The 57,671-nt window shown below is 41.2% G+C and carries 58 protein-coding genes and 3 pseudogenes (1 of these 61 running past the window's edge); 42 read left to right on the top strand and 19 right to left on the bottom strand.

Annotated features, from left to right (window positions below):
* Positions 1-701, top strand: partial view of an N-6 DNA methylase gene (locus tag AB6C75_RS06255; protein WP_372107343.1) — the 3' end only. The gene continues 1,207 nt to the left of window position 1, outside the view; the window shows 701 of its 1,908 coding nt (coding positions 1,208-1,908); the start codon falls outside the window, past its left edge; its stop codon occupies positions 699-701.
* A gap of 62 nt (positions 702-763) precedes the next feature.
* Here the strand turns inward: AB6C75_RS06255 and AB6C75_RS06250 are convergent, their stop codons facing one another.
* Together AB6C75_RS06250 and AB6C75_RS06245 are read right to left on the bottom strand one after the other, a co-directional pair.
* Positions 764-1,981 carry a tyrosine-type recombinase/integrase gene (locus tag AB6C75_RS06250; RefSeq protein ID WP_372107341.1) on the bottom strand — a complete coding sequence of 406 codons (1,218 nt, stop codon included), beginning with the start codon at positions 1,979-1,981 and terminating at the stop codon, positions 764-766.
* Positions 1,982-2,181: 200 nt separating this feature from the next.
* Positions 2,182-3,048, bottom strand: coding sequence for a YicC/YloC family endoribonuclease (locus AB6C75_RS06245; protein WP_009847984.1), 867 nt, complete (start codon positions 3,046-3,048; stop codon positions 2,182-2,184).
* A gap of 282 nt (positions 3,049-3,330) precedes the next feature.
* Here AB6C75_RS06245 and rph point away from each other — a divergent pair, with 282 nt between their 5' ends.
* Together rph and pyrE are read left to right on the top strand one after the other, a co-directional pair.
* Positions 3,331-4,047 (top strand): ribonuclease PH, encoded by a 717-nt coding sequence (gene rph / locus AB6C75_RS06240; protein WP_017097394.1) that lies wholly within the window; start codon positions 3,331-3,333, stop codon positions 4,045-4,047.
* 104 nt (positions 4,048-4,151) lie between these two features.
* Positions 4,152-4,793 (top strand): orotate phosphoribosyltransferase, encoded by a 642-nt coding sequence (pyrE, locus tag AB6C75_RS06235; RefSeq protein WP_004735727.1) that lies wholly within the window; start codon positions 4,152-4,154, stop codon positions 4,791-4,793.
* 133 nt (positions 4,794-4,926) lie between these two features.
* Here the strand turns inward: pyrE and lpxL are convergent, their stop codons facing one another.
* From lpxL to coaBC, 3 genes are all read right to left on the bottom strand, one after another.
* Entirely contained in the window at positions 4,927-5,877 is a 951-nt protein-coding gene (gene lpxL, locus AB6C75_RS06230) for an LpxL/LpxP family Kdo(2)-lipid IV(A) lauroyl/palmitoleoyl acyltransferase (protein WP_017100199.1), read from the bottom strand.
* A gap of 22 nt (positions 5,878-5,899) precedes the next feature.
* Positions 5,900-6,490 (bottom strand): nucleoid occlusion factor SlmA, encoded by a 591-nt coding sequence (gene slmA, locus AB6C75_RS06225; RefSeq protein ID WP_372107338.1) that lies wholly within the window; start codon positions 6,488-6,490, stop codon positions 5,900-5,902.
* 138 nt (positions 6,491-6,628) lie between these two features.
* Positions 6,629-7,870: a bifunctional phosphopantothenoylcysteine decarboxylase/phosphopantothenate--cysteine ligase CoaBC gene (gene coaBC, locus AB6C75_RS06220; RefSeq protein ID WP_017102407.1), complete on the bottom strand. Its 1,242-nt coding sequence runs from the start codon at positions 7,868-7,870 to the stop codon at positions 6,629-6,631.
* Positions 7,871-8,093: 223 nt separating this feature from the next.
* On the opposite strand from coaBC, the gene radC reads away from it, so the two are divergent.
* The 11 genes from radC (at position 8,094) to AB6C75_RS06165 (ending at position 17,386) form a co-directional block, all read left to right on the top strand.
* Positions 8,094-8,768, top strand: a complete 675-nt coding sequence (gene radC / locus AB6C75_RS06215; RefSeq protein WP_012603038.1) for a DNA repair protein RadC — start codon at positions 8,094-8,096, stop codon at positions 8,766-8,768.
* A 292-nt stretch (positions 8,769-9,060) separates the two neighbouring features.
* Entirely contained in the window at positions 9,061-9,297 is a 237-nt protein-coding gene (rpmB, locus tag AB6C75_RS06210) for a 50S ribosomal protein L28 (protein ID WP_004728407.1), read from the top strand.
* A 13-nt stretch (positions 9,298-9,310) separates the two neighbouring features.
* Positions 9,311-9,478 carry a 50S ribosomal protein L33 gene (gene rpmG / locus AB6C75_RS06205; RefSeq protein WP_002535344.1) on the top strand — a complete coding sequence of 56 codons (168 nt, stop codon included), beginning with the start codon at positions 9,311-9,313 and terminating at the stop codon, positions 9,476-9,478.
* Between the two features lie 203 nt (positions 9,479-9,681).
* Positions 9,682-10,266 (top strand): hypothetical protein, encoded by a 585-nt coding sequence (locus tag AB6C75_RS06200; RefSeq protein ID WP_372107335.1) that lies wholly within the window; start codon positions 9,682-9,684, stop codon positions 10,264-10,266.
* A 2-nt stretch (positions 10,267-10,268) separates the two neighbouring features.
* Positions 10,269-11,078 (top strand): bifunctional DNA-formamidopyrimidine glycosylase/DNA-(apurinic or apyrimidinic site) lyase, encoded by an 810-nt coding sequence (mutM, locus tag AB6C75_RS06195; protein ID WP_372046992.1) that lies wholly within the window; start codon positions 10,269-10,271, stop codon positions 11,076-11,078.
* A 102-nt stretch (positions 11,079-11,180) separates the two neighbouring features.
* Entirely contained in the window at positions 11,181-12,407 is a 1,227-nt protein-coding gene (locus AB6C75_RS06190) for an O-antigen ligase family protein (RefSeq protein ID WP_372046994.1), read from the top strand.
* Between the two features lie 9 nt (positions 12,408-12,416).
* The gene (locus tag AB6C75_RS06185) at positions 12,417-13,367 is read left to right on the top strand and encodes a glycosyl transferase family 90 (RefSeq protein WP_372099189.1); all 951 of its coding nucleotides are present in this window, start codon (positions 12,417-12,419) and stop codon (positions 13,365-13,367) included.
* The gene (gene waaF / locus AB6C75_RS06180; protein ID WP_372107333.1) at positions 13,364-14,419 is read left to right on the top strand and encodes a lipopolysaccharide heptosyltransferase II; all 1,056 of its coding nucleotides are present in this window, start codon (positions 13,364-13,366) and stop codon (positions 14,417-14,419) included. Before AB6C75_RS06185 ends, waaF begins: the two co-directional genes overlap by 4 nt.
* A gap of 13 nt (positions 14,420-14,432) precedes the next feature.
* Complete coding sequence (gene waaA / locus AB6C75_RS06175) at positions 14,433-15,752, top strand: lipid IV(A) 3-deoxy-D-manno-octulosonic acid transferase (protein ID WP_371695130.1); 1,320 nt, start codon at positions 14,433-14,435, stop codon at positions 15,750-15,752.
* A complete protein-coding gene (locus AB6C75_RS06170; RefSeq protein WP_009847974.1) occupies positions 15,749-16,489 on the top strand; it encodes a glycosyltransferase family 25 protein in 741 nt (246 codons plus the stop codon). The genes waaA and AB6C75_RS06170 overlap by 4 nt, the downstream gene beginning before the upstream one ends.
* Positions 16,490-16,492: 3 nt before the next feature.
* Positions 16,493-17,386 (top strand): hypothetical protein, encoded by an 894-nt coding sequence (locus tag AB6C75_RS06165; RefSeq protein ID WP_009847973.1) that lies wholly within the window; start codon positions 16,493-16,495, stop codon positions 17,384-17,386.
* A 1-nt stretch (position 17,387) separates the two neighbouring features.
* Here AB6C75_RS06165 and AB6C75_RS06160 read toward each other — a convergent pair whose 3' ends face one another.
* The gene (locus AB6C75_RS06160; protein ID WP_009847972.1) at positions 17,388-18,110 is read right to left on the bottom strand and encodes a 3-deoxy-D-manno-octulosonic acid kinase; all 723 of its coding nucleotides are present in this window, start codon (positions 18,108-18,110) and stop codon (positions 17,388-17,390) included.
* Positions 18,111-18,181: 71 nt separating this feature from the next.
* Between AB6C75_RS06160 and AB6C75_RS06155 the strand changes: the two genes are divergently transcribed.
* Genes AB6C75_RS06155 through AB6C75_RS06135 form a run of 5 tightly spaced genes read left to right on the top strand, consistent with a single transcriptional unit; the run spans position 18,182 to position 22,686 of the window.
* A complete protein-coding gene (locus AB6C75_RS06155) occupies positions 18,182-19,282 on the top strand; it encodes a glycosyltransferase family 9 protein (RefSeq protein ID WP_012603047.1) in 1,101 nt (366 codons plus the stop codon).
* Complete coding sequence (locus AB6C75_RS06150; RefSeq protein ID WP_372107330.1) at positions 19,275-20,339, top strand: glycosyltransferase family 9 protein; 1,065 nt, start codon at positions 19,275-19,277, stop codon at positions 20,337-20,339. Before AB6C75_RS06155 ends, AB6C75_RS06150 begins: the two co-directional genes overlap by 8 nt.
* A gap of 9 nt (positions 20,340-20,348) precedes the next feature.
* The gene (coaD, locus tag AB6C75_RS06145) at positions 20,349-20,837 is read left to right on the top strand and encodes a pantetheine-phosphate adenylyltransferase (protein WP_372107328.1); all 489 of its coding nucleotides are present in this window, start codon (positions 20,349-20,351) and stop codon (positions 20,835-20,837) included.
* 18 nt (positions 20,838-20,855) lie between these two features.
* Positions 20,856-21,812, top strand: a complete 957-nt coding sequence (locus AB6C75_RS06140; RefSeq protein ID WP_372107326.1) for a glycosyltransferase — start codon at positions 20,856-20,858, stop codon at positions 21,810-21,812.
* On the top strand, positions 21,802-22,686 hold the full coding sequence (locus AB6C75_RS06135) for an LPS biosynthesis protein (protein WP_017102397.1): 885 nt from the start codon (positions 21,802-21,804) through the stop codon (positions 22,684-22,686). The genes AB6C75_RS06140 and AB6C75_RS06135 overlap by 11 nt, the downstream gene beginning before the upstream one ends.
* Positions 22,687-22,748: 62 nt before the next feature.
* Here the strand turns inward: AB6C75_RS06135 and lpxM are convergent, their stop codons facing one another.
* Both lpxM and rfaD read right to left on the bottom strand, forming a co-directional pair.
* Positions 22,749-23,702 (bottom strand): lauroyl-Kdo(2)-lipid IV(A) myristoyltransferase, encoded by a 954-nt coding sequence (gene lpxM / locus AB6C75_RS06130; RefSeq protein ID WP_372107324.1) that lies wholly within the window; start codon positions 23,700-23,702, stop codon positions 22,749-22,751.
* Between the two features lie 75 nt (positions 23,703-23,777).
* Positions 23,778-24,719: an ADP-glyceromanno-heptose 6-epimerase gene (rfaD, locus tag AB6C75_RS06125; RefSeq protein ID WP_135445127.1), complete on the bottom strand. Its 942-nt coding sequence runs from the start codon at positions 24,717-24,719 to the stop codon at positions 23,778-23,780.
* A gap of 359 nt (positions 24,720-25,078) precedes the next feature.
* Here rfaD and rfbB point away from each other — a divergent pair, with 359 nt between their 5' ends.
* The 5 genes from rfbB to AB6C75_RS06100 all read left to right on the top strand — a co-directional run bounded on the left by rfbB (position 25,079) and on the right by AB6C75_RS06100 (position 29,468).
* Positions 25,079-26,173, top strand: a complete 1,095-nt coding sequence (rfbB, locus tag AB6C75_RS06120; RefSeq protein ID WP_371709409.1) for a dTDP-glucose 4,6-dehydratase — start codon at positions 25,079-25,081, stop codon at positions 26,171-26,173.
* Positions 26,173-27,048 (top strand): glucose-1-phosphate thymidylyltransferase RfbA, encoded by an 876-nt coding sequence (rfbA, locus tag AB6C75_RS06115; protein WP_372107321.1) that lies wholly within the window; start codon positions 26,173-26,175, stop codon positions 27,046-27,048. The genes rfbB and rfbA overlap by 1 nt, the downstream gene beginning before the upstream one ends.
* On the top strand, positions 27,035-27,580 hold the full coding sequence (gene rfbC, locus AB6C75_RS06110) for a dTDP-4-dehydrorhamnose 3,5-epimerase (RefSeq protein WP_017097373.1): 546 nt from the start codon (positions 27,035-27,037) through the stop codon (positions 27,578-27,580). Before rfbA ends, rfbC begins: the two co-directional genes overlap by 14 nt.
* Positions 27,581-27,597: 17 nt before the next feature.
* Positions 27,598-28,722 carry a DegT/DnrJ/EryC1/StrS aminotransferase family protein gene (locus AB6C75_RS06105; protein WP_017097372.1) on the top strand — a complete coding sequence of 375 codons (1,125 nt, stop codon included), beginning with the start codon at positions 27,598-27,600 and terminating at the stop codon, positions 28,720-28,722.
* A gap of 107 nt (positions 28,723-28,829) precedes the next feature.
* Entirely contained in the window at positions 28,830-29,468 is a 639-nt protein-coding gene (locus AB6C75_RS06100; protein WP_029222818.1) for a TetR/AcrR family transcriptional regulator, read from the top strand.
* A gap of 294 nt (positions 29,469-29,762) precedes the next feature.
* On the opposite strand, the gene AB6C75_RS06095 is transcribed toward AB6C75_RS06100, so the two are convergent.
* From AB6C75_RS06095 to AB6C75_RS06075, 5 genes are all read right to left on the bottom strand, one after another.
* Positions 29,763-30,914, bottom strand: a complete 1,152-nt coding sequence (locus tag AB6C75_RS06095) for a murein hydrolase activator EnvC (protein WP_371709407.1) — start codon at positions 30,912-30,914, stop codon at positions 29,763-29,765.
* 73 nt (positions 30,915-30,987) lie between these two features.
* Positions 30,988-31,809: a serine O-acetyltransferase gene (gene cysE / locus AB6C75_RS06090; RefSeq protein ID WP_052880228.1), complete on the bottom strand. Its 822-nt coding sequence runs from the start codon at positions 31,807-31,809 to the stop codon at positions 30,988-30,990.
* 262 nt (positions 31,810-32,071) lie between these two features.
* Complete coding sequence (gpsA, locus tag AB6C75_RS06085; RefSeq protein WP_372107318.1) at positions 32,072-33,109, bottom strand: NAD(P)H-dependent glycerol-3-phosphate dehydrogenase; 1,038 nt, start codon at positions 33,107-33,109, stop codon at positions 32,072-32,074.
* A 178-nt stretch (positions 33,110-33,287) separates the two neighbouring features.
* Complete coding sequence (gene secB / locus AB6C75_RS06080) at positions 33,288-33,755, bottom strand: protein-export chaperone SecB (RefSeq protein ID WP_009847959.1); 468 nt, start codon at positions 33,753-33,755, stop codon at positions 33,288-33,290.
* A gap of 99 nt (positions 33,756-33,854) precedes the next feature.
* On the bottom strand, positions 33,855-34,289 hold the full coding sequence (locus AB6C75_RS06075) for a rhodanese-like domain-containing protein (protein WP_016786319.1): 435 nt from the start codon (positions 34,287-34,289) through the stop codon (positions 33,855-33,857).
* Positions 34,290-34,549: 260 nt separating this feature from the next.
* Here AB6C75_RS06075 and AB6C75_RS06070 point away from each other — a divergent pair, with 260 nt between their 5' ends.
* The 18 genes from AB6C75_RS06070 to AB6C75_RS05985 all read left to right on the top strand — a co-directional run bounded on the left by AB6C75_RS06070 (position 34,550) and on the right by AB6C75_RS05985 (position 55,825).
* Positions 34,550-34,798, top strand: coding sequence for a hypothetical protein (locus AB6C75_RS06070; protein ID WP_371709405.1), 249 nt, complete (start codon positions 34,550-34,552; stop codon positions 34,796-34,798).
* A 111-nt stretch (positions 34,799-34,909) separates the two neighbouring features.
* The gene (locus AB6C75_RS06065) at positions 34,910-35,614 is read left to right on the top strand and encodes a YjbF family lipoprotein (protein ID WP_371709404.1); all 705 of its coding nucleotides are present in this window, start codon (positions 34,910-34,912) and stop codon (positions 35,612-35,614) included.
* Positions 35,615-35,635: 21 nt separating this feature from the next.
* Positions 35,636-36,490 carry a capsule biosynthesis GfcC family protein gene (locus tag AB6C75_RS06060; RefSeq protein WP_372107316.1) on the top strand — a complete coding sequence of 285 codons (855 nt, stop codon included), beginning with the start codon at positions 35,636-35,638 and terminating at the stop codon, positions 36,488-36,490.
* Positions 36,490-38,757 carry a YjbH domain-containing protein gene (locus AB6C75_RS06055; RefSeq protein ID WP_372099186.1) on the top strand — a complete coding sequence of 756 codons (2,268 nt, stop codon included), beginning with the start codon at positions 36,490-36,492 and terminating at the stop codon, positions 38,755-38,757. The genes AB6C75_RS06060 and AB6C75_RS06055 overlap by 1 nt, the downstream gene beginning before the upstream one ends.
* Before the next feature lie 465 nt (positions 38,758-39,222).
* Entirely contained in the window at positions 39,223-40,359 is a 1,137-nt protein-coding gene (locus AB6C75_RS06050) for a polysaccharide export protein (protein WP_372099185.1), read from the top strand.
* Positions 40,360-40,478: 119 nt separating this feature from the next.
* Positions 40,479-40,919, top strand: coding sequence for a low molecular weight protein-tyrosine-phosphatase (locus AB6C75_RS06045; protein ID WP_372099184.1), 441 nt, complete (start codon positions 40,479-40,481; stop codon positions 40,917-40,919).
* A gap of 132 nt (positions 40,920-41,051) precedes the next feature.
* On the top strand, positions 41,052-43,217 hold the full coding sequence (locus AB6C75_RS06040) for a polysaccharide biosynthesis tyrosine autokinase (protein ID WP_372099183.1): 2,166 nt from the start codon (positions 41,052-41,054) through the stop codon (positions 43,215-43,217).
* Positions 43,218-43,798: 581 nt separating this feature from the next.
* Positions 43,799-44,635, top strand: coding sequence for an alpha-1,2-fucosyltransferase (locus AB6C75_RS06035; RefSeq protein ID WP_372099182.1), 837 nt, complete (start codon positions 43,799-43,801; stop codon positions 44,633-44,635).
* A 24-nt stretch (positions 44,636-44,659) separates the two neighbouring features.
* A complete protein-coding gene (locus AB6C75_RS06030) occupies positions 44,660-45,913 on the top strand; it encodes an oligosaccharide flippase family protein (RefSeq protein ID WP_372107314.1) in 1,254 nt (417 codons plus the stop codon).
* Entirely contained in the window at positions 45,897-47,108 is a 1,212-nt protein-coding gene (locus AB6C75_RS06025) for an O-antigen ligase family protein (protein WP_372107312.1), read from the top strand. The genes AB6C75_RS06030 and AB6C75_RS06025 overlap by 17 nt, the downstream gene beginning before the upstream one ends.
* A complete protein-coding gene (locus AB6C75_RS06020) occupies positions 47,095-47,838 on the top strand; it encodes a glycosyltransferase (RefSeq protein ID WP_372107311.1) in 744 nt (247 codons plus the stop codon). Before AB6C75_RS06025 ends, AB6C75_RS06020 begins: the two co-directional genes overlap by 14 nt.
* A 17-nt stretch (positions 47,839-47,855) precedes the next feature.
* The gene (gene gmd / locus AB6C75_RS06015) at positions 47,856-48,959 is read left to right on the top strand and encodes a GDP-mannose 4,6-dehydratase (RefSeq protein ID WP_372099178.1); all 1,104 of its coding nucleotides are present in this window, start codon (positions 47,856-47,858) and stop codon (positions 48,957-48,959) included.
* Positions 48,960-49,039: 80 nt separating this feature from the next.
* Positions 49,040-49,999, top strand: coding sequence for a GDP-L-fucose synthase family protein (locus AB6C75_RS06010; RefSeq protein WP_372107309.1), 960 nt, complete (start codon positions 49,040-49,042; stop codon positions 49,997-49,999).
* A gap of 42 nt (positions 50,000-50,041) precedes the next feature.
* Positions 50,042-50,515, top strand: a complete 474-nt coding sequence (locus AB6C75_RS06005; protein WP_372099176.1) for a GDP-mannose mannosyl hydrolase — start codon at positions 50,042-50,044, stop codon at positions 50,513-50,515.
* A gap of 20 nt (positions 50,516-50,535) precedes the next feature.
* The gene (locus tag AB6C75_RS06000) at positions 50,536-51,978 is read left to right on the top strand and encodes a mannose-1-phosphate guanylyltransferase/mannose-6-phosphate isomerase (protein WP_372107307.1); all 1,443 of its coding nucleotides are present in this window, start codon (positions 50,536-50,538) and stop codon (positions 51,976-51,978) included.
* 22 nt (positions 51,979-52,000) lie between these two features.
* Positions 52,001-53,434, top strand: coding sequence for a phosphomannomutase (locus AB6C75_RS05995; RefSeq protein WP_372107305.1), 1,434 nt, complete (start codon positions 52,001-52,003; stop codon positions 53,432-53,434).
* 19 nt (positions 53,435-53,453) lie between these two features.
* Positions 53,454-54,632 (top strand): mannose-6-phosphate isomerase, class I, encoded by a 1,179-nt coding sequence (gene manA / locus AB6C75_RS05990; protein ID WP_372099173.1) that lies wholly within the window; start codon positions 53,454-53,456, stop codon positions 54,630-54,632.
* 26 nt (positions 54,633-54,658) lie between these two features.
* A complete protein-coding gene (locus AB6C75_RS05985; protein ID WP_372099172.1) occupies positions 54,659-55,825 on the top strand; it encodes a nucleotide sugar dehydrogenase in 1,167 nt (388 codons plus the stop codon).
* Positions 55,826-55,856: 31 nt separating this feature from the next.
* Here AB6C75_RS05985 and AB6C75_RS05980 read toward each other — a convergent pair.
* The 6 genes and pseudogenes from AB6C75_RS05980 to AB6C75_RS05960 form a co-directional block, all read right to left on the bottom strand.
* Positions 55,857-55,981 (bottom strand): annotated as a pseudogene (locus AB6C75_RS05980) (IS5/IS1182 family transposase); the annotation flags it as partial.
* Positions 55,982-55,987: 6 nt separating this feature from the next.
* Positions 55,988-56,446: pseudogene (locus AB6C75_RS05975) on the bottom strand (IS3 family transposase); the annotation flags it as partial.
* Positions 56,447-56,496: 50 nt separating this feature from the next.
* A pseudogene (locus AB6C75_RS05970) lies at positions 56,497-56,747 on the bottom strand (IS66 family transposase zinc-finger binding domain-containing protein); the annotation flags it as partial.
* A 36-nt stretch (positions 56,748-56,783) separates the two neighbouring features.
* The gene (gene tnpB / locus AB6C75_RS05965) at positions 56,784-56,888 is read right to left on the bottom strand and encodes an IS66 family insertion sequence element accessory protein TnpB (protein WP_372107371.1); all 105 of its coding nucleotides are present in this window, start codon (positions 56,886-56,888) and stop codon (positions 56,784-56,786) included.
* Between the two features lie 105 nt (positions 56,889-56,993).
* The gene (tnpA, locus tag AB6C75_RS23595; protein ID WP_408063609.1) at positions 56,994-57,167 is read right to left on the bottom strand and encodes an IS66 family insertion sequence element accessory protein TnpA; all 174 of its coding nucleotides are present in this window, start codon (positions 57,165-57,167) and stop codon (positions 56,994-56,996) included.
* Between the two features lie 98 nt (positions 57,168-57,265).
* The coding region (locus AB6C75_RS05960; RefSeq protein ID WP_372107303.1) for an IS630 family transposase at positions 57,266-57,671 on the bottom strand (406 nt) is incomplete at its 5' end.

Here is a 57,671-nt window from a genome sequence, read left to right as displayed (position 1 = left end):
CAACAGATCCTCAAGCCCATCTTGGTCACTATCTTAAACAGAGTGATATAAAAGACCTAGTTCTAGCACCTAGATATTATAACCCTGAACCAGCCTTGGCCCTTAGAGCACTCAAAGATACTCATGACTTGATTAGTTTAGGTGATCTTATTTCCAAAGGTATCATAGATATAAAAACTGGTGATGAAGTAGGTAAGCTTGCTTATGGCACTGGTAACATTCCTTTCATTAGAACCTCTGATATATCGAATTGGGAAATAAAATTAGACCCTAAACATGGAATGTCAGAAGAGATCTATAGCAAGTATGCAAAAAAACAAGATGTTCAAGAGGGGGACATCTTTATGGTTAAAGATGGCACATATTTGATTGGAACTTGCGCTTTTGTATCCAAGTACGATAAAAAAATAGTTTATCAAAGCCATTTGTACAAAATTAGAATAACGAATAAAGATATAATGTCGCCTTACCTTTTATTGGCAGCTCTATCATCGAAACCAGTGATAGATCAAATACAATCGAAAAGGTTTACACAAGATATTATAGATTCTTTGGGTAAGCGTATAAATGAATTGATCTTACCTATTCCTAAAGATGAAGAGCGTAAAAAAAATATCACTTCAATGGTGGAGAAATCTATTAATGACCGTATAGAATCACGTGAATTAGCACGAAACGCAAAGACATTAATTTGTAGTTAATAGTTAATTTTTTTGAGGAGAGTAAGCATAGAATTCAAATGTAATTGACATAGGCCATTGGATTATGCAATTACTGTAATGAAATATGCTAGCTTGCTTAAAGCCTCTCTTCGCTCTTCCAGATAATCATACTGATCATAGATCCCTTCAACCCCCTTCAATTTGTGATTCAAGCATCTCTCGGCGACTTCGCCGGGAGTACCTTGTTTTGCCAGTAACGTACGGCAAGTACGGCGCAGGTCATGTACGGTGAAGTGCAGCATATCGCCCATCAAATTAGGTGGTTGTTTCTTTTTGCCAGCTTCATGACCAAATAGCTTAGTAATCGCTCTATTGAGTGTGTCAGGCCCCATGTGTGGGCTCTTGCTAGCTCTTCTGCTAGGAAATACATACTCAGAGCCAAATCCTCTTATCTTCAACTCCTCAAGCCATTCCAATACTTCTGATGCCAATGGAATAGTAAAGCCGACATTGGTTTTGCTACGCTCTTTTGGCAAATGCCACAAGCCTTTCCCAAGCTCAAACTCTTCCCATTTAGCTTCACACAATTCAGATTTACGCACCCCTAAACAAACCAATAATGCACATGCTAGATAATTATCGCGGCTAAAGTTGGTGCTATTTTTTCTCGCGATACGAAAGAACTGCTTTAATTCATCTTCGCTCAAGAAGCGATCTTTACTTTGCTCTATGCCGCCAGCATCTCTCACAGTAAATGCAGAGGCCGGATTACCTTGAAGAAGGTCAAGCTTCATCCCGTGATTAAAAAGCTGCTTACAGTGGCCTAGAGCGTCATTGGCAATGGTTGGGCGACCGGAATCATTAATTGCTGTGATTGCTGTGCGAATATCACGGGCAGTAATTCTATCGAGAGGGATGTCACCGATGTGTGGGGCAATATCTTTGGTGTAAACACGTTTTGGGATATTCGGGTGTTTAAGGCGCTTAACTAAGGTTGGGTACCAATCTTCAAATAAGTCATTAACGGTTTTAATATTTTCTTGTTCGGCACGTTTTCGTTGCAAGAGGGGATCAAAACCCTCTCTCACTTGCTTCATTTTGGTCGCGGCTTCTAGGCGAGCATCTGATAAGGAGAGATCTTTAACTTTACCTAGTGTCATTTCATGGCGCTTTTTATTGGAGGTAAAGCGTAGCATCCAGCTAGCGATGCCGGACGCGGGAACCACCAAGTACAAGCCCTCACCATCAGCATGACGCTGTGTTTTCTCGCTACCAGCCTTAATGAGCGCTTCTACTTTTTTAACCGTTAACTTAGCCATAACCACTCCTAATAATGCATGATTTCAGTGGTTAGTATCTTACCCACCACTCGCCTTTGCGATAAGTCTATCATACCCACCACTTTAACCACCACTTGGCGGTGGTTAAAGGTGTATTAAGGAATACGGTGATGGAAATTGATTTAAGGTAAGTTATTGTATTTTAACTGTTTGAATGCAATAAAATACAGTTGTAACTATTATTCAATATTTTGGATCTGCTCACGCATCTGTTCGATAAGAACTTTAAGCTCAACGCCCGATGCTGTGATGTCTGTGCTGATAGACTTAGATGCTAGCGTGTTTGATTCACGGTTGAACTCTTGCATCATGAAGTCAAGTTTACGGCCACAAGCGCCACCTTTCTTCAATACTACATTCGCTTCTTTCACGTGAGAGTCTAGGCGGTCTAGTTCTTCTGCTACGTCTGACTTCTGAGCCAGTAGGATAAGCTCTTGCTCAACGCGAGAACCTTCAAGTTCAATCTTCGCATCTTCAAATTTGGTAAGAAGACGCTCACGTTGCCATTCTAGGATCTCAGGCATGCGTGCACGAACTTTAACGACTTCTTCAGTGATTGCATCTAAACGCTGAACGATGAGCGCTTTCATGTTTTCGCCTTCACGAGCACGAGCGTCAATGAACTCTGCGATTGCATCGTTGAATGCTTCAAGTAGATCTTTGTTGATGGCATCCATGTCTTGCTCTGGCGTTTCCATTACGCCAGGCCAGTTCATGATTTGGAATGGGTTCAAACGGCTGTCTTCACCTGTCATCGTCATTACTTGGTTAGCAGCATTGATTACTTGCTGAGCCAAACCTTCGTTAATGCTTAGCTCGCCTTTCGCTGCTGGGTTTGCTTCAAAACGTAGGTTACATTCAACCTTGCCGCGAGCTAGACGCTTACGGAAACGCTCGCGTAGGATTGGCTCTAAACCACGGAACTGTTCAGGCATACGGAAGTAAGTTTCTAGGTAGCGTTGGTTTACACTACGGATTTCCCATACTGCTGTACCCCAATCGCCTTTTACTTCTTTGCGCGCGTACGCGGTCATACTATAAATCATCGAATTTTCCTGTCTTTTATCATTCTGAAAATAACGCGCACGCATAGTATCACGATATGGTGTGCTCCCGAAGCTTGTCGATTTTCCGTTATAAATAGCCTTCACGGTAAGTATCTTTGAGTCGTAAGTCGCCTTAAGTAGTAGGCCACTTTGAATGGTAAATAGATTTGAAAGATAAACTGCTATATAATCTTGCCCCAATCAAAACTGTCTCACCCCTTTCTTAGGTGATGCACTCTTTCGATAGTAAATCACTTCAGACTGTTAATAAGGTAGATACCAATGCGTCCAAATGACCGCGCTGTAGATCAAATTCGTCCAATTAAAATTACTCGTAACTACACTGCTTATGCTGAAGGTTCTGTATTAGTTGAGTTCGGCAACACTAAAGTTCTATGTAATGCGACGGTAGAAGAAAACGTACCGCGTTGGTTGAAAGGCCAAGGAAAGGGTTGGGTAACGGCTGAATACGGCATGCTTCCACGTGCAACGCACACTCGTAACCGTCGTGAAGCGGCGAGCGGTAAGCAAGGTGGTCGTACGATGGAAATCCAACGTCTGATCGCGCGTAGCCTACGTGCAGTTGTTGATTTAAAAGTAATGGGTGAAATCATGATCACTGTTGATTGTGATGTTATCCAAGCTGACGGCGGCACTCGTACTGCTTCTATCTCAGGTGCAAGCGTTGCAATGGCGGATGCAATCAACAGCCTACTAGCAAGCGGTAAACTGAAAAAGAACCCGATGAAAGGCCATGTAGCGGCAGTTTCAGTGGGCATCGTTGGTGCACAAGCACTGTGTGACCTTGAGTACGTTGAAGACTCAGCAGCTGATACCGATATGAACGTTGTAATGACGGAAGACGGTAAGATGATTGAGATTCAAGGCACCGCAGAAGGCGAACCGTTCAGTCACGAAGAGCTGATGCAGCTTTTAGCTCTGGCGAATAAGGGCATTACTGATATCGTCGAAGCGCAGAAGTCGGCGTTAGCAGAATAGTTTTTAATAGCTCCCAATTTGGGGGCTATTTTTTTGTCTGTAAAACTCGAAAGGGTAGTGCAGAGCGTAAGTTAAGTTTTATTGAATAAACGTAGAGGAAAAACATGAAAGCATATCAACGTGAATTTATTGAATTTGCACTAGAGAAAGAAGTACTTAAGTTTGGTGAGTTTACTTTAAAGTCTGGCCGTAAGAGCCCTTACTTCTTTAATGCTGGATTGTTTAATACAGGTCGTGATCTAGCACGCTTAGGTCGCTTCTACGCAGCAGCATTAGCAGATTCAGGTATTGAGTTCGATGTACTATTTGGCCCTGCGTACAAGGGTATCCCAATCGCAACAACAACAGCGGTTGCACTAGCGGATCACCATGATGTGGACACGCCTTACTGCTTCAACCGTAAAGAAGCGAAAAACCACGGTGAAGGTGGCAACCTAGTGGGTAGCGAACTTGAAGGTCGCATCATGTTAGTTGATGACGTGATCACTGCTGGTACTGCGATTCGTGAGTCGATGGAAATCATCCAAGCAAACGGCGCTGATTTAGCGGGTGTGCTTGTTGCTATCGACCGTCAAGAGAAGGGCAAAGGAGAGTTGTCTGCGATTCAAGAAGTTGAGCGTGACTTTGGTTGTGCGATTATCTCAATCGTTAGCCTGACTGACTTGGTTACTTTCCTTGAAGAGAAAGGCACCGACGCAGCACACCTAGAGTCAGTAAAAGCGTACCGAGCTCAATACGGAATCTAATTCGTAAACTGAAGAAGTTGAACCTAATAGTTTAGTGCCTTAGGTTTAGAGCTTAAAAAAGAAAAATGCCCGAGAGATGAAACTCTTTCGGGCATTTTTTTACTTAAATCTTATTGGACAGAACAAGGCTCGCTTACTTGTAACGAATGCCTTTTTCCGCTTCTGGATCTTCCATGGTTTTGAAGCGCTTGTGTAGCCACATCCATTGTTCTGGGGCTCTTAAGATAATCTTCTCAAGATAGCGGTTCATATACGCTGCTGCCGCTTTTTCATCTTTCTGCGGATAGTTATCTTCGATTGATTCGTCGGCCATGATTTCATATTTACCGTCGGCATTTCTAAAGCCAGACCCAATAACGACCGCGCATCGACTGGTGTAAGCTAAAATGCTGGTTCCAGTGGTGGTGCTTGCATCCTCTACTGCAAAGAAAGGTACGAATACAGATTTATTGCGACCGTAGTCATGATCAGGGAGATAGAATAGGCGATCTCCGTTACGCAGAACACGTATCATCTTTTTCACATCTTTACGATCAATAGTCAGATTGCCATTGTGGGTTCGGCCCCAAAACTGAATAAGGTTATATACAGCGTTGTTGTGTGGGCGATACACGCCATATCCATGTTGTCCGAGTACGGCAAAAGCGCGAGCGGTAATTTCAAGGTTGAGAGCGTGCACACAACAAAGTAGAACGCCTTTACCGTTTTTGCTATGCGATCTCATTACTGCAGTATCTTTATCAACCAGCAACATTTTAAATCGCCACGTAGGCCAAAACCAAGTAATGCCGGTTTCAATCAACGCTAATCCAGTATTTTTGAAGTTTTCTTTAACTAATTGATTTATTTCTTCTATGGGCTTTTCAGGAAAGGCTAGCTCCATATTACGAGTTGCAATATCAACCCGTTTTTTACCAAAACGCACGCCTAGTAAGCCAAGTCGCTGCCCTAAGGAGAGCAACACACGGTAAGGTAGCAGGTTAACAATTAGAGCCAACAACCCAAAGCCTAGCCATACGGGCCAGTATTTAGGGTGCAGCAGTAAGAGTGAAAATTCAGGCTTATCATATGTGGTTTTGTTCATATATTTGGCTTAATGCTGATTACTATTCGATTTGTACACTCAGAAGTGCCCAATACTCTTCAAAGTTCGCTGTCGGTTGATATTTGAAGTCCGAGCGAACAAATCGATTTAAACTTCCTTCAACCTGACCTAACAATTGAGCCGCTAAGATTTTTTCATCAACCGGGAATGACTTCCCTTCGCGAAGCTTTCTTTCTCGTAGAATTTGACGAAGTTGCGTCTCAATACGTTCGAAAAGCTGATTGATGCGATCGCGCAGGCGTTCATTTTCAAACATTAGAGCATGACCAGACAAAATTCGAGTTAGGCCTGGGTTACGTTCTGAGAAAACCAAGATAAGTTGTAGCACTAGGCGTATGCGCTCTAGTGTGTCTTTCTCTTCATCTAGAATACGGTTGATTCGAGACATCAACGCTTCTTCAATGAACTCGATCAAGCCTTCAAACATGCGAGCTTTGCTTGGGAAGTGGCGGTATAACGCAGCTTCAGAAACACCAACTTGCTTGGCCAACTTTACCGTTGTGATACGAGAAGCACCTTCGGTCGATTCCAACATTTGTGCTAGAGCTTGCAGGATTTCTTCACGACGGTTTGATTTTCGAGTACCGGCCATCTATTTACTTCCTTTCCTAAAGATGAGGATTGAGTGAAGCAGGATTATAAACACCATTCAATTCTGTTCCTAGTTTTGTAAGACCTAGGTCAACAGAATCGAGAGGTGTCAGCGTATTGTCAGGGTAAAATTGTGCGTTTATACGTCAATAAGCTGTTGGATCTGATTAAGGATCTGGAAACCAAGAGAGTCTTTGCTATCTAGAGGTAGAGATTTATCGCCACCTTTCCAATAAAGGTGCAACTCATTACTACTACTATTAAAGCCTTGGCCTTCGACAGAGACATCGTTAGCACAAATCATATCGAGGTTCTTTCTTTCCAATTTTCCGCGCGCATACTTCTCGACATCTTGAGTTTCTGCTGCGAAGCCGACAGTAAATGGACGATCTTCAGTCATTGAGGCAACGGAAGCCACAATGTCTGGGTTCTTAACCATTTGAATGGTCATGTCATCTTTACTATCGACTTTTTTAAGCTTCTGGTCTGCAATGGTCTCTGGGCGGTAATCGGCAACCGCAGCGCAGCTGATGAAAATATCATGCTGAGCAGCATTGGCATTCACGGCATCAAACATCTGTTGTGCGCTGTCTACATCAATGCGATTAACCTGATTTGGTGTCGCGAGTGATACAGGGCCACTAATTAGAGTTACCGTAGCACCTTGTTTCGCGGCCGCTTCAGCCAGTGCATAGCCCATCTTGCCCGAGCTATGATTGGTAATGTAACGAACTGGGTCGATCGCTTCGCGAGTTGGACCCGCAGTAATTAACACCGAACGGCCAGTCAGAGGTTTAGGTTGGAAGAAGTCTTCACAACGATGGACCAGTTGCATTGGCTCTAACATACGCCCCATACCAACATCGCCACAGGCCTGTTCACCAGCTGCCGGACCCCAGATTTCACATCCACGACGTTTTAGCGTTGCGATGTTCTCTTGAGTTGCAGGGTGGCTGTACATTTGTTGGTTCATTGCTGGGGATACCGCAACTGGCGCATCGGTTGCTAAAACCAAAGTGGTCAGTAGGTCGTTACCCATGCCTGCGGTCATACGCGCAATAAGGTCTGCGGTTGCGGGTGCTAATAAGACTAGGTCAGCCCATTTCGCCAGTTCGATGTGCCCCATGGAAGCTTCAGCAGCAGGATCAAGCAAACTATCAGACACTGGCCTTCCAGAGACAGCTTGCATGGTGAGAGGAGTAATGAACTCCTTAGCCGCATTAGTCATGACGACTTGTACCTGCGCACCACGTTCGATTAAGCGTCGAGTCAGTTCGGCACATTTATAAGCTGCGATACCACCACTAATGCCAAGTAGGATTTTTTTTCCAGCTAGGCCTTGTTGGTCAGCGTTATCCAGTTGATTAACCAATGTTTGCATGATTCTGTTCCTTAATTTCTCTGGGACTAACGATATCAGAACAAAGGATTAGTGCCTAGAAGCAGAATTGGAACAGGTTTGACACTCATCAAGTTGATGTTATCAAACTTATCAATTACACGGTTTTGCTAGGCATTAGTCTTCTTTATAAAGCTGTGGAAGCTCTCCGTAGACAAACGGATTAGGCTGATGGATCGTATTCATCACCCTAGATAGCCTTTATATGCCTATAAGTAAAATGCCTGTTGAGTCGATGCCAAGAGAAAAGTTACTGAGTAGAGGCCCCGACTCCTTAAGTGATGCGGAGTTGTTAGCTATATTTCTTCGAACGGGCACACAAGGAATGAATGTTTTAGAGCTATCAGACAAGTTGATCAAAGATTTTGGTTCGCTTCGCCATCTTTTTTCTGCAACGGAGGCTGAGTTTTGTGCCCATAAAGGGATGGGGCAGGCGAAATATGTCCAGTTGCAGGCTGTTTTGGAGATGACGCAACGTTATTTGGCCGAGACTTTATCTCGAGGGGATGCACTAACTAGCCCAAGTCACACCAAGTTGTATCTTTCGAGTATATTGCGTGATCGCCAGCGAGAAGCCTTCTACATATTGTTCCTAGATAACCAAAACAGAGTAATAAAAGATGAAGTGATGTTTGAAGGAACCATCGATGCAGCATCTGTTTACCCGAGAGAAGTGGTTAAACGGGCACTTCATCATAATGCTGCCGCTTTAATCCTAGCGCACAACCATCCTTCCGGTGTCGCAGAGCCAAGCCAAGCAGATAGGCGAATTACACGTAGATTAACCGACGCATTGGCACTAGTGGACATCCGAATTCTCGACCATTTTGTCGTTGGAGATGGCGAAGTTATCTCTTTTGCAGAGCGCGGATGGATTTGAATCACATTTTAGGTTGTTAGTTGCGTTAAATCTGCTATCATTCCGCCCACATTTTAGAACCTTAAATCAGCTCTGATTACTCAAATAGCTGCCCTGTTCAAAAAAAGATCACGAAATCCTTAAAAAGGATCTGTTCGGGTCTTGAGCAATGCATGTCAAGTTAGTATAATACGCGACCTTTGATAGCCTTGAATGGATTTTCCATTATGGTTTTTACCTCTATTTTCAGAATTGATAGAGAGGTTCGGCCACCAAGGTTGATATCGAGCTGAAACGATTTGGAGAGACATTCATGTCCCGAGTATGTCAAGTAACTGGTAAGCGTCCAGTAACGGGTAACAACCGTTCACACGCACGCAATGCTACCAAGCGTCGTTTTCTGCCGAACCTACAAACTCACCGTTTCTGGGTAGAGAGCGAAAAACGTTTTGTTAAACTACGTCTAACTGCTAAAGGCATGCGTATTATTGATAAGAAAGGCATCGATGCTGTTCTTGTTGATATCCGTGCACGTGGCGAAAACGTTTAAGAGGAATTAAGCAATGGCTAAAGGCATTCGTGAGAAAATCCGTCTAGTATCTTCTGCTGGAACTGGTCACTTCTACACAACTGACAAGAACAAGCGTAACATGCCAGGCAAATTTGAGATCAAAAAGTTTGATCCAGTAGTTCGCCAGCACGTTATGTACAAAGAAGCTAAAATCAAGTAATTGATAGCCCCTTTGCCTCTTCTTTTATAGAAGAATAAATTAAAAACCCAGCTTATAGCTGGGTTTTTTTATATCTAAAATTTGAGTAACTCAATTATTCTTGTTTGATATAGCGTCTGATAGATAGAAAACCGTACAACATAGAAAGTATTGCCACTTTCACGATATACTGATTACTCAATAGGTTAGATGAGCAGAATCATATGAGATATCGTGGACGCCGGTGGAACAACATACTCATGTTTAGTGTGATCGCTTTTATTGGCGTGTTAAACCTTCCAACTTTGATCAAAACGTACCTTATCGAGCCCGAACCTGAAGTTAAGATCAGCGGTTCTTATCCTTCTCTTTTAAATCCAGCAGCTGAGCTTCAAGCTTTGCATTTTGCTAATTGGTCAGTTGTAGTAGAAGACGATCATTGGGCTTATCAATTTAAAGACACAGTGCTTCCTCAAACTACCAGTGCACAAGAGCTGTCACAGAGGTGGCAGGAACTTGTGGGCACCGAAATTGACTCTCAAACCTATACCGACCTCTCACCACAATTGAATACCCCGCATACCATTGAGGTTTGGTATCAAGACCAAGAAGAGCCCCAGCGTATTACCTATTATCAACTTGCTGAGTTTTGGTTGCTAAAAAACTGGAATGATCAGTGGCTGGCGGTGTCTATTGAAGAGAGCTACTTGTTTCCAAGCTTTGGCTCAGGAGATTCATTTAAATCAGACCATCTCTTTAAAGCAGACAAGCTATCTAGATCAGACAAATCACCTAAATCGGACGACTAACTATGCCTGAATTACCCGAAGTTGAAGTAAGCCGCATGGGGATCTCGCCTCATTTAGTCGGTGAGAAGATTAAAACTCTGACTTTTCGTACACCTAAACTGCGTTGGGATATCCCTCAAGAACTTAAGCTATTAGAAGGGCAGGTGATTCGCTCTATTTCACGCCGAGCGAAGTACCTATTGATAGAAACCGATACCGGAACAGCCATTGTTCACCTCGGTATGTCTGGCTCACTGCGCGTGTTAGATGCAGACTTCCCGCCAGCAAAACACGATCACGTGGATCTTAAGTTAACCAATGGCAAGATATTGCGTTACAACGATCCGCGTCGCTTTGGTGCGTGGTTATGGTCGGCGCCTGATGAGATACATACTGTATTACTGGGTTCTGGTCCTGAGCCACTAACTGACGACTTCAACGCAGATTACATTGCTGAGAAAGCAGAAAAGCGTAAGGTTGCCGTCAAACAGTTCATTATGGACAACAAAGTAGTGGTAGGTGTGGGGAATATCTACGCCAATGAAGCGCTGTTTTCTTCACGAATTCATCCACTTCGCCCAGCAAGCAAAGTGACAAAACAAGAGTGGATCTTGTTAACCAAAGAGATCAAACAAGTACTCGCTACCGCCATCAAACAAGGTGGCACCACACTCAAAGACTTCGCCCAAGCGGATGGAAAACCGGGATATTTTGCTCAAGAGCTGCAGGTTTATGGTAAGGCTGGTGAACAGTGTCCGAGTTGTAGTGAGAAGCTTGAAGAGCAAAAAATCGGACAGAGGAATACGTTTTTTTGTTCTCAATGTCAGGTATAGATGTATAGCTCTCAATACAGAGCTTGATATTACTTGAAGCTGTGTCTAGGGCACTTTATCTGATAAAATGTCAAGTCACCCCTTTGATTTATAGTTTGAATTATGTCGTCTTCATTTCTAAAGGCAGAGTCTATATCTAGAGCTTTGTTGCTAATTCCTTACCTATGGTTAGCTATTGGTATTATTTGGATGCCTCAGGGCAGCAAACCTTTGGTCGCTTTGGTTTTGGTCGCAGCTATCGCCCAGTTAGCGGTAAAGGGCTTTTCTCAGGTTAAAGAAAATCTGAAAACTAATATGTGGTTATGGGGCGTGTGGCTAGCTTTGATGTTCACCATTGTTAGCTACATAACTTATGGGGCAAGTTCTCAAGAATTAAGAGGTTTATTATTGACACTTGTTTTACTGATCGTTCTTCCTCAGTCTTATATAGTAAATATTCGTTGGGTTCAATATTTATTATTTTCAGCAGCGTTGGCTTGTTGGGCATTATCTTGTTGGTATTCTATGATCGAACCTACCCCACGAGGTCATTGGCCGGTAAACCCGATTCCATTAGCTATGCACCAAGGCCTCGTTTCTGTGCTTTCCATTGGCGCACTGTTGACGACATTTAAAGGCAAACGAAGCGGTTTACTTGCCGTCAGTGCCATCATATCAGGCTTGTCGGTATTGTTAACCCAGTCAAGGGGGGGGATCTTAGCTCTAGCTTGTTGTTACTTTTTGGTGGCGGTTAGTGTTGTCGTTCAAAAAAAGGGCAGTTTTAAAATTATCGTCATCTCCTTTTTAGTGCTCTTCGGTTCGGCGTTATTGGCTAAGGATGCGCTTATCAAACGATATCAAGAAACGGAGGCCGAGTTTTATCAAATGAACCATGGCAATCGAGATACTTCGATTGGTTTAAGGCTACAAATGTACCAAGCGGGTTTGGAGCTCTTTGCTAGTCACCCCATGTTAGGTCATGGAGAATTCACACGTGAGTATGCAGAAGATAACCTAACTGGTTATACACCGACCGGTTATCATTTTATCTCACAAGCACATTTACATAATAACTACATTGATAAACTGGCTCGTTCAGGGGTGATCGGTTTTATATTTTTGTTATATTTACTTTTTTATCCAATTTATTTTGGAATAAAAAAGCATCCGCAATGTGTTTGGCTATTGAGCTTACCCGCAATTTATTATGCTTTGACCAGTGTCACCGATTCGCCGTTTAGAAATGGCGACACCACGGTTGTCTATTTGGTTGTGATTGGCACACTCATGCACTATGCAAGTAGGAAAGTTAAGGTTGAAATAAATAACAGTGATGATAACGAAATATAAGCAATCACGATGAAATTATTCTATTATCTAAAACATGCCTTGCTCTCTATCGCACCTCGTTTGTATTTTTCAAAACAGTTTGAAAAGCTGGAAAAGTCATATTCCGGTCAAGCTGACTATATAAAAACCAGAGTAAATTATTATGTGAAAGGGCTCGGCGACTTTGATAAGGCTAGTCTAAGCTGCGAGATTAGTAATTATTCTCGAAAAGGCTACACATCTTATTTCTTTGATCTTAAAGAGTTTCTTCATTATTTTCCAAAGTACTTTCGTTTCAGTTACTACTTTGGTGATGAAACGCATATAGAGCCAGTTCCAACGTTATTTAAAGCTCGTCCGATTGCTGGGAACAATAGTAACTCTGTACTATTTAAATTAGATAAGCGTCGTCATTTCCGATTCGTGGATGATAGCTTAAGTTTTTCTGATAAAAAAAATATGGCCGTATTTCGTGGTGCTGTGACTCAACCACATAGAATTCGTTTTATGAAAACTCTGTATGGTCATCCACTGATGAATGCAGGTCAATCGAATACTTCAGAGCAAAACCCAGAGTGGCAACAACCATTTATGACAGTCGAAGAGCAGCTTCAATACAAATTCATTATTTGTCTTGAAGGGAACGATGTTGCATCAAACTTGAAATGGGCAATGTCTTCAAACTCACTTGTCGTTACTCCAAAAATGAAATTTGAAACGTGGTTTATGGAAGGCACTCTGCAGCCAGGCATACATTATGTAGAGGTGAAGGATGACTGGTCGGATTTTGAGCAAAAAATTAAATACTATTTAGACAACCCTAAAGAGTCTGAACAGATGATCAAAAATGCGCATGAATACCTTGCTCCTTTCCAAGATGAACAACTAGAAAAATTGGTTTGCATTAAAACACTTCAAGAATATTTTAGACTATCTGGTCAAGCTATTAACGAACACGCTATTAACGAGCAAGACAAATGAAAATTCTGATTATTGGCCCGTCATGGGTTGGAGACATGGTGATGTCTCAAGGCTTATATGTTGAGTTACAAAGACAGTATCCTGACGCAAAAATTGATGTTTTAGCGCCAGCATGGTGTAAGCCTATTTTGGAAAGAATGCCACAAGTCAATCAAGCTCTTGAAATGCCATTAGGGCATGGGCAATTTGATCTGAAATCTCGTTATAAGATCGGCAAATCGTTGAGGGAAGTACAGTACGATAAAGCGTACGTATTACCTAACTCCGCGAAATCAGCTTTAATTCCCCTGTTTGCACGCGTTCCTGAACGAGTTGGCTGGAAAGGTGAAATGCGTTTTGGTTTGCTTAATAACGTTAGAACCAATAAAAAAGCGTTTCAATACATGTTAGAGCGATATGTAGCGTTAGCGCACCCTAAAGCTGAAATGACGGGTAGTGGTTGTTTAGGTGAATTGTCATCATTACCTTTTCCAAGCCTACAAGTTGTTGACTCCAGCCAACAAAAGGCTATGGAGCAATTTGGTTTAAACAATCAAAGGCCTGTCCTTGGTTTATGTCCTGGTGCTGAGTTTGGCCCTGCGAAACGTTGGCCTGATAATCACTTTGCAACAGCAGCGACAGCGATGATAAAGCAAGGTTACCAAGTGTGGTTGTTTGGCTCGGCTAAAGATCGTGAAGTAACCCAAAAGATAATCGAACAAGTCCCTGTTAATATGCAGCAGCATTGCTTCAATTTAGCTGGAGATACGAGCTTAATTCAGGCTGTAGACTTGATCGGGGCTTGTCGTACTGTCGTTAGTAATGATTCTGGGCTGATGCATGTGGCCGCCGCGGTGGGCTGTAATGTCGTGGCTGTTTATGGCTCTAGTTCACCTAAATATACGCCTCCGCTAACGAACAAACTGGCGATCATCAATACCGATATTGAGTGCCGACCTTGCTTTGAACGAACTTGTCCCAAGCAGCACCTAAAGTGCCTAACTGAGTTAATGCCGAGTAGAGTCATTAGTGCTATTGAGCAGTTTGATGTAATTTCCCAAGGTAAAATATAAATAAGGTCGTCATATGAGCACTGTCGTTCGTTGGGCCTATACCGCGTTACTTTTCCTTGTAAGCCCTATCCTGCTTTGGGGCTTATATCGTTCCAAAGCAAACAAACCACCTTTTGGTCGTCGTTGGAAAGAGCATTTCGGGTTTACACCGTCGATCAATAATAGACAGTCGGGCGTGATCTGGCTTCATGCTGTTTCAGTAGGGGAAGTGCTGGCGAGTAAGAAGTTAGTTGAACAACTGGCGATACAAAACCCAGATAAAAGAATACTGATCACTACAACAACGAGTACAGGCGCTGAGCAGGTCGAAAAGATGAGCGGTTCGATTAGCCATCGTTATATGCCTATTGATTTTAGTTGGTGTGTTCAACGTTTTATCAACCGCGTTCAGCCAGATAACATGCTCATTATTGAAACGGAATTATGGCCAAACACCATTAACACCGTTGCTAAAAATGATGTTCCGATGATATTAGTTAATGGACGATTATCCGAAAAATCAGCCAGTAATTATCAAAAAATGAGTTCGTTAATTTATCCGACTATCTCTAAGTTAAATTTAATATTGACAGTACACTCTGATGATAAATCTCGATTTGAGTTACTAGGTGCGCCGAGCGAAAAAGTCATTGTCACAGGGTCAATTAAGTACGATGTGTCGATTGATAATAATGTAATCGCACAAGGCGAGCATCTTAAAGATATTTTGGGGCAGGGTAGGCAGATTGTTGTCGCCGCGAGCACTCATGCGGGCGAAGATGAACAAATTTTTAGAGCTTACCAACAAGCCAAAATCCAACGGCCAGAATTGCTGTTAGTGATAGTGCCTCGTCACCCTGAACGGTTTGATTCAGTTGCTGAATTGGCCAAAAACCAAGGCTTAGTTTTGGTTCGTCGAACCGAAGTTGTTGACGAGATACCGCTCGATGTCGACGTCTACTTGGGGGATACGATGGGAGAGCTTATGGTTATGCTTTCTGCGAGCGATCTTGTTTTTATGGGAGGAAGCCTACTTGGAAAGAAAGTAGGAGGACATAACTTCATCGAACCTGCGCTGCTTCAAAAATACTGCTTAACAGGGCCGAGCTATTTCAATTTTGCAGACCTGGCGAATCAATTGATCGACTCGAGCGCACTGTCTGTTGTAGCCGATGAGAATGAGCTTGCTTTACAAATGATCAGTGCATTATCCAAGCCTAAAGAGTTAATTGAAAAAGGGCGAATAGGCTATGGTATAGTTCAACAGAATCAAGGTGCGTTACAACAAACACTCCAATTGATACATCATTCAGCCACCAATAATCAGTCAACCAATATTGAGACATCACCATGATCAAAACTTTTGTTATTCATGTAAGCAAAGGCTACGAAGAACGTAGAAAACATATAGATAAGCACCTGCCAGAAGTGGGCATCACTGATTACGAATATATGTTAGCTGGTGATATCGATGATCTATCTGATGAGGTTAGAAATGGTTTTTTTGACGACTCACTGAGGCTCCCTGAGAAGTCTTGCTTTTATAAGCACTACTTAGTGATGAAAAAAGTCGTAGAAGAACAAATTCCACAAGTATTAGTGTTAGAAGATGATGCTTTTTTAAATAGCGACTTTATTGAGCAACTAGAAGCTTTCCAAAATGAACTTCGTGGTGAAGAAAAGTATCTTGTAAATATTGAAGAGGCATCGAGCTTAGTACCTGCATCAGTAAGAGTTCCAAATCAACATCTGTACTTGTGTAAAACGAACAAGCTTACTGGTGGTTTGCTTTATGACCTTAGTTTTGCTCGTGCAATGGTAGAGCATATGGAAAGCAATATAACTGACGCACCTATTGATGGTTATATTGGTAATGAGCGAACGACATTAGAGTACAATATTTTTTGGACACACCCACCTTTGGTTCGTCAGGGTAGTAAAACCGGTGCATTTGATAGTGAGTTGAGTGGTAGAACCTCAGGACTTTATGCGACGGTTAGAAGTTGGTTTAAAGAGGGATACCGAACTCATGTTCGAAGCCATGTCAGCAGCAAGCACAAAGCACTTTTTAAAAATATTACGAAGTACTAAATTATGAAATCAGAATTGGCTAGAAAACACTTAACATTTGTCATTTATGGCAATGATAGAACTTACTATCAAGGCGCAAGATTTTGCATTTTGTCTTTTTTAGCCAATTGGGTTGAGGCAAATGGAACTAGGCCTGAAATTTCTGTTCTAGCAGAAGAGCCTGAGCACTTCGCTAATATGCCAATTAAAGTGTTTCCGATATCGCCAGCTCAAAAGGCTGAATGGAGTCTAGGCAATACTTATCACTTCAGAATCAAGAACCGCGGCTTAAAATATCTTTGCGATAATTTAGAGTTGAGTCCTGAAGATAAACTGCTTTTTTTAGATACAGATACGTACTTTAACGTGCCAACAAACGTTTATTTCGACTCTATATCGGATAAAAACGCGTTACTGTTTTGCTCAGAAGTGAACATCAATACTTTGCCAAGCACCAATGAATACGCACATATCAGAGATAGAGATATAAAGCTTATGGATGGCAGTGTCTACCGCACCAATCCAGACTCAGTTATGTGGGCGTCGGCAGTCATCGGTATCACCGGGAAACACACATCAGCTTTTGATTATGCCGATGTGTTGATTCAAGCGTTACGTCAAGAAGGGTGTGAGGCACACACTCTAGAACAGTTTGCGTTATCTGAAGCGCTCTCTACACAGGTGAATATTGAACCAGCGAAAGCTTGGCTCAATCATTATTCAACGAGTGGACGAAAAGACTGGGCGAGAACGGTGTTGGAACAGTTCTTTGAAGAACACGGAGATAAACCATTTGAAGAGCAAATACGCTTAGCTAAAGAAGTGTCCTTCAAGCGCCCTCTTGCTGAAGTGATTCGAGGGCATATCTATAAAAAGAAAAAGAAACTTCGTAAGTTATTTGGTTTGAAAGAAGAATAAATCATAGACTCTCAAGGGTACTCACTTTGTACCCTTGTTCAATTTGTGAAAAATCAAAGTGCTGAGCATCAATCCTTCCTAATCGAACTTCTTTTTCGAATGAGCGCTTAAGTCGCTTTAAATTACTCTCTTTCCAGCTATTACCTGTTTGCGTTAGGCATTTATCAAAATCGATAATCCAAACCTTGCCTGCTTTATCAACGAGAATGTTATGGATATTGAGGTCGGTATGATTGACCCCGGCATCGTGCATTTTTCGAATTTGATGACCAATATCGTTGAAATGGGAATCGGATAGTTTTTTGTTTGATAGTATCTTTACTAAGTCTTCTGCGTCGGAAATCTTTTCAATTAAAATATCGGCTTTGTAAACGAGCCCTTCTTGCGAAACTTTCGCAGCAACGGGTGTCGGGACATTAACTTTATGTGTGGCTAGAAGCTCAAGTAACATTAGCTCTTGGTATGCTCGTGAGTTCTCTAATCCAGTAAATAAATAGCTGTCTCTAACTAGCTTTCCAAACAAGCCGCCGCGATGATAATGTCGAAGAGCGAAATTGCTTTTTTCTCCCTTAACAAACCATGTTGTTCCTCTACCTTGAGCGTGCCCCAGTATTGCTTGATTCGCCTTCCAATAATCCACAGAAAAAGCCAATTCAACGTCTTCGGTGAGTAATTTAGGATTATACCAGTACGTTGTTTTATGGATTTGCTTTGTTGTAAACATGAATCACTGTCTCGTATTGGGGAGTTTATGGCATACTTGGTAGAACAGTATATCAAACGCCGAACAGATTAATGAACGATTCATGTAGTTACCAAAAAATATTAGTTGTTGCCACTCATTGCATTGGTGATAGTTTGTTGATCTCTGCTTTTACCCATAGTCTGAGAAAAGCGTTTCCGACCGCAACAATAGATGTTTTAGTTAATGCTAGAGGGGAGATGGTTTTTGGTACCAATCCAGACGTTGACTCTTTAGTTGAAATTCCGCCAAGAGCATCCGTTAAGGACTATTACCGGATTTTAAAAACGCATGGTCGATATGATTTAGTCGTCAATGAAATGCTTAATGATAGAACAGCTATCTATAGTTTTATCTTTGGTAAGAAAAGACTTGGTGCAATTGATGAATCGCTTTCTGGCGCCTGGGTTAAAAAGTTAATTTATACTCATTACATTAAAGAACAGCATCGCTTTGAGCATAAAATGAGTCGCGTTGCTCGTATGCTGGATACCATAGATGTTAATTGTATTGCACGGCTAGTCTCTCCCGAAGAGTTATTACCTTCAGTGGTTCAAAAGAGATTGCCATCAAACTACATTGTTGTGCATGCGCCATCCTCCAACGAAATTAAGCAGTGGCCAGTCTCGTATTGGGTTGAAGTCATCAATCGTCTGATATCTGCAGGTTATAATATTGTCTTATCTGGCGCTAAATTAGAACGAGACGAGACCATTGTTGAACAAATCATTAGCCAAGTTCCTGAATCGAATCAACTGGTCAGTGTTTTGGGGGAGTTATCATTAGCTCAAACCTCTGTATTAATAAAACACAGTGATGGTTTTGTTGGACCTGATAGTGGCCCGGGTCACCTCGCATCAGGTTACTCTATCCCAATTGTATCTATTATTAGCGTAGCGCCAGCAAGCATGTGGTCACCTTGGCCATATGAAGAGCCAATTGATGTAACGAACAATTTATACAGCAATGGTGTTAGCTCCCAAAGAGTCGCCAATATTAGACTTGTGCAATCTGAACGTAACTGCGTCCCTTGTTATAAAAACAGATGTCAAATTAGCGATGATGTCTATTCGCCATGCCTTCAAGATATCAAGCCAGATAACGTTGTTTCTGCTGTTCTAGAAATGATGCCATTGGAATCGATCAATGAATAACGCTCTTTCTGCTCCAAAATCTATTTGTATTCTGCGTTTATCTGCCATTGGTGACGTTTGTCATGCCCTTTCTGTGGTGCAACTTATTCAAGCTACCTATCCAGAATGTCAGATCACGTGGGTGATGGGAAAAATCGAAGCTCAATTACTTGGTGATATACCTGGAATTCAAGTTGTAGTGTTTGATAAAAAACGCGGCCTAAAAGGAATGAAAGAAGTATGGAGAGCCCTGCGTTCAACTCGGTTTGATTATTTGCTGCATATGCAAGTTGCATTAAGAGCCAGCCTGTTAACGATCGGAGTAAAGGCAAAAGTAAAACTTGGTTTTAGTTGGACACGTGCCAAAGAGGGGCAGTGGCTCTTTACCAATCGCAAGCTACCAAAAACGGACGCATCTCATGTGTTAGATAATTTCTCTGAATTTGCTTACTTTTTGGGGTGTCCTAAGCAGATACCGACATGGGATCTTGCTTTGTCTGATGAAGACCAAAAACTATCGATGGAGCTTGCGCATGAGCCGTATATTGTTATTAGCCCTGCCGCGAGTAAAGATGAGAGAAACTGGTTAGTTGAGCGCTATGCCGCTGTCGCCGATCACGCTTATCAGTTAGGCTTTAAAGTGGTTTTTTGTGGTGCTCCAACGGATAGAGAGCGCAATTTAACTGACAATATATCTCTGCACATGACATCACCTTGTATTAACTTAGTAGGCTCAACCTCGTTAAAGCAGCTTACCGCAGTTATTGGTCAATCCAGTGTAGTGATCGCTCCTGATTCAGGGCCTGCACACATTGCGACGACTCAAGGTGTCCCCGTGATTGGTTTGTATGCGCACAGTAACCCAATGCGAACAGGGCCTTACCATAGTTTAGACAGTGTGGTTTCTGTCTATGAACAGATTGCTGAAGAGCAACACGGTAAAGCGGTTGACGAGCTTCCATGGGGAACCCGAGTAAAAGGAAAAGATCTTATGGCTCTTATTTCTACAGAATCGGTGATTGAGCAGCTAGACCGTGTATTAGGCCGATTGAAAAACAAGAAAACATCCAGTGAATAAAGGAATGTCATGAAAATAGCAGTATACCCAGGTACTTTTGATCCAGTGACTAACGGCCATTATGACTTAATTAAACGAGCCGCATGTATGTTTGAAAAACTTGTCATTGGTGTCGCAGAGAGCCCAAGTAAAGCCACCTTATTTAGCTTAGATGAGCGTGTGGCCTTATTGCGAGAAACTTGCCATGAATTACCTAATGTTTCCGTTGAAGGTTTTAGCGGTTTACTGGTTGATTTCGCGACCGAGCAAAACGCCTCAATTTTGGTGCGTGGCTTAAGAACGACAATGGACTTTGAGTATGAATTTGGTTTGACGACAATGTATCGTCGATTAAAACCAGAACTAGAGAGCCTGTTTTTGACACCTTCAGAAGAGTTTGCTTTTTTATCATCAACATTGGTTCGTGAAGTCGCTATTCATGGTGGAGAAATAGAGCAATTTGTTCCAGGGTGTGTTCATCAAGCTGTTGTCGCTAAAGTAAAAGCTTTTAAAAATTAAGTGATTATGAATATTTTAATGTATACAAGAGCCACGTTACCTGTGGTGAATTATGGTGGAACCGAACGAGTCATTTGGGACTTAGTTTATGCTTTGCATCTTGCCGGGCACCGAGTGACGCTGCTCGCTGGTAAAGGAACAAAGTGTGATTGGGCGAGAGTCATAGAGTATCAACCGAATGTACCACTGCAAAGTCAGCTTCCAAATGATATTGATGTTGTGCATTTCCACTCTGATCTTGAGCCTATCTCTTATCCCTACATTTTAACGCAGCATGGTAATTCAGACGGCCCAATTGACCCTAATACTGTTTTTGTTTCATCTCAGCACGCAAAAAATCATGGTGCACAAGCTTATGTGTACAATGGCTTGAATTGGGATAACTACCAAAAGCCTAACTTTAACTTGCAACGAGAACGTTTCCATTTTCTTGGGAAAGCGGCGTGGCGAGTTAAAAATGTTCAAGGTGCCATTGATATTACCAAGAAAGCTGGCCAGCAGCTTGATGTCTTGGGCGGGCATCGCTTGAACCTAAAAATGGGTTTCAGGTTAACGTTAGATCGTCATGTTCGTTTTTTAGGGATGGTGGACGATACAACGAAATCTCAGATCATGACTCAGTCAAAAGGTCTGATATTCCCCGTGACTTGGCATGAACCGTTTGGCTTAGCGATTACAGAGAGTTTGTATTTTGGTTGTCCAGTGTTTGGTACACCCTATGGCTCACTGCCGGAATTAGTTTCTAGTGAGGTAGGTCTTTTATCGAGCTGTGAACAAGAGCTCGTAGAAGGGATCTTAAATTCTGACACCTATGATTCAGCTCGTTGTAATGAATACGCGAGAGATCAATTCAATGCCAATGTCATGGCTGCAGCGTATGTTAGTTATTACGAGAAGGTAGTTGAAGGTAATAAAGCCAATAGTGCATTAGGAAGTATTGTCGAGTCTTTTAAAAGGTTGCCTTATGAACGATAAATTGAAGCCAAAACTGGTTTTTGTAGGCTACAAGCAACAGTATGAAAAACTAGAAATTGATGTGCTATCGTCTGATTATGAAAAGCATCATATTTTCTTAAGCAAGTGGTTAGTGAAATTAATTTCCTTTTTATTTTTCTACAGTAAAAAACACTATCATGAGGCTTATGGAGCGATCATAAGACGAAAAATAAAGGCGCTAAATGGCTTTGATGTCATATTCACAACCGACTCTTTGAGAGACATTAAGTCAATATCAAAGGTTAGTGGGAGGAAGATTATTCTTTTTAGGAATATTACAGATGGGAGCTTGAACCATCTTTTAGATGATTTTGAAATATATACGTTTGATGAGGGTGATGCAAAAAAATACAACTTTAAGCATGCTTATTCTCCGATGCCTCAACTAAAAATTATTGATGAGATAGCAAAATCCTCTGATTACGATGTGTCTTTTGTGGGGGTGGATAAAGGAAGGAAAGAAAAGGTTCAAAAAATAGAAGAGGCATTGGGTGATTTTAAGTGCAACTTTATTGTGTTTGACAAAAAACCTTCTTATTCCTATGTTGAATACCTAACCGTGATGCTCAATACCAAATGTGTACTGGAAATTGTTCTTGATGGACAGACGTCTGATACTATGAGGGTTAAAGAAGCGTTATACGCCAGAAAGAAAGTTATCACGAATAATACGAGTCTTTATAATCACCCTTTATACTCAAAAGATAATTTCCTTATATTTGACTCTCTAAATGAACTCGCAAATCATATTGAGGAATTTATCTCTGGTGACTTTGATGAATCAGTTTTGATTAAGCTTGAAGATTACACAGTTGATGGTTTTTATCATAACCTATTATTTAGTCAAAAATAATGAGACGAATAAATCCGCCTTCTAAGAAGGCGGATAATCTTTAATAAATTAGAAGATATGTGTTAATAACCCACATATGGGTCTTGTCCGTTTCTACGTGTTTTTAATAACTTTAAAATCCACATGTACTGCTCCGGTTTCGGATTAACAAAACCTTCAACGACTTCATTCATTGCCCTAGCGTCTTGATGTTCATCGCCGGATAACTCAATGGGTGCTTTGATTTCAATTTCGTATTTACCCGTCTCAATATTATAGCTGGCAAAGGTTGGAACGATCTTCGCTCGGCTTACTTTTGCTAGTTTTCCAAGTCCAGGCAAGGTTGCTTTTTCAGTCGCAAAGAAGTCTGAGAATACACTTTGTTCTGGGCCATGGTCTTGATCTGGCAGGTAATATCCCAAGTAGCCATCTTTGACTGATTTGATAAAAGGCTTAATGCCGCCACTGCGATCATAAACTCGTCCGCCATACTGAACTCTTTGTTTGTGCATTAACCAGTCGGTCAGGGGGTTTTTCTGGCTATTGGCCATCGCAGAAACGGGTAAGCCTCTTGAAGCTAAAAGGATTGCCGGAATGTCTATGCACCAAGAGTGAGGTACGAGCAAAATAGCACTTTGATTGTCTTGCTGTAGCTGCTGTAAGTGTTCTAATCCAATGATTTCTGAGTGTCTTTCAAGCCAGCGTTTACTGCGTAATGATATGGCAGGAAAACCAAGTAAAAAGGCGCCAGCAGTTGTTAGGCAATTGGTTAGAATGGTTTCACGCTCTTGAACAGACTTTTCTGGAAAACAAAGCGCGAGGTTTATACGTGCCTTTTGTACTGAGCCACGTTGCTTTTTCGCCATTTTTGTCGCCACGAATTTTGCTATGGCTACTCGAATCGAGTTTGGCAGCAAAGAAATGGGCAGACATAGGCATAGCCCGAGCCAAGTTCCCCAGTATTTTGGTGATAATAACGCACTGATGAATTTGGGGTTGTATGCTTTAGGATCGTAGTCGTCGCGTTGAGTTGTCACTGTAAACCTTTAACTGGCGATATATATTGAACAAGCTAACAGTATACCGTTAGCTTGTTTTCGGGAGAGTGTAATCTAGCGATTAACTGACTGCATGTACTCGCTGACGCCTTCAGCAACCGATTTAAATTGAACATCGCAACCGGCATTACGCAACTTAGTTAAATCAGCTTGAGTAAACTCTTGGTAAGCGCCTTTCAAATGCTCAGGGAATGGGATGGTTTCAATCTCTCCCTTACCGTGATGTTTAATCACCGCTTTTGCGACTTCTTCAAATGATTCGGCATTACCTGTACCTAGGTTGAAGATACCTGATACGCCATTTTTTAAGAACCACAGGTTTACGGCCGCAACATCACCAACATACACAAAATCACGCTTGAAGGTTTCGCTTCCTGCGAATAATTTCGGGTTTTCACCGGCGTTCATTTGATTGTTTAGGTGGAATGCGACAGAAGCCATGCTGCCTTTGTGCTGTTCACGTGGACCGTAGACATTGAAGTATCGAAAACCAGTGATTTGAGAAAGCGTTTCGTTGTGCGCGGCTGCATCTGCAGTTAAGCGACGCACATAGTTATCAAATTGCTGTTTTGAATAGCCGTATACGTTTAGCGCGCCTTCGTACTGCGGCTCTTCGATAAAGGTATCGGTTTCACCATAAGTGGCAGCAGAAGAAGCATACAAGAAGGGGATCTCGCGCTCGATACAGTAATGCAGTAACTCTTTCGAGTATTCGTAGTTGTTTAGCATCATGTATTTGCCATCCCACTCTGTGGTCGCAGAACATGCACCTTCATGGAAAATAGCCTCAATATGACCGAAATCATCACCAGCCATAACTTGAGTTAGAAAGTCATCACGATCCATGTAATCGGTGATATCTAGATCAACCAGGTTCTTAAATTTTTTGCCATCTTTTAAGTTGTCGACAACTAGAATATCGTTGTGGCCTGCTTCATTGAGCGCCTTAACAATATTGCTGCCAATCATGCCTGCACCACCAGTTACGATAATCATATTTCTTCCTACTTTTTTGAATACAAACTCACACGAGTATAGCAAGGAACAAACGAAGCGAGCTAGCGGAATAATTCTTTAATTCTAGTGTGATATGATTGTGTTAATCTAGTCATTATTACCTACTCAAAACACGATCTTATCGGTCTTAGTATGAAAGATTCTACGTCTTCGACTTTTGTTTGTAGGCTGGCTTACGCGCGACATGAGAGTTGTTTGGTCGCAATTGATTTTGAACTATTTTAGTTGCTTAAGCATTTGAGCTGGTATTACGTATCGAACTATCCTTCGAATAGTAAGAAATAGATTTACAAAATTAGAAGAACTTTTCCTTTGAATTTTAGGGTTTTAGAAATCTTATGAAGATATTAGTTACAGGCGGCGCTGGCTTCATCGGTTCAGCTGTCATTCGTCACATTATAAATAATACATCTAGCAGCGTCGTGAATGTTGATAAGTTGACTTATGCGGGTAACTTAGAGTCTCTTGTTGACGTGGGAGAGCACGAGCGCTATGCATTTGAAGCGGTGGATATTTGTAATCGTACTGAGCTAGACCGTATTTTTGAGCTGCATAAGCCTGATGCAGTAATGCACTTGGCTGCTGAATCTCATGTTGACCGTTCGATTGACGGCCCTGCTGCATTTATCGAAACTAATATTGTTGGTACATATACATTGCTTGAAGCAACTAGAGCCTATTGGAATGAGCTTTCTGAAAGTGATAAAGCTGCTTTTCGTTTCCACCATATCTCTACTGACGAAGTCTATGGCGACTTAGAAGGTACGGATGACTTGTTTACCGAGACGACGTCGTATGAGCCATCAAGCCCATACTCAGCTTCGAAAGCTTCTTCTGATCATCTCGTCCGAGCTTGGCTACGCACCTATGGTTTACCAACCGTCGTAACTAATTGCTCAAATAACTACGGCCATTACCATTTCCCTGAAAAATTGATCCCATTGATGATCTTGAATGCACTCGATGGAAAACCTCTGCCAGTGTATGGCAACGGTATGCAAATCCGTGATTGGTTGTTTGTCGAAGACCACGCTCGAGCGTTGTACAAGGTGGTCACTGAAGGTGAGGTAGGTGAAACCTATAACATTGGTGGTCACAATGAAAAAGCAAACATTGATGTAGTAAAAACGATCTGTACATTACTTGAAGAGTTGGTGCCCAATAAGCCAGAAGGTGTGGGTAACTATCTTGACTTAATCACTTATGTCACTGATAGGCCTGGGCATGATGTACGCTACGCCATCGATGCGTCAAAGATTGAACGAGAATTGGGTTGGAAGCCAGAAGAAACTTTCGAATCAGGTATTCGTAAAACTGTCGAGTGGTACTTAGATAATAAACAATGGTGGTCACGCGTATTAGATGGCTCTTACGCTGGTGAACGCTTAGGTGTTTCTTCAGATTTAGTTGTAAATGGTAAGGTTGATAAGTAATGAAAGGGATTGTTCTTGCTGGAGGCTCAGGCACGCGGTTGTATCCACTCACTCGCGGCGTATCAAAACAGCTTTTGCCCATCTACGATAAGCCGATGGTTTTTTACCCAATCTCGACGTTAATGCTAGCTGGTATCAAAGATATTTTAATTATTACGACACCTGAAGATAACGCTGGTTTCCAACGCCTACTTGGTGATGGCTCAGATTTTGGCATCAACCTTGAGTATGCAATTCAACCAAGCCCAGATGGTTTAGCGCAAGCCTTTATCATAGGTGAAGAGTTTATTGGTGATGACAGTGTTTGTTTGGTGTTAGGGGATAACATCTTCTACGGACAGTCTTTTTCTAGAACTCTACAAAATGCAGCTTCAAAAGAGTCTGGAGCAACTGTTTTTGGTTATCCAGTCAAAGATCCTGAGCGTTTTGGTGTGGTCGAATTTGACGAAAAAATGAGAGCTGTTTCGATCGAAGAAAAGCCTGATGTGCCAAAATCTAGCTATGCGGTAACTGGTTTGTATTTCTACGATAATCGAGTTGTAGAAATGGCAAAAAAAGTAAAGCCATCTCATCGAGGTGAGTTAGAAATTACCACTATCAATGAAATGTACCTAAACGATGGCTCGCTGAATGTAGAGCTATTAGGTCGTGGTTTTGCGTGGCTAGATACAGGTACTCACGAAAGCCTTCATGAGGCTTCATCTTTTGTGCAAACCATCGAAAATGTACAAGGGCTAAAGGTTGCTTGTTTAGAAGAAATAGCTTGGCGTAATGGGTGGTTAAGTAGCCAGGATATATCAAACTTAGCAAAGCCTATGCTAAAGAATGAGTATGGACAATATCTAGAGAGGCTTGTAAACAGTGAAAGCAACTAAGACTAAATTAAAAGACATTTTGATAATTGAGCCTAAAGTTTTTGAAGATGAGAGAGGCTTTTTTATGGAAAGCTTCAATCATTCAAACTTTGAAAAATTAATTGGCCGAAGCGTTCAATTTGTTCAAGATAACCACTCTAAATCAGGTAAGGCTGTGCTTCGAGGCCTGCATTATCAAATACAGCACCCGCAAGGCAAACTTGTTCGAGTTGTCCGTGGAAAAGTTTTAGATGTCGTGGTCGATCTACGGGCTGACTCTCCAACCTATAAACAGTGGCAATCGTTTGAACTGAGTCAGGAGAATAAGAAGCAATTATGGATCCCTGAGGGTTTTGCTCATGGTTTTCTGACGTTGACAGATGAAGTCGAGTTTTTGTATAAAACAACCGATTATTACTTCCCACAAAGTGAACGTTCTATTGCCTGGAATGATCCAGAATTAAAGATCGATTGGCAATTAGATGAAGAAAGTTTGATCGTTTCAGATAAAGACAAGAATGGGCTGCTACTTAAAGATGCTGAGCATTTCTAAAAATAAGGTTTTATAAGATGACAACGCAATTATTTGTTCCAAAGTTTCGTGTTGATGAGTGTCTAGAGCATGTAAGAGAGTGCCTAGAAAAAGGCTGGACAGGAATGGGCTTTAAAACTGTCGAAATTGAGGATGAATGGAAAAAGTATACTAGCCTACCTCATGCTCACTTTTTGAGTTCAGCAACAGCGGGCCTTCACCTCGCATTTGAAGTCTTGAAGCGTGCGCATAATTGGAGTGATGGCGATGAAGTTATATCTGCATCTTTAACATTTGTCTCTACTAACCACGCTATTAAGTACGCTGGTCTAGAGCCTATTTTTGCTGATGTTGATGAGTACTTATGCTTAGACCCTCAGAGTATTGAAGAAAAGATAACAGATAAGACTAAAGCTGTTGTTTTTGTGGGGCTAGGTGGAAATACTGGTCAACTTGAAGCGGTGGCAAAGCTGTGTAAAGAGCGTGGGTTGGCTCTAGTATTAGATGCGGCGCACATGGCCGGGTCAAGGTTTGAGGGAAAGCACGTAGGTTATAATGCTGATGTCACCGTGTTTAGTTATCAAGCTGTAAAAAATATGCCTACAGCTGACTCTGGAATGATTTGTTTCCAGAACCCAGAATATGATGCGTTAGCACGTAAACTAACTTGGTTGGGTATTAATAAAGATACTTACGCGCGTACAGCCGCACAAGGTGCTTATAAGTGGAAATATGATGTTGAAGATTTAGGCTTTAAATATCATGGCAACTCAATTATGGCCGGTATGGCTTTAGTTGCACTTAAATACTTGGATAATGATAATTCTTATCGCAGACAGTTAGCTAAGTGGTATCGTGAAGAGTTATCTGAATGTGATAATGTAAAAATAGTTCCGATTGCTCAAGGGTGTGAATCATCGACACATTTACTTCAAATACGAGTTTCAAATCGAGATGAGTTACTAATCAAGCTAAATGAAAATGATATCTATCCAGGTGTGCATTATACAGATAATTCAGAGTACAAAATGTATGAAAAATCTGGTCGTTGCCCAAAAGCTTTGATAGCAAGTAATGAAATCATTTCATTGCCAATGCATATGGGCATAACAAGGCATGATGTAGTAAATGTAGTAAACATGGTGAAAAAGTACAGTAAATAAACTGTCTGCCATGTAGCTATAGCTAATTCGACCAGATGTGAACAGGTCGATCTATCTGTTTAGTGGCGATATACTGAACCACTAAACGGATAGGGATACTAATGCTAATGAAAACACGTGACAAGATTGTTTACGCAGCTCTAGAGCTTTTTAATGAGCACGGCGAGCGTAGTATTACGACCAATCATATTGCTGAACACATCGAAATCAGCCCCGGAAACCTCTACTACCACTTCCGCAACAAACAAGAAATTGTACGTGATATCTTTACTCTCTACTCGACAGAGTTACTTGAAAGATTTACTCCGATTCAAGGGCAGCAAGAAAGCCTGACGCTACTAAAGAGCTACTTAGATTCCATCTTCACGCTGATGTGGAAGTATCGATTCTTCTATGCAAATTTGCCTGAAATATTGTCACGTGATGAAAAGCTGCACCTTGATTACATGGCCGTTCAAGAAAAGCTGCAAACGAATCTTGTGGATATTATGAGAGCATTTGTTGAGTTGAATTTGCTAAAGGCAACAGATGCAGAAATGAAGTCGATGGTCACATCTCTTCACTTGATCGCATCAGGTTGGTTGGCGTATCAGTCCGCGATGTCGCCAAAAGCTCAAATTACTGAACAAGTTGTTCACCAAGGAATGCTGCAGATGATCGCAACCGTTAAACCGATTGCAACGACTCAAGGCTTTGAGCAACTGACATTGCTAGAAGATGGTGTGAGAGCGCTGAACAGTAAATAAAAGCGAAGGTGTGGGTAAGCGGTAAGTGGGATTCGGGTAACGAGAGCGGGAAAGCACAGATTCGAGTGGTGGGATATAAATCGCGACGTCATTCCCTACAGCGAGGAACGAGCGTGATAGGGAATCTTTTTATGTCAGGGCTCGAAAGATGACTCACGGCAATGTGAGATAGAGATTCCAGATATTTCGTCCCTCAATTCAGGAATGACTGAGTTTGATAAATGCGAATTCAGAGATTTTCAGCTCTTTGGGCTTGCTCTTCGCATCTCGGTTACTTATATCTCGTATCTGTTTTTACCTAACTAACCATCTTTTCGGATTTTGAGCTTGGCTGTTTCTACGAATTTCAAAGTACAGCGATGGGCGGGTTTGTCCGCCAGTGTCACCTGCAAGCGCAATAGCCTCACCCGCTTTCACCTTGTCACCTTCTTTCTTTAAAAGCGCTTGGTTAAAGCCATAGAGCGTCATGTCGCCTTTACCGTGGTCCAGCAGTACCACTAAACCATAACCACGCAAGTACTCGGCAAATACGACCGTTCCCGAGTAGACGGATTTTACTTGTTGACCGTATTTCGCTTTGATCACCATGCCTTTCCAATTTACTTGACCAGTTTGGCGTGAGCCGTAGTTATGCAGAACTTTATCTTTGATTGGCCAAGGCAGTTTACCTTTACGTTTGGCTAAGCCATCCATAGGGACAGCATTGCGTCTCTCTCGTGCGGCTTTTTCTGCTTTCGCTATTTCGGCTTTTAGGCGAGTTTCATTACGTTGAAGTTCGGCTAAGTAATTTTTGTCGCCAGAGATGTTTTTCTTAATACTGCCGACGGTCTTTTTACGCTGTGTTTGGGTCTGCGATAGTTTGTTGCGCTTTGCTACCTGTTGATTTAACAGCGCTGCTATTTGTTCTTGCTCAAGTTGGCGTTGCTTATGGCTTTCTTCTAATTCAAGTTGAGTTTGTTCGATCGTTTTGATTGTTGCAGAACGCGCTTTGGCGAGGTGTTGGTAATAGTGACTAATGCGGTCTTCTTCAACGCCAGTATTTAAGATGTGAGAAGAGGCTTTGGCTCTGCTGGTCATGTAGTAAGTCTGAATCAGCTGCTCTAACTTATCGGTATGGGCTTTTTTCTGTACTGTAAGCGCTTTAATCTTATTATCTAAGCTAGCAACATTAGCATTGGCGGTATTGAGTTGTTTTTTACTTGTTTTAATGGCTTTTTCAAGCAAGGAGATAGAGAGCTCTTGTTGCTTGAGGTTTGCTTGTAAATTGTCGAGCTTCTTCTGTTGTGAGGATAGTGTTTTTTGTTGACGATATATCTCACTCGACACACCTTTCAGCTCCCCTTTCGATGCGGCAAGTGGCGATGCAGAGAAAAGAACAGCGCAAAGGCTGGCAGATATCAAAAGAACAGTGCTAATTACTTGGACTGGTTTCATCATTATCGTCATGTTGCTCTTATTAGTTTTCAGCATCTGCTCTTAAGTCTTTCGTATCTTGGCTCATCGAACCTAGAATCAGCTCTTATATTCCATCACCATGAATGAAATTTTGCGAGCGACCATTGAAGCCTTGGTCCATATCTAAAGATGGTTTATCTGTTTTCGGTTTTCCGACAATTTTTGCAGGAACGCCTGCGACTGTTGTATGAGGTGGTACGGCTTGTAGTACAACAGAGCATGAGCCAATCTTCGCGCCTTCACCTACTTCAATGTTGCCGAGTATTTTAGCACCGGCCCCAATCATTACGCCTTCGCGGATTTTGGGGTGACGGTCGCCGCCTTCTTTACCAGTACCACCAAGGGTAACGTCTTGAAGGATCGATACATCATTTTCGACGATAGCAGTTTCACCAATCACGATACCAGTGGCGTGGTCGAGCATGATAGCTTTACCGATACGAGCCGCTGGGTGAATATCAACTTGGCAAGCAACTGAAATTTGGTTTTGTAGGTAAGTAGCAAGTGCGATACGCCCTTGTTTCCACAACCAGTTAGCTACTCGGTAACCTTGCAGAGCGTGGTAGCCTTTCAGATAAAGTAGAGGCATCGAGTACATCTCGACCGCAGGGTCTCGATTTACCGTCGCGCAAATATCACAAGCTGCCGCATCAATAATCGATTGATCCTGCTTAAATGCTTGTTCAACCACTTCACGTACTGCCATTGCAGGCATTGAAGCCGTCTTTAGCTTGTTTGCTAGGATGTAGCTAAGGGCTGCGCCTAAACTTTCATGGTTGATGATCGTGGCATGATAAAAACTCGCAAGCATAGGTTCTTGCTCAGACTGCTGTCGAGCTTCCTTCACTATGCATTGCCAAACTTTTTGCTGTTCACAGTGTTTCATTTTTCCATCCATTCTTTTAAATCAGATACGCGTAGCGAGATGATAGATACGAAGAGCTTAGAAAAGCCAATTAGCGTAAATGAGATTCCAGATACTTCATTCTTCAATGACGAGCATTATACTAACGTCATCTTCAAGAGTGAGGTACGAGCGAGTTGGAGAACTTTGTTCGGGTCATTTACTTTATGCTATTCGCATCTTGGTTACCCGTACCTCTAACTCTCTTCGTATCTCGCTTACTCTAATTTCGTATCTGCTCTTACTATCTTTCTGACTTTTTGTCTCTAGCAAGCAGATCTTGTGCTGCTAGGTGTGCATCTTTCCCTTGATACAACACTTGATAAATCTGTTCAACAATGGGCATTTCAACGCCCATACGTTCTGATAGTAACCAAACTTCTTTGGTGTTGCGATAACCTTCCACTACTTGGCCAATTTCTTCTTGTGCTGTATCTACATCTTTACCTGCGCCAAGTGCCAAACCAAAGCGACGGTTACGTGATTGGTTATCAGTACAGGTTAGCACTAGGTCACCCAATCCAGCCATGCCCATGAAGGTTTCTGGTTGCGCACCAAGAGCTGCGCCTAGTCGACTCATCTCAGCTAGACCGCGAGTGATAAGTGCAGTACGTGCATTGGCACCAAAACCAATACCATCCGACATGCCAGCACCAATGGCGATAACGTTTTTAACCGCGCCACCAAGCTGCATGCCAATAAAATCTGAATTTGCGTACACACGGAACGTTTTGCCACAGTGAATCTTTTCTTGAAGTTGCTCAAGGAATTCTGCATCAGGGGAAGCCACAGAGATTGCCGTTGGCATACCCATCGCTAGCTCTTTGGCGAAGGTAGGTCCTGATAGAACTGCTAACGAGTACCCATCACCAAGCACATCGTGAGCGACATCTTTAAGTAGGCGGCCTGTTTCTGGCTCCAAGCCTTTTGTTGCCCAGCAGATACGAGAACAATCTGTTAAGTGAGGCTTAAGGCTATTTAAAACGATACCAAATACGTGGCTAGGGACGACAACAAGAAGATCACGACTTGCTGTTACTGCCTTCTCAAGGTCTGATTCGATGATTAGGCTTTCTGGGAAGTCGATATGCGGTAGAAACTCATTATTTGCGCGCTCGGATTCGAGGCGAGCCATGTGAACAGGATCATGCCCCCACAGAACAACGTTTGCACCGTTACGCGCTAGAGAGATAGCTAAAGATGTTCCGTAAGAACCTGCGCCAATTACTGCCATGGCGATCTCTTTGCCATAAGCGTTTGTCGAGTCAGTTGTTTCTGTCATGCTTCCACCTAAAAATAATGAGGGAAATCGAAGAGTCTTGGAAAAGCTATCCACTAAAATCAGAGGAGCTTTCAATTTTAATACAGTGTAAAGAAAAAATGCACATCGCAGAAGTTGCGATGTGCATTTAAAAGCTAACTAGCGCTTGAATCGTTAGAGTTAAGCTCTAGTTTGAGACTTAAGCTTGTTCGCCTTCAGCTTGTTGAGCTTGGTTTTGTAGGTAGTTCATGAACAAAGCATCAAAGTTAACTGGTGCTAGGTTCAGTTGTGGGAACGTACCTTTAACCACTAGGCTAGAAATTGTTTCACGAGCGTATGGGAACAAGATGTTCGGGCAGAATGCACCTAGGCAGTGAGCTAGTTGCCCTGCTTCCATTTCGCTTGCAGAGAAGATGCCGCCTTGTTGAACTTCACAAAGGAATGCAGTGTCTTCTGCGTTCTTAACTGTAACCGTTAGGCGTAGGATTACTTCGTACACGCCTTCGCCAAGCTCACGGCTTTGAGTGTCTAGGTCCAGTTTTACATCTGGGTTCCACTCTTTTTGAAACATGTCTGGAGAGTTTGGCGCTTCGAAAGATACGTCTTTTAGGAAGATACGTTGGATTGCGAAGTTCTGTTGTGCGTCTTGTTGTGCTGCTTCAGCCATTTTCTTGTCCTTAAAAATTTATAATTAGGTTTCGTTCGCCATCTCTGTTGAACAAAACCTTAAAGTCATATTCGTTTAGTTAGGTCAGCTTACCTTTAACTACTTTTTACCTTTCACCAAAGGTAGGTTAGCTTCGCTCCAAGCCACTAAGCCGCTTTTCAGCACGCTTACGTTTTCGAAACCAGCTTTAACCAGTAGGTTAGCGCTTTCTTGAGCTGTTTGACCTGTCTTACATACTACGATGATTGGGTCGGCTTTGTGGCTTTCAAGGCTACCAAAGCTATTTGCTTTGATATCTGACGGCAAAATGTGAACTGCGTCAGTAATATGCCCCTTTTTGAACTCATCTTTAGTACGAATATCAACCACAACACCGTTTTCACGGTTAATCATGTGTGTGGTTTGCGCAGCCGTGATCTCTTTGTAAGCTGCGTTTGATGTCTTGATAACGTTCGCAATGATGGCAACAACCAAGCCGATCCATACGATGGCTAAAATCATATTCTCTTGAACAAATGGAACTAACTCTTGCATATCTTGAACTCTTATTCGTTATTGGGCGAAAAATTATAGGGTAGGAGTATAGCTATAAAGGGGGGGAGAATACAGAGGAAGCATATTGTTGTGTGTGAGTTAATGTATTAATGGGGGATATATACTAATTGCTTATGATTTATCCATTTACTTGATTGAAGTTATTAATTATGATGTACAAACAGTTACTTAAGCTGAGTGGCTGGTAGGGTCTATGTAATTAGTCTCTATTATAAACGTTTATATTATTGGAAATCATTATGAAAAAGATGGCTCTAGCAGCTGCATTAGCAGTTAGCTTCTCAGGTGGTGCTTTTGCAGCAACAGAAACTGCAGTAGCGGGCGCTGGTGCTGGTACTAGTGGTGCGGCAGCCGGTGCAGGCGCATCTGCAGTTGCAGCAGGTACAGCTACAACTGTTGCAGTAACGACAGCAGCAGTAGCAGCGGCAGCAGCAGTAGCCGTTGCTTCTAACGAAAGCGGTGCAACGACTACAACAACAACTCGATAATTTTTGAGTTGGTGTTTAAAACCATTTTGTGTGAAAGCATAAAGTGGTTTTTTTATATCAGATTTTCATATTGGATATCAGCAACCAGATTGCTAGGAAGCCGAACTCGTCATGCTTAAACTTCTAATCATATCTCTTGGTCTTTTTCTTGCGGGTTGTTCTCAGCAGTTTCAAGACGTTAACTCCACTTTTGATGAAGCCTTTTTTGGCAGAACCGATGTTGAGCTATCAAAGGAATACATTCAAACCTTACCTTATTCCAGTATTTATGCGGAAGTGAATGACCAAGGCAAAATCTTCATGGTTTTGGCGTACGTCGGTGAAAATCCTCAAACGGGCGTAGAGCAATTAAAATGGATGTCTTCTGATAAAGCTATGATCGTCACTGAAAATGGACGTATTGTACAAACGCTATTGCTTCCCTACGAAAACCTTTCAGGTTTGGCATTCCAACCGTTAGATTCGTTCTCGTCTGCAAACAGTTCGTCAGCAGACTCTTCTTCTGCGTTTGATGTGTCTACCAACCCCGGAGCTCAAAAATGGCAAGCGGTTTACGACTGGCAACCCAATTATCGATTCGGCTATAAAGCAAACATTATCCGAACGTATGCGGGAAATGAAACGGTCGAAACACCGATAATGTCTATCGATACCAAGAAGTTTCAAGAAAAAATTAACTTTCCGATGTTAGAACAAGAGATTACCAACGAATATTGGGTCGATAGTAAAGGAAAAGTGGTCAAAACCATACAGTATTTAGGCCCTGATATGACAAGGCTTGAGTTAACCGTTCTTAAGCATTATCAAAGCAATTAACGAACAGGGTAATGAACGAAAATGATGAATTATATGAGTCATGTATCAAAAATGACGGGACGTCGGTTACCAGTGGTGAGAGCTCTGTTGGTGTTGAGTACGCTGTTCTCTCTGTGCACTGTTAGCAACGCCTCTCCGATTAAGACAACGGTTGAACTTCCCCTTCAAGGTGTAACGTTTGAGTATAAAGCTGACGTTCGACTGCTTCAGGTATTAGACGACGTTAACGTGAATGCGAACGGCAGTATTGGTTACTTTCCCCTTTCGGCTCAACTGTTTGATAAAGCCAATACTGAAGCTATCGAAGCCAAAAAGCGCAATGTATTTAACCAGCTTGAAGCTTTTGCAGTAGAAGAGTCAGAAGCAAAACTGGTAAAGCAACAATTAGCTTCTTTCCAATATCTCAATCGAGTTTTTATTGAGTTAGACCGCAATGCCGTTATATCTCAATCAGATAAGAACCCGTTGCTTGTTTCAAGTTCTAATACTAACAAGTTATCTGCTGCCATAACAAAAGCGCCGAACAGTCAAACTCAAGCATTTTCTCTGTACTTACCGCAACGATCAACGTCCATTCAGGTGATGGGTGTAATGAAAGATTCTGTAAGATTGAATTTGATTGAACATGGAACGCTGAACGATTATCTCTATGCATTACCGAGTGATTTTATTGGTGAGTCAGCAGATAAAAGCGTGGCGTATGTTATTCAGCCAGATGGCATGGTGCAAACCATTCAATATGCGTACTGGAATGAACAGCCGGTTTATTTAGCGCCAGGTGCTATCGTATTTATGGCGTTTTACTCTTTGCCATCGGAATACTCAACGTTGAACCAAGATATTGTCGATTTGCTACGTCATAAGGTTGGCCTGTAATGCTGAAACAGAAATCATTCCCTCTATCAGCAGTGTGCACATCGGTTACCTGCGCTTTATTAATGACTGGTAGTGTGTCGGTTAACGCAGAGACCGCCATTGATTCGTCTTCGATTCGAGCTGATAAATCATCATTCGACGATACCGAATATAGAACGTCGCAAATGAACTTTGGTGGTGTTGGCTTAATGCAAATGCCAACAGGCCGAATGGCACCAGAAGGTGAGTTCAACTTTAGTGCTTCGTTTAATAATGAATACCATTTTTATAACGTGAGTCTGCAGGTGATGCCTTGGCTAGAAACCACCATTCGTTATACACAAGTACAGGATCTGCTTTATAGCGGAGGCGCGGATCAAGATTGCTCTCAAAACTCATTCAGTGGCTGTACTAAATACACCGATAAAGGCATCGACTTTAAGCTGCGTCTAATCGAAGAAGGGTACTACTTACCGGAAGTATCGGTCGGTATGCGTGACTTTGGTGGTACCGGTTTATTTGATGGTGAGTTTGTTGCGGCGACCAAACGCTTTGGCCCTGTTGATTTTACCTTGGGCATGGCTTGGGGATACATGGGCACCAGTGGTAACTTCACTAACCCATTGTGTAAAGCCAGTGACAAGTATTGTGATCGCCCGTCAGATATTAAAGGCAATGGTGGCAGTGTCGATTTTGAACGTTGGTTTAAAGGCGATGCGGCGATTTATGGTGGCTTTGAATATCAAACCCCTTATAAGCCGTTAACCTTGAAGCTTGAATACGATGGCAATGATTATTCTCAAGACTTCCCAGTAGTACGTGGTGGGGTCGACATGACACAACACACGCCATGGAACGTGGGAGCTGTGTACCGTTTCACCGATTGGGGTTCTGCTAAAGTGAGCTACGAGCGAGGTGATACGCTAACCCTTGGTTTCGCTCTCTCTACCAATTTTAATGAAATGTATTCGGTGTGGCGAGATACCGAAACAGCAGAGTTGCGCCCGAGTGGTGTCGAGACGGTTGATGACATTGATATGGCGGCCTTTGCAAACCAACTTGAAACGATTGCTGGCTATGAACAAGCGCAAATCTTGGTCGACGATAACAGCATTGTGGTAAAAGGCACTCAGGTTAAATATCGAGACAGAGATATCGCCCTTGAACGCGGTGCGACCGTGATTGCCAACGCGGTACCGAGTTACATTGATACTTACAAAATAATCGAAAATGATAAATCGTTGGAACTCACCGAGACAACGGTAAATGCACAAGCGTTCAAAGCGGCAGCGAACAACAATTATCTTAACGCTCATACCAATGATGCTTCGCACACTCACGAATTAGAACGTAAGAAATCAGTTATCTATCATGATGGGCGTGAGCGATTCGATGTGTCGATTTCACCAAACCTCGCTCAATCGTTTGGTTCAGCTGAAAACTTCTACCTATACAGTTTGGGTTTATACACCAATGCTTCGTTCTGGGCGTTAAACAATGTTGAACTGTCGGGCTCTCTTTACGTCAACTTAATCGATAACTACGATAAGTTTAATTACGAAATCCCATCAGACGGCACTGACCAAACACCAAGAGTAAGAACTTTGTTCCGCTCTTATGTTGATGATCCGGTTCGTTTAGACCGTTTACAACTGACGTGGTTTGAAGACTATGGCAGCGGTGTCTACACCCAAGCCTACGGTGGTTACCTAGAGAGCATGTTCGCGGGTGTGGGTGGCGAAATCCTGTATCGTCCATTCAACCAAAACTGGGCGATTGGCGCAGACATGACAGCAATAAGCCAGCGCGATCCAGAAAGCTGGTTTGGCACGTTTGATCAAGAGAACCAAGTCAACCCTGGTGATAGCAACCGAACGTACAAAGTAATCGATAAAGGTACGACTGGCTTCATCACCGGTTACTACACCCCACAATGGGATTTCTTGAACGATACTTTACTTAAAGTTGGCATCGGTAAATTTCTTGCCGGTGATATTGGTACTCGGGTCGACTTCTCTAAGCAGTTCAAGAGCGGTGTGATTGCCGGCGCGTTTGTCAGCCTAACAGACATGACTACCGAAGAATACGGTGAAGGCAGCTATACCAAAGGCTTTTATGTGTCGATTCCGTTTGATTTAGTCACTGTGAAGCCAAGTTCAAGTCGCGCAGGCTTTACCTGGTTACCTATCACTCGTGATGGCGGGCAAGTATTGAACAAGCAGTATAACTTGTTCGATCAAACCGATGCTCGTTCTCCTTGGTTCCAAAGGCCAAGTAGTGTGAAATAAATAGAGTGAAAGGGGAATTATAGGGGGAGGAGACAGTATACACCCTAACCCTCGATATTCGAGGAGTTAGGTGTTTGTTTGATACTTAATCTTATGTGATCTCGGCTCTATAGTTTTACTTTAAACTCAGCTAATGAGGTTGATAATAATAATGAATAATGGATAATGCACGAGCAGTAAGGTAAGTATATGAAAATTGGTACCTTTGCGGAAAGCTTTACAAAATCCCTGTTCTAATTTCTATTTTATTTGTTAGGGAAAATTAACTCACGCAGTGTGATTTCGCGGAATATCAAGGGGCGGTAGCGTTCCTGAGCCTGCGTACAAGTGCGGTGAGTCAATCAGGTATAAACCCTTTTACTTTAATGCTTATAACATGGTGTGAGAGCTACAATAGCTAAATTCTCTTTTTATCGGGTATCTTTTGGGATATCGCCCACATTTCGTTTCTATGAATTGGTCAACATGAAGATTAATAAAAATCGACTCCTAGTAGGGCTCCTTCCTGCATTATTAGCAGGGTGTGCAACTCCTGGCTCTCACCTTTCGACAGGCAACAAGAATGTGATTCAGCCTTCAGAGCAACAGCATAAGTCTGATATTTCTGATGTGGTTAACCTTTACCCACTGACGGCTCAATCTGTATCGAGTTACCAAACAAACACTCTGTCGGTTTCACAAGCCAACCCTAAGCTTGATATTGATATCGCAAAATATGAATACCAAGTGGGTGTCGGTGATATTTTGAACATTACCATTTGGGACCATCCTGAACTGACTATTCCAGCCGGTTCGTACCGTAGTAGTACCGAAGCTGGAAACTGGGTTCATGCTGACGGCACAATTTTTTACCCGTACATTGGTACAGTAGAAGTATCAGGAAAAACCGTTCGCGAAATTCGTTCTGACATAGCAGCACGTTTGGCGAAATACATAGAAAGCCCTCAGGTTGATGTTAACGTGGCGGCCTTCCGCTCTAAGAAAACCTACATTACAGGTGAAGTGTCTAAACCAGGCCAGCAAGCGATTACCAATATTCCCTTAACGTTATTAGATGCTGTGAACCGTTCTGGCGGTTTATCTGAAGAGGCCGACTGGCGTAATGTTTCATTAACGCGTGATGGTACGGAAGAAAACATCTCGCTTCATGGTTTGATGCAACGTGGGGACCTCACACAAAACCGTTTACTGCAAGCAGGTGATATTGTCCATGTGCCTCGAAATGATAAACAGAAAGTCTTTGTGATGGGGGAAGTTAAAGAACCTAAGTTATTGAAAATTGATCGCGTAGGAATGAGCTTAACCGAAGCATTAAGTAATGTCGGCGGAATCAACGAACTCACTGCTGATGCAACGGGTGTGTTTGTGATTCGAACTTCTGATGATAAATCAGAACGTATGGCCGATATTTACCAACTCAATATAGAAGATGCCTCAGCACTGGTGATTGGTACCGAGTTTGATTTAAAACCTTACGATATTGTTTATGTAACGGCAGCACCAATCAGCCGCTGGAACCGTGTTGTCGGGCAGTTACTACCAACCATTGACGGAATTAATAATTTGACTGAAGGTGCATTGCGTATCCGTAACTGGCCTTAGGTTTAGATAGAGTCATCATCAGGTCACATTTCATATGTGGCCTGATTTTTATGTTTAGAAGCTCGTTTAGTTTATAAGTATGTGTAGCTTCTTAAGCCCATTACAGTTAGAAATCAGTTATGTTTAATAAAATTTTGGTCGTCTGCGTGGGTAACATTTGTCGTTCACCTACTGGAGAACGGGTTCTTCAAAAGCTGTTGCCTAATAAAGAAGTAGCCTCTGCCGGCATTGCTGCTGAAAAGAGTCGTTTAATTGGGAAACCAACGGACGATACAGCAATTTTGATTGCCGCTGAAAATGGAGTAGATGTTGGAAATCATCAGTCTCAGCAAGTCACGCCACAGCTTTGCGCTCAGTATGACTTGATCTTGGTGATGGAGAAGGGGCATTTAGAAGCGCTTACTAAAATATCACCAGAGGCTCGTGGTAAAACTATGCTGTTTGGCCAATGGATTGGTCAGAAAGACATCCCTGATCCTTACCGTCAAAGTCGTGAGGCGTTTGAACACGCTTACAGACTGATTGATGAGGCAGCGCAAGCTTGGGCGAAAAAGCTGTAGGCTTCATATTTTAACATAATAGAGGCCTCATCGTAAGCGCGGCGAAACCACCAACAGAATTAATAACAAGAGAAGTACGCAAAGCGTATTTAATGTCTCTTAAATAGTAATAATTTAGGAAGTAGTAATCTGATGACAACACAACCATCTCAGCAATCACACGCAGATAACTCTGGTGAGATAGATTTAGGCAAACTGCTTGGCATTCTGTTAGACGCTAAATGGCTAATTATGCTAACCACATTCGCTTTTGCTGTGTTTGGTATTGCGATTGCCCTGCTTTCAACGCCGATATACAAAGCCGATGCGCTGATTCAAATTGAAGAAAAGAGCTCTGGCGGCATTTCATCGATGGTCGGTGACATGGGCGAGTTGTTCTCTCAGGAGTCTTCTGCTACTACAGAAGTTGAGATCATCAAATCTCGCATGATTTTGGGTGAAACGGTCGATAAATTCAATCTTACTACTGTGCTATCTCCGAACTATGTGCCAATTGTCGGTAAGGGGTTTGCTCGCTTAACCGGCGACATAAATCATGTTGTGGTTAGCCGTTTTACTTTGCCAAGCTATGTGAACAGCTACGCACACACGATTAAAATTCTCGATGCCGAGCAGGGAACTTACCAATTGGTACGTGACGATGAACGCATTATTCTGCAAGGTAGAGTGGGTGAGCTAGCAACCACTGATGATTACAGCTTGTTTGTAGCAGGTTTCGAGTCACATAACAATTTTGAATTCTCAATTAGCAAGCGTAGCCGATTGGAAGCTATAGAATGGTTGAAGTCTTCTTTGTCTTTGTCTGAGCTAGGCAAGCAAAGTGGTATTTTGAAGCTAAGCTTTGAAGGTGAAAATAAACAACAGATATCTGATATTCTCAACCATATTAGTCAGATTTACTTTTTACAAAACGTGAAACGTAATTCAGCGGAAGCAGAGAAGAGCCTATCTTTCTTAGAAAGTCATCTTCCGGGCATTAAATCTGAGCTAACCGGTTATGAAGACGTACTAAACAATTACCGCCAAAAAAATGAATCGATCGACTTGGGCTTGGAAGCACAATCAACCTTGAAGGTAATGGTTGAGCTTGAAGCGCAGTTGAATGAACTGACGTTTAAAGAGAGTGAAATCAGCCAGCGCTTTACTAAAGATCACCCAGCATACAAAGCTTTACTTGATAAGCGTAAAACGCTGTTGAGTGAGAAAGAGCGCTTAAATAGGCAAGTACAAAAGTTACCGAGAACACAACGCGAAGTACTGCGTATGACTCGTGATGTTGAAGTAAACCAACAAATTTACATCCAGCTTTTAAATAAGGTTCAAGAGCTAAGCATCATTAAAGCTGGTACGGTCGGTAACGTTCGTATCTTAGATGACGCTCAAGCGTATGCTCACGCTGTAAAACCTAAGAAGCCGCTGATTGTTGTATTAGCAACGCTACTGGGTGGGATGTTAAGTGTTGCATTAGTACTCGTGAAAGCAGCGTTCCATCGCGGTGTTGAAAGCCCGGACCAAATTGAACAAATTGGCCTTCCCGTGTATGCAGCTGTACCAAAATCAGATTTACAAGTAGAGCTAACTAATCGCTTTAAATTGAAGAAACAGAAAACTAAGGGAACGCAGGCACTGCTTGCCGAATCTAACCCTGCCGATCTGTCCATCGAGGCACTACGTGGCTTGCGTACCAGTTTGCACTTTGCGATGTTAGAAGCAAAGAATAACATTCTGATGATATCAGGCCCTGCGCCGGGTATCGGTAAGTCATTTATCTCAACCAACTTCGCAGCTGTAGCAGCAAAAACAGGTCAAAAAGTGCTGCTGATTGACGCAGATATGCGTAAAGGTTACCTACAACAAAGTTTTGGTTTTAAGTGGGACAACGGCCTTTCTGATTTGTTAAGTGGTAAGCAAGACTTTACTCAATTCATTAAGACAGCATCAGTAGCTAATCTAGATATAATTACTCGAGGCCAAGTGCCACCAAACCCATCTGAATTGTTAATGCATCCACGCTTTGCGGCACTAATGGATTGGGCTTCAAGAGAGTATGATTTAGTGATTGTTGATACTCCGCCAGTTCTTGCGGTAACAGACCCAAGTATTGTTGGAGCTTTTGCGGGCACTACATTAATGGTTGCTCGTTTTGGTCAAAATACAATTAAAGAAATTGATGTCGCTCGTAATCGTTTCGAACAATCAGGTATCGAAGTGAAAGGCGTTATCTTCAATGCAATAGAGAAAAAAGCTTCTACCTCTTATGGGTATTATAGTTATACGTACTCTAGTGATAAAAAATAGGAGCCGAATATCAGATATGAGTAAGTGATAAGATAGAGTGTAGTGAGTCTAATCGCTACCTTAGAGTTAGGCTTGGGTTGCCGTTATTTCGGAGATGTTGTAAAGTAGTTTAGTTAGAGTTTAACTGCGATAATTTCTGAACCAATCAGGTTGATTACTTCTAATTTAAGGTGCGTTAGCCCCGATAAAATACCTTGAATAAAATAGTCACCTATTTATTGAAGAGATATTCGAACTCAATAAACCTCATGCTTTTTAATTTATCAACAAGCATGAGATAATATTCAATACCAATTAACTTGGAAAGTGGTTTTTTGGCTTTAAAATGACTTTGTTACCTATTAGGTATTGGGAAGTCCAATTGTCACTTGGGTTTTATAGAAAATAAAAATAATTTTTATAAGTGTGTATTGATTTGAAATTATCATCAATTATTCGTGATGTAAATAGAAATTAATGCCAGTAATTTTATAGCTTAAGTGTTGTTGGTATTTTATAGCTGAAGTGTTATTGATATTTTATCTTAAGCAGAATATTTAATTTTATTTTTATAAGCTGAACATTAGCAATAAGGTAATAATATGAGTAAAAAGGCAGTGGGTTTTTTGCAGGGTGGATTAGGAAATCAGTTGTTTATATACTTTTCGCTAGTATCTGTCGCGCAGGACAATGATTTAGAACCCTCTTTTAATAAAGACAGTTACGGCTATGATAAATTTTCAAGAGCGTTAGGCTTGGAGCTATTAGGGTTTGACATTAAATTTGAGAGTAGCTATTTTTTCAAAAATAGGTATCTACGCCTAATTTTTATGAAATTTGGGAGATATCTATTATCTAACAGAATTTTTAATAATTATCACTTTGAATATCGAAGTAATCAGCATGCTGATTTTGTCATAAACGATGATAAAGATAATTACTTCTTTGGTTATTTTCAGAATGAAAAATACTTAAATGACGAAGTTGTTTTTGATAGTTATGAAGGTAGTGAATACGTTAATTCGGTTCGAGATAAGGTACAACGTAAATATTCAAGTGAAGATACCATTGCTATTCATTTGAGAAGCTATAACGAAGTTAAAGATGAAGTGTGTAGTATTGATAAAGATTATATTAATGCTGCACTATTGGAATTGAATTATAACAAGAACAAAGATCGTATTTTAGTCTTTACAGATTCTATCGAATTTTCAAGCAGTGTTTTATCCGGCTTGAATTATGACTATTTTGATGAAGGTTTTTTATTCACAGCAGAAGAAACTCTGATTTCTATTAGTTCTTTTGAGCGTATAATATGCTCGAACAGTTCTTTCGCATGGTGGGGAGCATATTTTTCAAAGAGTGAAAAGGTTGTTTATCCCAAAGATAGAGGGTATAAGTATTATCCTAGTCCTTGTAAGAATTGGCACTTAGTGTAGTGTTTATTTTCTTGAGATATATTAATGTTTAGAAGTAAAGAATTTTTGTCGTTACTTGAAAAAGCTATTAAGTCAGCATCAGCACTTATTACGATATTTCTTGTTTCTTCAAAACTACAACCCCAGGATTTTGGGGAGTTTTCTCTCATTGAAGGATATTGTTTTTTACTATTTAGTATAATTGTTTTTGGTTTTCAAACTGTAGGAAACAGGATTCTTGTTGACTATGATTCAAGTGATTGTATTAGAAAGATTATAAAATTAAGATTGTTAATATGTTTGGTGTTAAGTGTTAGCTCATTTGCTTTTTTTAATTTAATAGACATAAAAATAATAAATAACTTAGATGTTTTTTTGATTACTCTCCTCCTTTTTTATACTGTTACTTCTTATCGAGAAAATATTTCATATCATAATGATAATTACTCTGAGTATATTGTTGATAAGATCTTAGTTTTATTGTTCTGTTTTACCTTAAAGTTATTATCACTATTTCTATTTTTCGACTATATTATTAGTGTGCTAATAATATGCTTTTTTATGGAAGTTTGTCCAGTTAGCTTTGTATTCTGGAGGAAGTATTCTATAGTTAAAGAGATAGAGGAAAAAGAAAAAATAACATATAAGGAAATGAGCTTTCTTTGTTTTCCAACAATGTTATCATCTATTTCAATAGTTATTTATAGTAGATTTAATCAATACTTATTAGCTTACTTCTTGCCATTGAGCGATGTTGGTGCATTTTCGGTCTTATCCAGAGTTTCGGATTTATTTGTTTTTTTACCTACTGTTATTGGAGCACTTTATCTTCCTCGTGCATACAAATTAGGTATAACTCCGAAGTTCATTGAAAATTACTCAAGGTTGATTCATATAGTTGCATTTGTCTCCTTCTTATTTTCGGTTACGCTATATGGGATATATTATTCCACAGCAGAAGAAAAGGGCTGGCTTATACCTATGAATACTGCTATTTTTTATCAATTGACAATTTTTCTTAACTTTATAGGTATGTTTGTGAGTCAAGTGCAATCTTATCTAGGTAATCCAATTCATCGAATGTTTAGAATAGTAGCTGGAATGATTATTAATATTTCATTGAGTTATTTTTTAATACCTGTCTGGGGGGTGAATGGTGTAATTGTGTCTATTTTAATATCTCTTACCATTTCAAATTTGGTAATTCCTGCTTTATTTAAAGAGTCTTGGTTAATTCGAGTTGTATTAAGTTCTTTATTGTCATTTTATAGGTTTAGAATCAATGATATTAAACTTTAGCTTTGGTAGGGCTGCATTATATAGCTATTTAATGGTCTTTCCTTTTGGTGTTATATCTATTTTATCTAAAAACTTTAATATAATATTTACCTCTCTTAAATCAATACAGGTAATAGGCTTTATAGCATCTTCTATTTTATGTATTATATATTTCATTTCAAGGTTAAGAGTTGCTGTTCGGTTTAACTTATTGAGTTTGATAAATGGTTTTATAATAATATCTATCTTGCTATGGTTTTTATTATCAATATTAGTTACTTTTGAACTTATTGGGTATGGCTCTAGCAATGAAAGTATCTCGTCTTTCGAGTATCACTTTCCTATTTTAATTAAATACTTAAGTTTAATATTTATATCGGCAAATTTTCATTATATTCTTAAGGATGAATATAAAAAATGGCACTTTGTTTTATGGGTGTTAGCGAGCTTTTCTATTGTAATATCATCAAATATGTCAATTCTTTCTTTAGATTTTCTCAATTCAAGGAACCCCTCTGACCGCTCATTTACCTTAACGTTATCGGATTACTTTGCGTTGACATCTTTATTACTTTTATATTTTGTTAATGGTATCAATAAGTATGTAGTGTTCCTTATATCAGCAGTGTTATTGTTTTTTATATCATCTAGGACAGCGTTATATACATTTGTTGTCGCATTTTTGATAAAGGAAGTATTAGGCTCAGGCTTTAACTTGAAGAACATAATTCTCTTGTTTTTGTTTTGCTTTATATTCTATGTGGTTGGAATCTTTGCTTATGATAATGTCTCTGGTTATTCTCTGAGAATTTTCACTGGCTTTTCAGGAGATTCTTTTGATGAGCGAAATGATATTATGCGTTATTCATGGGAACGGATTATGCAATCACCAATTATCGGTGATTTTGCAGGTCAATTAGATGCTAGCTTTCATGGTTCTAATAAATGGGGAGTCTACTCTCACAATATATTGTCTTTTTGGCGACAATATGGATTTATTGGGTTAGCTTTGATTATATATTCCATGTTGTTTACATTTTTTAATGTAGTCAATATTATCATGGGTAAAACAAGGTGCATGAATTTACTGCCTGTTTTACTTTACTTAACTTGTGTTATTATTTTCTCTAGATCGTATGTATACCCATGGATCTTTATGTTACTAGGGATGAATTTATTTATTTTAAAACGGGCTAGCGAAAATGGAAAAGATTAGTGTCATTATTACAACCAAAGATAGAGAAAAAGAACTCCACAGAGCTATCCGCTCGGTGCGTTCTCAATCATATAAAAACATAGAAATTATTGTTGTTGATGATGGGTCAGACCCTGATTTATATAAGAGAGTAGTAGACTGTTATTCGAGCGGTAATATTAAGTTTGTGAGAAATACTTCTAGCTTAGGTGCTTGTAGTGCAAGGAATTCTGGAATAAGTGCATCTACTGGTTCTTTTATTTCTGGGTTAGATGATGATGATGAATTTACAGAAGATAGGCTAGAAAAACTAATGATTTTTCATAGTTCTTTCGATATCGAACCTTCTTTAGTTTGTTCCTATAATAAGAATTATAATCCTTCATCAGGGCTAGTTACTTTTGAGAAAGAATACGACATAAATATTGACTTAGAATCGATGAAATATAGCAATAAAGTAGGCTCTCAAGTGTTAATTAGAAAAGAAAAACTACTAGGAGCTGGCCTATTTGATGAAGAGTTTGTTGCATCACAAGATTATGATATGTGGTTCAGAGTTATAGCAATGTATGGTGATGCAAAAAAAATAAATGAATTCTTATATATATGTCATGATGATCCATCTCTAACTCGCGTTTCTTCAAATAAGAAAAAAGGTATGGTACAGTTTTATACGAAACATCGTCATAGCCTTAAACTGCGCCATAAGATATACTCACTTGCTAGATTTTTGCGTGCTCTTATTAAATGACTTATTGGAAATATTAAATGAAAGCAATTATTACCGGTATTACTGGCCAAGACGGCTCTTACTTAGCTGAGCTTCTAGTTGAAAAAGGTTATGAAGTTCACGGTCTTATTCGTCGAGCATCATCCTACAATACAGAACGTATTGATGCGCTGGTAAACGGAGGTGCAAGTATTAAACTGCACTATGGCGATCTTACGGATTCTTCAAACCTAATTCGATTAGTTAAAGAAATTCAACCTGACGAAATCTATAACTTGGGTGCAATGTCGCATGTAGCGGTTTCTTTCGAGTCTCCAGAGTATGTTGCTGATGTAGACGGCATGGGTACTCTTCGTCTTCTGGAAGCGATCCGTATTAACGGTTTGGAAAAGAAAACTCGCTTTTACCAAGCCTCTACCTCAGAGCTCTACGGTGAAGTTCGTGAAACTCCTCAGCGTGAAACAACGCCTTTTTATCCACGATCTCCATACGCTGTAGCAAAAATGTACGCATACTGGATTGTTGTGAATTACCGCGAATCTTACGGTATGTACGCATGTAATGGCATTTTGTTTAACCATGAGTCACCACGTCGTGGTGAAACTTTTGTAACTCGTAAGATTACTCGAGCTATCGCTAACATCTCTCAAGGTCTGGAATCTTGCTTAGAACTTGGCAACATGGATGCTTTGCGTGACTGGGGGCATGCTAAAGATTACGTTCGAATGCAATGGATGATGCTGCAACAAGAGAAGGCTGAAGATTTTGTTATTGCTACTGGTAAGCAGATCTCTGTGCGCGAGTTTGTCCGCTTGTCAGCGAAGGAAGCGGGGATCGAACTTGACTTTTCCGGCGAAGGTATTGATGAGATTGCTACTGTGGTAGCTATCGATGAAGAAAAAGCACCAAAAGTGAAAGTTGGTGATGTCATTGTGAAAGTAAACCCTCGCTTCTTCCGTCCAGCGGAAGTGGAGACACTACTTGGCGACCCAAGCAAAGCGAAAGCTAAACTTGGTTGGACCCCAGAGATCACTGTAGAAGAAATGTGTGCAGAAATGGTTGCATCTGATATCGATAAGGCAAAACAACACGCAGTTCTAAAAGAACACGGATTTGACGTTGCGATCTCACTAGAAAGCTAATTAATCAGTATACTGATTCGTTTATATTGCAGAGTTCCCATTTGGGCTCTGCTTTTTCTATTTATATTATCGGAACTAGTATGAAAAGAGTATTTGTTGCTGGTCATAAAGGTATGGTTGGCTCAGCTATTGTTCGTCAACTATCTAAAGACTCTTCAGTAGAAGTGATTACTAAAGATCGTAATGAGCTTAACCTGTTAGATGCACTGGCTGTCGAGGCGTTTTTTACGAATCACCATATTGATCAAGTTTACCTTGCGGCCGCGAAAGTCGGTGGAATTGTTGCTAACAATACGTACCCTGCTGAGTTTATTTACCAAAATTTGACGATTCAAAACAATATTATTCACTCAGCACATCTGCATGGTGTTCAAGATTTACTATTCTTGGGTTCGTCTTGTATTTATCCAAAGTTTGCACAACAACCGATGCGTGAAGACTCTTTGTTGACCGGAACTTTGGAAGAAACCAATGAGCCTTACGCAATTGCTAAGATTGCAGGTATCAAAATGTGCGAGTCTTATAATCGCCAATATGCTCGCAACTATCGATCAGTAATGCCAACTAATTTGTATGGTGAAAATGATAATTTTCATCCTCAAAATTCTCACGTCATTCCCGCATTGTTGCGTCGCTTCCACGAAGCAAAATTGAATGGCGACAGTAAAGTTGTTGCGTGGGGTAGCGGTAAACCTATGCGAGAGTTTTTGCATGTAGATGATATGGCAGCAGCTTCAATTTACGTAATGAATCTAGGTCAAGAGGCGTATCTAGAAAATACGCAAGAAATGCTTAGTCACATAAACGTAGGTACAGGTGTGGATTGTACTATCCGTGAACTCGTTGAAACTGTTGCAAAAGTGGTTGGTTTTGACGGCGAAATTGAATTTGACACTACGAAACCAGACGGCACTCCTCGTAAGTTAATGGATGTTTCACGTTTAAAGAGTCTAGGTTGGAAAGCAAAAACGAGCCTAGAAGATGGTTTAACTATGACTTACCAGTGGTTTCTAGAGAATCAAGAAAATTATCGCGGTTAAAGTACCTAGGGTAGAGCTAATGTAAGGGTTTAAACAAAGCAAATGTTTTTAAGCAAACAACGTTTTTCTCAAGTGATTGAAAGTACCCCGTTAGTTTCAATTGACTTAGTTATTGAGGATGAAAGTGGTCAAGTTTTACTTGGGGAGCGTTTGAATCGACCAGCTCAAGGTTTCTGGTTTGTTCCCGGTGGTCGTATTCTTAAAGATGAAAAGCTTGAAGATGCCTTTGCTCGTTTAACTTTGGAGGAGCTTGGGCATGAGTTTAAGCTCTCTCAAGCAACACTGAAGGGACCTTATACACACCTCTATAATGACAATGTGTTTGGCAATGACTGTACTACTCATTATGTCGCGATTGCCTACAAGCTCATTGTCAATCGCTCTGAATTGAACTTACCCATGGATGTACAGCATTCTCGTTACCGTTGGTATAATCAAGATGAATTATTGACCTGTGATAGTGTACATATTCATACTAAATGGTATTTTCAAAAAATAACTAAAACTATCACTTAATTAAAAACAACGAGTTGACTATGCTTATTCCTGTAATTATGGCCGGCGGCTCAGGCAGTCGTTTGTGGCCTCTATCTCGTTCAAAATATCCCAAACAATTCCTTGCAGTAACTGGTGAACAAACCATGCTTCAACAAACGTTGAGCCGCATGGTTGGTTTAGAACACAATGCGCCATTTGTGATCTGCAATGAAGAACATCGATTCCTAGTTGCTGAACAACTTCGCCGTATTAATGGCAATCATAGTGGAATACTATTGGAACCAGTAGGGCGGAATACTGCTCCCGCTATTGCTTTAGCAGCAAAATTTGCTCTATCTGAAAATAAAACTTCATATGAAGATTCTTTGATGTTAGTTCTTGCGGCTGATCATGTGATTAAAGATACTCAATCTTTCCATCAATCGGTGCAAGCTGCCATTCCGTACGCACAACGTGGTGATATGGTAACTTTCGGTATAAAAGCGAATGCACCAGAAACAGGTTATGGCTATATTAAAACCGGTGCTACGGTTACTGCTGCGGATGAGAGTCGAGGCTTTAGTGTTGATAGCTTTGTTGAAAAGCCAGATCTCGAAACTGCAAAGCAATATCTAGACGATGGTAGCTACTTGTGGAACAGTGGTATGTTTTTATTCAAAGCATCTACTTATCTTGAAGAATTAGCAAAGTTCCGACCAGATATCTTGAAAGCATGTGAAAGTGCCTACGATAGCCACTTTGCCGACCTAGACTTTATTCGCATGTCATCTGAATTGTTCTCACAAATCCCAGACGAATCCATAGATTTTGCTGTCATGGAAAAAACAGAAAAAGCTGTTGTTGTTCCAATGGACGCAAATTGGAGTGATGTTGGTTCTTGGTCTGCACTTTGGGACGTGAATGATAAAGATGAACAGGGTAATGCAACTCGCGGTGATGTGTTAACTGAGCAGACAAAGAATAGTTATATTTATTCACAAGATAAACTCATTGCGACCGTTGGCATTGAAAATCTTATCGTTGTAGAGACGAAAGATGCACTGCTAGTTGCGGATAAAGACAAGGTTCAAGATGTTAAGTCGATTGTTAATCAACTAAAACAACAAAACCGAGTAGAGTGTCAGCAGCATCAAGAGGTATATCGCCCATGGGGTTCTCATGAGACGGTATCTGAAGGTGAGCGTTACCATGTGAAGCAAGTGTTAGTTAAGCCAAAAGAGAAGACAGCTCTTCAGATGCACCACCATCGAGCTGAGCATTGGGTTGTCGTGTCAGGTACGGCTAAAGTGACAAAAGGAGATGGAACTTTCCTTCTTACTGAAAATCAGTCCACTTATATTCCAGTAGGGACTCCGCACTCCGTAGAAAACCCAGGGCAAGTGCCTTTGGAGCTGATTGAAGTTCGTTCTGGATCGTACTTAGAAGAAGACGATATTGTTCGCTTTGATGAGCAAGCATCTAAGTTTGGCGGCGACTACTAACTACTTATTGAGATAGGAAATTATGGTAACAAAATTAATCAGTAGTGAAGTGCTTGGTGCTTCAGGCGTTCAGTTTGGTACTAGTGGCGCGCGAGGGCTCGTTACTCAGTTTACATCGGACGTCTGTGCTGCATTTACTCACGCATTTGTGGCATCAATGCGTAGCCATTTTACTTTCAATCAAATGGCTGTTGCAATTGACAACCGCCCTAGTAGCCCAGCAATGGCAAAAGCAGTCATTCAAGCACTTACTGATGCCGGTGTAGATGCGATTTACTATGGTGTTGTACCTACTCCTGCTCTGGCTTTTACCGCAATGCAAGACAAGATGCCTTGTATCATGGTGACTGGGTCTCATATCCCATTTGACCGCAATGGAATTAAGTTCTATCGCCCAGATGGAGAGATTACTAAAGCAGATGAACAAGCAATCTTAACCGAGAGGGTAGACTTTAGTGCTATTAATGACCTGCCTGAGTTAACGATTAATTTCCGAGCAACTGAGCTTTACCGAACACGTTATATTGATTTGTTTGATGCAGATTTACTAGCAGGAAAGCGTGTTGGTATATATGAGCACTCAAGTGCCGGGAGAGATATTTACCAAGGACTTTTTGAATCGCTTGGGGCTGAAGTCATATCATTGGAGCGTACTGACGAATTTGTTCCAATTGACACTGAAGCCGTTGCTGAATCTGATAAGGGAAAAGCACGAAGCTGGTCGAAACAGTATAATTTGGATTTTATATTTTCGACTGATGGAGACGGTGATCGTCCTTTAGTTGCTGATGAGAACGGCGAATGGTTGAGAGGTGATATCCTTGGCTTACTTTGTTCAAAATCGCTTCAAGTAGATGCATTAGCAGTTCCTGTTAGTTGCAACACTATTATTGCTGAGTCTCCTGAATTCGAGATAGTATCTCTGACTAAAATTGGATCACCATATGTAATTGCCGAGTTTGAAAATCTCGCTAAGCAGCACAAAACGGTTGCAGGCTTTGAAGCTAATGGTGGTTATTTACTGGGCAGTGATGTTAGGATTAACGATAGGGTGCTAAAAGCGTTACCAACACGGGACGCTGTGTTACCGGCACTAATGCTGATTTCATTGGCTAAGCAACAAAAAACCACTGTTAAAAAATTGGTGGCAGCTTTACCTTCGCGATTCAATCATAGTGATCGTATTCAGAACTTTGCGACACAAAAAAGCTTAACAATCTTAGCACAAGGTAAAGAGAGTCCTGACGCCTTGTTGGCTCGTTTAGGTATGACAAATGTGGTTGTTTCTAACAGCGACCATACAGATGGATTGCGCATATCGCTTTCAGACTCAACGATAATTCATTTAAGACCATCGGGCAATGCACCTGAGCTTCGTTGTTATGCAGAAGCAAATGACTTCGAAACAGCCAAAGCACTTGTTGATAGTATTCTATCTATTGTCAGTCAGTTTTAAGTATTAGTAGTGAAAGGTTATGTTTAAGCTAAAAAATCAAATTCAAAACTATGCTTGGGGCAGTAAAACCGCTATCAGTGAGCTGTTTGGAATTGAAAACCCTACTAACGAACCGCAAGCTGAAATATGGATGGGAGCACACCCTGGTGGCTGTTCTCGTAACGCAGAAAATGACGATCTTTTGTCAGATATCATTGAACTCGATAAGAAGGCTGTATTAGGTAGCTATACGGAAAGTTGTTTTGGTGAATTGCCTTATTTGTTTAAAGTACTAGCTGCCCATACGCCTCTGTCTATTCAGGTTCATCCTAATAAATGGAAATCTGAGTTGGGTTTTGCTCGTGAAAACGAGCAAGGTATTGCTTTAAATGCTCCAAATCGCAATTATAGAGATCCAAACCATAAGCCTGAATTAGTCTATGCGATAACTCCTTACAAAGCGATGAATGGCTTTCGTCCCATCGAACAGATTATTTATTTGTTTGATGGGATTGCGCTTAATGAGCTAAAGAAAGAAGTAGGTTTATTGAAGCACTATCCTAATAGTAAAGGTCTAGAGCGTTTCTTTAGTTCTTTGATGATGTTAAGTGATGAGCGTAAAAGCAAGGTGATTTCACAGTTAGAAGAGGCATACCAAAAACCGGTAGCGGGAACGGTGCGTGAAGCTATCGAATATAGCCAAGCATTTAAGGTACACTATGAGGGTGATATAGGCTTATTGTCTCCATTTATCTTTAACATCGTAGAACTTGCACCTGGAGAAGCCATGTTCTTGTTTGCTGAAACACCTCATGCTTACATTCAAGGCACGGCACTTGAGGTAATGGCGAGTTCTGATAACGTCCTTCGCGCAGGACTTACACCTAAGTATATTGATATCCCAGAGTTGATTGATAATCTAGCATTTATTCCTATAAAGCCAGAAGATTTGAAAACGTCTCCAATAATCACAGGTAATAAAGAGCAGTACCCAATCCCTGTTGATGACTTTGGTTTTGATATTCTTTACGCTAAGGGTATTAAGCAAGAGCAACATGTGCATAGCGCGGAAATTTTGTTTTGTGTTGACAGTAATATCGTGGTGGAATCACAGGGTAAACTCATAGAACTAACTCCTGGCGATTCTGTTTTTGTGCCTTTTTCCTCGCAAGCGTACACATATAAAGGTAAAGGTCGTTTAGCTCGAGTTTACAATTAAAAAATATAAATCATTGGTTAGGTAATATGAAAATTGCAGTTGCAGGTACAGGCTATGTAGGCCTATCTAACGCTATGTTATTAGCACAACACCACAACGTAGTGGCCGTTGATATCATGTCTGAAAAGGTGGAGATGCTAAACAATAAGCTATCTCCGATTGTTGATACCGAAATCACCGATTTTTTGACAAATAAAACTCTTAACTTTGTAGCGACTCTGGATAAAAAGCTCGCTTACGAAGGTGCTGAATATGTAGTAATTGCTACACCTACCGATTACGATGTGGAGACTAACTACTTTAATACTTCTTCTGTCGAGTCGGTAATAAAGGATGTTATGGCGATTAACCCAAGTGCTGTTATGGTTATTAAGTCTACCGTTCCTGTGGGTTACACTGCTCACATTAAGAGAGAACTAAACTGTGAAAATATTATTTTCTCACCGGAGTTTTTGCGTGAAGGTAAAGCGCTATACGATAACTTGTACCCTTCTCGAATTATCGTAGGAGAACGCAGCGAACGTGCACAAACTTTTGCCAACCTTCTTGTTGAAGGAGCTGAGAAAAAAGGTATCGCAGTATTATTTACAGATTCGACAGAAGCAGAAGCCGTAAAGCTGTTTTCAAACACCTACCTTGCGCTTCGTGTGGCTTACTTTAATGAGTTAGACACTTATGCCGAGACACATGGCCTAGATAGCCGTCAAATTATTGAAGGGGTCGGTCTTGATCCTCGCATTGGCAGTCACTATAACAACCCATCCTTTGGTTATGGTGGTTACTGCTTACCAAAAGACACTAAGCAACTCCGCGCGAACTATGAAGATGTACCGAATGAAATTATTGGTGCGATTGTAGATGCAAACACTACGCGTAAAGATTTTGTAGCCGACTCAATCATCAAGCGTAACCCTAATCGTGTGGGTATTTACCGATTGATAATGAAATCAGGATCTGATAATTTTCGCGCGTCAAGTATTCAAGGTGTAATGAAGCGCATTAAAGCCAAAGGTATTGAAGTTGTGGTGTACGAGCCAGTATTAGATGAACCTGAGTTCTTTCACTCACGAGTCATCAACGATCTCGATGAGTTTAAAACCATCTGTGATGTGATTGTCTCTAACCGCATGGTTGATGATATCCAAGATGTTGCAGATAAGGTTTATACTCGAGATTTATTTGGTAGTGACTAGGGCGTGTTGATCTTTGCTGTAGATTTCGCGTTCAGCAATACATCGGTAGCCACATCAACATAAATGCCAGCGATAACATGCTGGCATAAACTTATCATATCCACTTGAAATAGCTCGATAATGCTTAATTCTCGCAAAGGCATTTTCGACCAAGTGTAGTGGTCAACTAAAATTGGCCACAGTTTTGTAAGTTTTCCAGTAAAGCCTTTCCGATTCATTCGGTGTTAGGCCAACATTGTACTGGTGCGGCCTGATTTGACTATAGTATCTAATGATGTAGCCAATGATGCTCTGCCAAGCTTCACCTAAACTGCGATAGCCACTGGCTGGCACCCATTCTGTTTTCAAGCTTCTGAAGAAGCGTTCCATCGGGCTATTATCCCAACAGTTACCTCTCCGAGATAAACTCTGCTTTATTCGGTATCGCCATAGGGCCTGACGGTATTTTCGACTCGTATAATGCGTTCCTTGGTCGCTATGGAACATCACTTCAGTAGGTATTCCTCGTGACTCATAAGCCATCTTTAACGCTTTGACCGTCAACTGGCTATCAGGTGAAAAGGACATTGCCCAACCAACTGGTTTTCGAGCAAATAAGTCGATGATAACAGCTAGATAGGCCCTTGACTTAACTCAATATCTGAACGCTTTAAAATCTCGACCTGACGTTAAAGCGGCAGCGCATCAACATATTTTGTGGTCACAACTTCAGTAAAGGCTTCAGGGCTACCGATGCTTTTCGGGAGCATATTGGCAGGCCGAGGCGCTGTGATAATTTTGCTGCTGGTTTGCGTTTTTTCGCACTGACGGCAGCATATTTAGTGCGTTCATGGCGCACGACACTGACTCTTTGAGGGATTATTTTTAGCTCTTCCGAGACTTCAATGCCGCATTTATGCAGTGGTTTATTACAGCATTCACATTAAGGGGCATTGGGCGTGTGTTGATGTACTTCGCGCTATGGACCCATTTCTAGCACATCCGCGACAATAAGAAACAGGCCATCAATCGACTTTCTCATATCGGTGATACCCGAGACGAGATAGACCGTGCCACTTGGGATTATTACAGTGCCTTAGGCCAAGTTTGAATTTGTGTCAGTGGTAATGAGGTTGGAAGTTCCGCTCTCAGTCCATTCGGTAGATGTACAACAACCGCTGATCATTCATTACCACTTGATGGACAACCTGCTTATCATCAGTTTGTTTGAGTTTTTCAGCCAATAGTGAAAAGTGGCGTAATTAATATCGTACTCTTTACAAAAGTGTGGAATGGAAAGGCCGCTTTCTTGCTGATTAGAGACAATGGTTGTCCAATGTTGATGTTTTTCTGATTGAGTCATAGTTCCGGAAAAACTATTACAAAGGTTGAGCGGAATTAGAACGTGTGGTTAATTTCGCGCTTACTTCTTATCCATGACTGACTTAATTATATACCCGTTCAACTTGAAAATGCAGGCTTCAATATCTGAAAATTATCCGTAATTCTGGATACAAGTGAGCCTGCAACTTTTGGTAGCGTCACATTAAAAAACTTTTTGATAGCAGAGGTGAATGCTGCTTTTGAGGGGAAGTAAGCGTTATTCCTCACATGCTCATTCATCACTTTCCAAAGCCGCTCTATTGGATTTAAGTTTGGGCTGTAAGGCGGTAAGTAATGAAGCTCGATATTGAGCACTTTTGCCGCATTTCTTACCATCTCTGACTGATGATAGGCGGCACCATCAAGTATTAGGTGTACTTTTTGCTCCAACGGGTAATGCTCCTTCTTGAGCTTCCAGAAGACGCGAACGATGCTCTCGCTGTTTATCGTGTCATACGAGTCTGTCACGGTTGCGCCAATATTT

Source organism: Vibrio sp. 10N.237.312.B06, from assembly GCF_041464685.1.
GTDB lineage: Bacteria > Pseudomonadota > Gammaproteobacteria > Enterobacterales > Vibrionaceae > Vibrio > Vibrio tasmaniensis_A.
The sequence above is the reverse complement of the archived record's forward strand: the minus strand, read 5'-3'. Positions and strand labels throughout refer to the sequence as shown.

Coding starts and splice junctions, on each gene's coding strand:
- AB6C75_RS06250 (WP_372107341.1), bottom strand. CDS start 1,981: ATGGCTAAGTTAACGGTTAAAAAAGTAGAAGCGCTCATTAAGGCTGGT.
- AB6C75_RS06245 (WP_009847984.1), bottom strand. CDS start 3,048: ATGATTTATAGTATGACCGCGTACGCGCGCAAAGAAGTAAAAGGCGAT.
- rph (WP_017097394.1), top strand. CDS start 3,331: ATGCGTCCAAATGACCGCGCTGTAGATCAAATTCGTCCAATTAAAATT.
- pyrE (WP_004735727.1), top strand. CDS start 4,152: ATGAAAGCATATCAACGTGAATTTATTGAATTTGCACTAGAGAAAGAA.
- lpxL (WP_017100199.1), bottom strand. CDS start 5,877: ATGAACAAAACCACATATGATAAGCCTGAATTTTCACTCTTACTGCTG.
- slmA (WP_372107338.1), bottom strand. CDS start 6,490: ATGGCCGGTACTCGAAAATCAAACCGTCGTGAAGAAATCCTGCAAGCT.
- coaBC (WP_017102407.1), bottom strand. CDS start 7,870: ATGCAAACATTGGTTAATCAACTGGATAACGCTGACCAACAAGGCCTA.
- radC (WP_012603038.1), top strand. CDS start 8,094: ATGCCTATAAGTAAAATGCCTGTTGAGTCGATGCCAAGAGAAAAGTTA.
- rpmB (WP_004728407.1), top strand. CDS start 9,061: ATGTCCCGAGTATGTCAAGTAACTGGTAAGCGTCCAGTAACGGGTAAC.
- rpmG (WP_002535344.1), top strand. CDS start 9,311: ATGGCTAAAGGCATTCGTGAGAAAATCCGTCTAGTATCTTCTGCTGGA.
- AB6C75_RS06200 (WP_372107335.1), top strand. CDS start 9,682: ATGAGATATCGTGGACGCCGGTGGAACAACATACTCATGTTTAGTGTG.
- mutM (WP_372046992.1), top strand. CDS start 10,269: ATGCCTGAATTACCCGAAGTTGAAGTAAGCCGCATGGGGATCTCGCCT.
- AB6C75_RS06190 (WP_372046994.1), top strand. CDS start 11,181: ATGTCGTCTTCATTTCTAAAGGCAGAGTCTATATCTAGAGCTTTGTTG.
- AB6C75_RS06185 (WP_372099189.1), top strand. CDS start 12,417: ATGAAATTATTCTATTATCTAAAACATGCCTTGCTCTCTATCGCACCT.
- waaF (WP_372107333.1), top strand. CDS start 13,364: ATGAAAATTCTGATTATTGGCCCGTCATGGGTTGGAGACATGGTGATG.
- waaA (WP_371695130.1), top strand. CDS start 14,433: ATGAGCACTGTCGTTCGTTGGGCCTATACCGCGTTACTTTTCCTTGTA.
- AB6C75_RS06170 (WP_009847974.1), top strand. CDS start 15,749: ATGATCAAAACTTTTGTTATTCATGTAAGCAAAGGCTACGAAGAACGT.
- AB6C75_RS06165 (WP_009847973.1), top strand. CDS start 16,493: ATGAAATCAGAATTGGCTAGAAAACACTTAACATTTGTCATTTATGGC.
- AB6C75_RS06160 (WP_009847972.1), bottom strand. CDS start 18,110: ATGTTTACAACAAAGCAAATCCATAAAACAACGTACTGGTATAATCCT.
- AB6C75_RS06155 (WP_012603047.1), top strand. CDS start 18,182: ATGAACGATTCATGTAGTTACCAAAAAATATTAGTTGTTGCCACTCAT.
- AB6C75_RS06150 (WP_372107330.1), top strand. CDS start 19,275: ATGAATAACGCTCTTTCTGCTCCAAAATCTATTTGTATTCTGCGTTTA.
- coaD (WP_372107328.1), top strand. CDS start 20,349: ATGAAAATAGCAGTATACCCAGGTACTTTTGATCCAGTGACTAACGGC.
- AB6C75_RS06140 (WP_372107326.1), top strand. CDS start 20,856: ATGTATACAAGAGCCACGTTACCTGTGGTGAATTATGGTGGAACCGAA.
- AB6C75_RS06135 (WP_017102397.1), top strand. CDS start 21,802: ATGAACGATAAATTGAAGCCAAAACTGGTTTTTGTAGGCTACAAGCAA.
- rfaD (WP_135445127.1), bottom strand. CDS start 24,719: ATGATTATCGTAACTGGTGGTGCAGGCATGATTGGCAGCAATATTGTT.
- rfbB (WP_371709409.1), top strand. CDS start 25,079: ATGAAGATATTAGTTACAGGCGGCGCTGGCTTCATCGGTTCAGCTGTC.
- rfbA (WP_372107321.1), top strand. CDS start 26,173: ATGAAAGGGATTGTTCTTGCTGGAGGCTCAGGCACGCGGTTGTATCCA.
- AB6C75_RS06105 (WP_017097372.1), top strand. CDS start 27,598: ATGACAACGCAATTATTTGTTCCAAAGTTTCGTGTTGATGAGTGTCTA.
- AB6C75_RS06100 (WP_029222818.1), top strand. CDS start 28,830: ATGAAAACACGTGACAAGATTGTTTACGCAGCTCTAGAGCTTTTTAAT.
- AB6C75_RS06095 (WP_371709407.1), bottom strand. CDS start 30,914: ATGACGATAATGATGAAACCAGTCCAAGTAATTAGCACTGTTCTTTTG.
- cysE (WP_052880228.1), bottom strand. CDS start 31,809: ATGAAACACTGTGAACAGCAAAAAGTTTGGCAATGCATAGTGAAGGAA.
- gpsA (WP_372107318.1), bottom strand. CDS start 33,109: ATGACAGAAACAACTGACTCGACAAACGCTTATGGCAAAGAGATCGCC.
- secB (WP_009847959.1), bottom strand. CDS start 33,755: ATGGCTGAAGCAGCACAACAAGACGCACAACAGAACTTCGCAATCCAA.
- AB6C75_RS06075 (WP_016786319.1), bottom strand. CDS start 34,289: ATGCAAGAGTTAGTTCCATTTGTTCAAGAGAATATGATTTTAGCCATC.
- AB6C75_RS06070 (WP_371709405.1), top strand. CDS start 34,550: ATGAAAAAGATGGCTCTAGCAGCTGCATTAGCAGTTAGCTTCTCAGGT.
- AB6C75_RS06065 (WP_371709404.1), top strand. CDS start 34,910: ATGCTTAAACTTCTAATCATATCTCTTGGTCTTTTTCTTGCGGGTTGT.
- AB6C75_RS06060 (WP_372107316.1), top strand. CDS start 35,636: ATGATGAATTATATGAGTCATGTATCAAAAATGACGGGACGTCGGTTA.
- AB6C75_RS06055 (WP_372099186.1), top strand. CDS start 36,490: ATGCTGAAACAGAAATCATTCCCTCTATCAGCAGTGTGCACATCGGTT.
- AB6C75_RS06050 (WP_372099185.1), top strand. CDS start 39,223: ATGAAGATTAATAAAAATCGACTCCTAGTAGGGCTCCTTCCTGCATTA.
- AB6C75_RS06045 (WP_372099184.1), top strand. CDS start 40,479: ATGTTTAATAAAATTTTGGTCGTCTGCGTGGGTAACATTTGTCGTTCA.
- AB6C75_RS06040 (WP_372099183.1), top strand. CDS start 41,052: ATGACAACACAACCATCTCAGCAATCACACGCAGATAACTCTGGTGAG.
- AB6C75_RS06035 (WP_372099182.1), top strand. CDS start 43,799: ATGAGTAAAAAGGCAGTGGGTTTTTTGCAGGGTGGATTAGGAAATCAG.
- AB6C75_RS06030 (WP_372107314.1), top strand. CDS start 44,660: ATGTTTAGAAGTAAAGAATTTTTGTCGTTACTTGAAAAAGCTATTAAG.
- AB6C75_RS06025 (WP_372107312.1), top strand. CDS start 45,897: ATGATATTAAACTTTAGCTTTGGTAGGGCTGCATTATATAGCTATTTA.
- AB6C75_RS06020 (WP_372107311.1), top strand. CDS start 47,095: ATGGAAAAGATTAGTGTCATTATTACAACCAAAGATAGAGAAAAAGAA.
- gmd (WP_372099178.1), top strand. CDS start 47,856: ATGAAAGCAATTATTACCGGTATTACTGGCCAAGACGGCTCTTACTTA.
- AB6C75_RS06010 (WP_372107309.1), top strand. CDS start 49,040: ATGAAAAGAGTATTTGTTGCTGGTCATAAAGGTATGGTTGGCTCAGCT.
- AB6C75_RS06005 (WP_372099176.1), top strand. CDS start 50,042: ATGTTTTTAAGCAAACAACGTTTTTCTCAAGTGATTGAAAGTACCCCG.
- AB6C75_RS06000 (WP_372107307.1), top strand. CDS start 50,536: ATGCTTATTCCTGTAATTATGGCCGGCGGCTCAGGCAGTCGTTTGTGG.
- AB6C75_RS05995 (WP_372107305.1), top strand. CDS start 52,001: ATGGTAACAAAATTAATCAGTAGTGAAGTGCTTGGTGCTTCAGGCGTT.
- manA (WP_372099173.1), top strand. CDS start 53,454: ATGTTTAAGCTAAAAAATCAAATTCAAAACTATGCTTGGGGCAGTAAA.
- AB6C75_RS05985 (WP_372099172.1), top strand. CDS start 54,659: ATGAAAATTGCAGTTGCAGGTACAGGCTATGTAGGCCTATCTAACGCT.
- tnpA (WP_408063609.1), bottom strand. CDS start 57,167: ATGACTCAATCAGAAAAACATCAACATTGGACAACCATTGTCTCTAAT.